The sequence below is a fragment of the Salinibius halmophilus genome (assembly GCF_003577475.1).
GTDB lineage: Bacteria > Pseudomonadota > Gammaproteobacteria > Pseudomonadales > Natronospirillaceae > Salinibius > Salinibius halmophilus.
Genome location: NZ_QPEP01000007.1, coordinates 1 through 57,671 on the forward strand (window position 1 = coordinate 1; position 57,671 = coordinate 57,671).

54 protein-coding genes and 1 tRNA gene (1 of these 55 running past the window's edge) are annotated in these 57,671 nt (G+C 48.3%); 36 read left to right on the forward strand and 19 right to left on the reverse strand.

Going from position 1 to position 57,671, the window contains the following annotated elements:
• Positions 1–723 precede the first annotated feature (723 nt).
• From DUW71_RS09010 to DUW71_RS09040, 7 genes are all read left to right on the forward strand, one after another.
• On the forward strand, positions 724–3,210 hold the full coding sequence (locus DUW71_RS09010) for a DUF1588 domain-containing protein (RefSeq protein WP_158583951.1): 2,487 nt from the start codon (positions 724–726) through the stop codon (positions 3,208–3,210).
• Between the two features lie 9 nt (positions 3,211–3,219).
• A complete protein-coding gene (locus DUW71_RS09015) occupies positions 3,220–4,500 on the forward strand; it encodes a DUF1501 domain-containing protein (protein WP_119395121.1) in 1,281 nt (426 codons plus the stop codon).
• A 111-nt stretch (positions 4,501–4,611) separates the two neighbouring features.
• On the forward strand, positions 4,612–4,824 hold the full coding sequence (locus DUW71_RS09020; protein WP_233546083.1) for a DUF4266 domain-containing protein: 213 nt from the start codon (positions 4,612–4,614) through the stop codon (positions 4,822–4,824).
• 12 nt (positions 4,825–4,836) lie between these two features.
• Positions 4,837–6,267 carry a DUF3570 domain-containing protein gene (locus DUW71_RS09025; RefSeq protein WP_119394929.1) on the forward strand — a complete coding sequence of 477 codons (1,431 nt, stop codon included), beginning with the start codon at positions 4,837–4,839 and terminating at the stop codon, positions 6,265–6,267.
• Positions 6,267–7,139, forward strand: coding sequence for an FAD:protein FMN transferase (locus DUW71_RS09030; RefSeq protein ID WP_119394930.1), 873 nt, complete (start codon positions 6,267–6,269; stop codon positions 7,137–7,139). Before DUW71_RS09025 ends, DUW71_RS09030 begins: the two co-directional genes overlap by 1 nt.
• A 130-nt stretch (positions 7,140–7,269) precedes the next feature.
• Positions 7,270–8,394, forward strand: coding sequence for an SMP-30/gluconolactonase/LRE family protein (locus DUW71_RS09035; protein ID WP_119394931.1), 1,125 nt, complete (start codon positions 7,270–7,272; stop codon positions 8,392–8,394).
• Between the two features lie 33 nt (positions 8,395–8,427).
• Positions 8,428–8,877 (forward strand): VF530 family protein, encoded by a 450-nt coding sequence (locus DUW71_RS09040; protein ID WP_119394932.1) that lies wholly within the window; start codon positions 8,428–8,430, stop codon positions 8,875–8,877.
• Here DUW71_RS09040 and DUW71_RS09045 read toward each other — a convergent pair.
• The 7 genes from DUW71_RS09045 to DUW71_RS09070 form a co-directional block, all read right to left on the reverse strand.
• Positions 8,874–9,551, reverse strand: a complete 678-nt coding sequence (locus DUW71_RS09045; RefSeq protein ID WP_119394933.1) for an HAD family hydrolase — start codon at positions 9,549–9,551, stop codon at positions 8,874–8,876. The two genes, DUW71_RS09040 and DUW71_RS09045, sit on opposite strands and share 4 nt — an antisense overlap.
• Before the next feature lie 60 nt (positions 9,552–9,611).
• Positions 9,612–9,839: a GNAT family N-acetyltransferase gene (locus DUW71_RS18080; protein WP_407690496.1), complete on the reverse strand. Its 228-nt coding sequence runs from the start codon at positions 9,837–9,839 to the stop codon at positions 9,612–9,614.
• A 256-nt stretch (positions 9,840–10,095) separates the two neighbouring features.
• Positions 10,096–11,073 carry a transposase gene (locus DUW71_RS09050; protein WP_119393967.1) on the reverse strand — a complete coding sequence of 326 codons (978 nt, stop codon included), beginning with the start codon at positions 11,071–11,073 and terminating at the stop codon, positions 10,096–10,098.
• 377 nt (positions 11,074–11,450) lie between these two features.
• A tRNA-Met gene (locus tag DUW71_RS09055) sits at positions 11,451–11,527 on the reverse strand.
• Between the two features lie 90 nt (positions 11,528–11,617).
• Positions 11,618–12,289: a carbonate dehydratase gene (can, locus tag DUW71_RS09060; protein ID WP_119394934.1), complete on the reverse strand. Its 672-nt coding sequence runs from the start codon at positions 12,287–12,289 to the stop codon at positions 11,618–11,620.
• 311 nt (positions 12,290–12,600) lie between these two features.
• Complete coding sequence (locus DUW71_RS09065; protein WP_119394935.1) at positions 12,601–13,290, reverse strand: TSCPD domain-containing protein; 690 nt, start codon at positions 13,288–13,290, stop codon at positions 12,601–12,603.
• A 9-nt stretch (positions 13,291–13,299) separates the two neighbouring features.
• Entirely contained in the window at positions 13,300–15,441 is a 2,142-nt protein-coding gene (locus tag DUW71_RS09070) for an adenosylcobalamin-dependent ribonucleoside-diphosphate reductase (RefSeq protein WP_119394936.1), read from the reverse strand.
• A 280-nt stretch (positions 15,442–15,721) separates the two neighbouring features.
• Between DUW71_RS09070 and DUW71_RS09075 the strand changes: the two genes are divergently transcribed.
• Positions 15,722–16,399 carry an OmpA family protein gene (locus DUW71_RS09075; RefSeq protein WP_119394937.1) on the forward strand — a complete coding sequence of 226 codons (678 nt, stop codon included), beginning with the start codon at positions 15,722–15,724 and terminating at the stop codon, positions 16,397–16,399.
• Positions 16,400–16,644: 245 nt separating this feature from the next.
• Here DUW71_RS09075 and dapD read toward each other — a convergent pair whose 3' ends face one another.
• The 5 genes from dapD to map all read right to left on the reverse strand — a co-directional run bounded on the left by dapD (position 16,645) and on the right by map (position 22,726).
• Entirely contained in the window at positions 16,645–17,655 is a 1,011-nt protein-coding gene (dapD, locus tag DUW71_RS09080) for a 2,3,4,5-tetrahydropyridine-2,6-dicarboxylate N-succinyltransferase (protein ID WP_119394938.1), read from the reverse strand.
• A gap of 11 nt (positions 17,656–17,666) precedes the next feature.
• Complete coding sequence (locus DUW71_RS09085) at positions 17,667–18,014, reverse strand: arsenate reductase (protein ID WP_119394939.1); 348 nt, start codon at positions 18,012–18,014, stop codon at positions 17,667–17,669.
• Entirely contained in the window at positions 18,011–19,195 is a 1,185-nt protein-coding gene (gene dapC / locus DUW71_RS09090) for a succinyldiaminopimelate transaminase (RefSeq protein ID WP_119394940.1), read from the reverse strand. Before dapC ends, DUW71_RS09085 begins: the two co-directional genes overlap by 4 nt.
• On the reverse strand, positions 19,192–21,861 hold the full coding sequence (glnD, locus tag DUW71_RS09095) for a [protein-PII] uridylyltransferase (RefSeq protein WP_119394941.1): 2,670 nt from the start codon (positions 21,859–21,861) through the stop codon (positions 19,192–19,194). The genes dapC and glnD overlap by 4 nt, the downstream gene beginning before the upstream one ends.
• A gap of 85 nt (positions 21,862–21,946) precedes the next feature.
• Entirely contained in the window at positions 21,947–22,726 is a 780-nt protein-coding gene (gene map, locus DUW71_RS09100; RefSeq protein ID WP_119394942.1) for a type I methionyl aminopeptidase, read from the reverse strand.
• A 238-nt stretch (positions 22,727–22,964) separates the two neighbouring features.
• Here map and rpsB point away from each other — a divergent pair, with 238 nt between their 5' ends.
• The 18 genes from rpsB to DUW71_RS09190 all read left to right on the forward strand — a co-directional run bounded on the left by rpsB (position 22,965) and on the right by DUW71_RS09190 (position 41,397).
• Complete coding sequence (gene rpsB, locus DUW71_RS09105) at positions 22,965–23,705, forward strand: 30S ribosomal protein S2 (RefSeq protein WP_119395122.1); 741 nt, start codon at positions 22,965–22,967, stop codon at positions 23,703–23,705.
• Between the two features lie 86 nt (positions 23,706–23,791).
• Entirely contained in the window at positions 23,792–24,640 is an 849-nt protein-coding gene (gene tsf, locus DUW71_RS09110; protein ID WP_119394943.1) for a translation elongation factor Ts, read from the forward strand.
• 131 nt (positions 24,641–24,771) lie between these two features.
• Positions 24,772–25,518, forward strand: a complete 747-nt coding sequence (gene pyrH / locus DUW71_RS09115; protein ID WP_119394944.1) for a UMP kinase — start codon at positions 24,772–24,774, stop codon at positions 25,516–25,518.
• Entirely contained in the window at positions 25,508–26,065 is a 558-nt protein-coding gene (gene frr / locus DUW71_RS09120) for a ribosome recycling factor (protein ID WP_119394945.1), read from the forward strand. The genes pyrH and frr overlap by 11 nt, the downstream gene beginning before the upstream one ends.
• A gap of 51 nt (positions 26,066–26,116) precedes the next feature.
• A complete protein-coding gene (gene uppS / locus DUW71_RS09125; protein WP_119394946.1) occupies positions 26,117–26,833 on the forward strand; it encodes a polyprenyl diphosphate synthase in 717 nt (238 codons plus the stop codon).
• The gene (locus tag DUW71_RS09130) at positions 26,833–27,663 is read left to right on the forward strand and encodes a phosphatidate cytidylyltransferase (RefSeq protein ID WP_119394947.1); all 831 of its coding nucleotides are present in this window, start codon (positions 26,833–26,835) and stop codon (positions 27,661–27,663) included. The genes uppS and DUW71_RS09130 overlap by 1 nt, the downstream gene beginning before the upstream one ends.
• Before the next feature lie 19 nt (positions 27,664–27,682).
• Positions 27,683–29,035: an RIP metalloprotease RseP gene (gene rseP / locus DUW71_RS09135; RefSeq protein WP_119394948.1), complete on the forward strand. Its 1,353-nt coding sequence runs from the start codon at positions 27,683–27,685 to the stop codon at positions 29,033–29,035.
• 2 nt (positions 29,036–29,037) lie between these two features.
• Positions 29,038–31,395 (forward strand): outer membrane protein assembly factor BamA, encoded by a 2,358-nt coding sequence (gene bamA / locus DUW71_RS09140; protein WP_158583952.1) that lies wholly within the window; start codon positions 29,038–29,040, stop codon positions 31,393–31,395.
• 10 nt (positions 31,396–31,405) lie between these two features.
• Positions 31,406–31,909 carry an OmpH family outer membrane protein gene (locus tag DUW71_RS09145; RefSeq protein ID WP_158583953.1) on the forward strand — a complete coding sequence of 168 codons (504 nt, stop codon included), beginning with the start codon at positions 31,406–31,408 and terminating at the stop codon, positions 31,907–31,909.
• 2 nt (positions 31,910–31,911) lie between these two features.
• Complete coding sequence (lpxD, locus tag DUW71_RS09150; RefSeq protein WP_119394951.1) at positions 31,912–32,943, forward strand: UDP-3-O-(3-hydroxymyristoyl)glucosamine N-acyltransferase; 1,032 nt, start codon at positions 31,912–31,914, stop codon at positions 32,941–32,943.
• On the forward strand, positions 32,936–33,397 hold the full coding sequence (gene fabZ, locus DUW71_RS09155) for a 3-hydroxyacyl-ACP dehydratase FabZ (protein WP_119394952.1): 462 nt from the start codon (positions 32,936–32,938) through the stop codon (positions 33,395–33,397). The genes lpxD and fabZ overlap by 8 nt, the downstream gene beginning before the upstream one ends.
• Entirely contained in the window at positions 33,397–34,167 is a 771-nt protein-coding gene (lpxA, locus tag DUW71_RS09160; protein ID WP_119394953.1) for an acyl-ACP--UDP-N-acetylglucosamine O-acyltransferase, read from the forward strand. The genes fabZ and lpxA overlap by 1 nt, the downstream gene beginning before the upstream one ends.
• A complete protein-coding gene (gene lpxB, locus DUW71_RS09165; protein WP_119394954.1) occupies positions 34,167–35,324 on the forward strand; it encodes a lipid-A-disaccharide synthase in 1,158 nt (385 codons plus the stop codon). Before lpxA ends, lpxB begins: the two co-directional genes overlap by 1 nt.
• Entirely contained in the window at positions 35,314–35,919 is a 606-nt protein-coding gene (rnhB, locus tag DUW71_RS09170; protein WP_119394955.1) for a ribonuclease HII, read from the forward strand. Before lpxB ends, rnhB begins: the two co-directional genes overlap by 11 nt.
• Positions 35,916–39,419, forward strand: a complete 3,504-nt coding sequence (gene dnaE, locus DUW71_RS09175; protein WP_119394956.1) for a DNA polymerase III subunit alpha — start codon at positions 35,916–35,918, stop codon at positions 39,417–39,419. Before rnhB ends, dnaE begins: the two co-directional genes overlap by 4 nt.
• On the forward strand, positions 39,412–39,840 hold the full coding sequence (locus tag DUW71_RS09180) for a hypothetical protein (protein WP_158583954.1): 429 nt from the start codon (positions 39,412–39,414) through the stop codon (positions 39,838–39,840). The genes dnaE and DUW71_RS09180 overlap by 8 nt, the downstream gene beginning before the upstream one ends.
• A complete protein-coding gene (locus DUW71_RS09185; RefSeq protein ID WP_119394958.1) occupies positions 39,837–40,676 on the forward strand; it encodes an enoyl-CoA hydratase/isomerase family protein in 840 nt (279 codons plus the stop codon). The genes DUW71_RS09180 and DUW71_RS09185 overlap by 4 nt, the downstream gene beginning before the upstream one ends.
• Positions 40,669–41,397, forward strand: a complete 729-nt coding sequence (locus DUW71_RS09190) for an aminoglycoside phosphotransferase family protein (RefSeq protein ID WP_119394959.1) — start codon at positions 40,669–40,671, stop codon at positions 41,395–41,397. Before DUW71_RS09185 ends, DUW71_RS09190 begins: the two co-directional genes overlap by 8 nt.
• Here DUW71_RS09190 and DUW71_RS09195 read toward each other — a convergent pair.
• The 5 genes from DUW71_RS09195 to flgA form a co-directional block, all read right to left on the reverse strand.
• Complete coding sequence (locus tag DUW71_RS09195; protein ID WP_158583955.1) at positions 41,360–43,432, reverse strand: ATP-binding protein; 2,073 nt, start codon at positions 43,430–43,432, stop codon at positions 41,360–41,362. The two genes, DUW71_RS09190 and DUW71_RS09195, sit on opposite strands and share 38 nt — an antisense overlap.
• Positions 43,433–43,530: 98 nt before the next feature.
• A complete protein-coding gene (locus DUW71_RS09200; RefSeq protein ID WP_158583956.1) occupies positions 43,531–44,526 on the reverse strand; it encodes a coiled-coil domain-containing protein in 996 nt (331 codons plus the stop codon).
• 78 nt (positions 44,527–44,604) lie between these two features.
• Positions 44,605–45,063 carry a flagellar export chaperone FlgN gene (flgN, locus tag DUW71_RS09205; RefSeq protein ID WP_119394962.1) on the reverse strand — a complete coding sequence of 153 codons (459 nt, stop codon included), beginning with the start codon at positions 45,061–45,063 and terminating at the stop codon, positions 44,605–44,607.
• 30 nt (positions 45,064–45,093) lie between these two features.
• Positions 45,094–45,417: a flagellar biosynthesis anti-sigma factor FlgM gene (gene flgM, locus DUW71_RS09210; RefSeq protein ID WP_158583957.1), complete on the reverse strand. Its 324-nt coding sequence runs from the start codon at positions 45,415–45,417 to the stop codon at positions 45,094–45,096.
• A 78-nt stretch (positions 45,418–45,495) separates the two neighbouring features.
• Positions 45,496–46,071, reverse strand: coding sequence for a flagellar basal body P-ring formation chaperone FlgA (gene flgA / locus DUW71_RS09215; protein WP_119394964.1), 576 nt, complete (start codon positions 46,069–46,071; stop codon positions 45,496–45,498).
• A gap of 213 nt (positions 46,072–46,284) precedes the next feature.
• Between flgA and DUW71_RS09220 the strand changes: the two genes are divergently transcribed.
• The 10 genes from DUW71_RS09220 (at position 46,285) to DUW71_RS09265 (ending at position 57,217) form a co-directional block, all read left to right on the forward strand.
• Positions 46,285–47,235 carry a chemotaxis protein CheV gene (locus DUW71_RS09220; RefSeq protein ID WP_119394965.1) on the forward strand — a complete coding sequence of 317 codons (951 nt, stop codon included), beginning with the start codon at positions 46,285–46,287 and terminating at the stop codon, positions 47,233–47,235.
• A gap of 14 nt (positions 47,236–47,249) precedes the next feature.
• Positions 47,250–48,068: a CheR family methyltransferase gene (locus DUW71_RS09225; protein WP_119394966.1), complete on the forward strand. Its 819-nt coding sequence runs from the start codon at positions 47,250–47,252 to the stop codon at positions 48,066–48,068.
• A gap of 98 nt (positions 48,069–48,166) precedes the next feature.
• Positions 48,167–48,565, forward strand: a complete 399-nt coding sequence (gene flgB, locus DUW71_RS09230) for a flagellar basal body rod protein FlgB (protein WP_119394967.1) — start codon at positions 48,167–48,169, stop codon at positions 48,563–48,565.
• Positions 48,565–49,005: a flagellar basal body rod protein FlgC gene (flgC, locus tag DUW71_RS09235; protein ID WP_199671199.1), complete on the forward strand. Its 441-nt coding sequence runs from the start codon at positions 48,565–48,567 to the stop codon at positions 49,003–49,005. Before flgB ends, flgC begins: the two co-directional genes overlap by 1 nt.
• Positions 49,006–49,017: 12 nt before the next feature.
• A complete protein-coding gene (locus DUW71_RS09240; protein ID WP_119394969.1) occupies positions 49,018–49,761 on the forward strand; it encodes a flagellar hook assembly protein FlgD in 744 nt (247 codons plus the stop codon).
• Between the two features lie 17 nt (positions 49,762–49,778).
• Positions 49,779–53,732 (forward strand): flagellar hook-basal body complex protein, encoded by a 3,954-nt coding sequence (locus DUW71_RS09245; RefSeq protein ID WP_119394970.1) that lies wholly within the window; start codon positions 49,779–49,781, stop codon positions 53,730–53,732.
• 142 nt (positions 53,733–53,874) lie between these two features.
• Complete coding sequence (locus tag DUW71_RS09250) at positions 53,875–54,630, forward strand: flagellar basal body rod protein FlgF (RefSeq protein ID WP_119394971.1); 756 nt, start codon at positions 53,875–53,877, stop codon at positions 54,628–54,630.
• Positions 54,631–54,650: 20 nt separating this feature from the next.
• Positions 54,651–55,436 (forward strand): flagellar basal-body rod protein FlgG, encoded by a 786-nt coding sequence (gene flgG / locus DUW71_RS09255; RefSeq protein ID WP_119394972.1) that lies wholly within the window; start codon positions 54,651–54,653, stop codon positions 55,434–55,436.
• A 9-nt stretch (positions 55,437–55,445) separates the two neighbouring features.
• Positions 55,446–56,123: a flagellar basal body L-ring protein FlgH gene (flgH, locus tag DUW71_RS09260; protein ID WP_119394973.1), complete on the forward strand. Its 678-nt coding sequence runs from the start codon at positions 55,446–55,448 to the stop codon at positions 56,121–56,123.
• An 8-nt stretch (positions 56,124–56,131) separates the two neighbouring features.
• Positions 56,132–57,217, forward strand: coding sequence for a flagellar basal body P-ring protein FlgI (locus DUW71_RS09265; protein WP_119394974.1), 1,086 nt, complete (start codon positions 56,132–56,134; stop codon positions 57,215–57,217).
• A 79-nt stretch (positions 57,218–57,296) separates the two neighbouring features.
• Here the strand turns inward: DUW71_RS09265 and DUW71_RS09270 are convergent, their stop codons facing one another.
• Positions 57,297–57,491 carry a DUF4250 domain-containing protein gene (locus DUW71_RS09270; RefSeq protein WP_119394975.1) on the reverse strand — a complete coding sequence of 65 codons (195 nt, stop codon included), beginning with the start codon at positions 57,489–57,491 and terminating at the stop codon, positions 57,297–57,299.
• Positions 57,492–57,555: 64 nt separating this feature from the next.
• A protein-coding gene (cobO, locus tag DUW71_RS09275) for a cob(I)yrinic acid a,c-diamide adenosyltransferase (RefSeq protein WP_119394976.1) crosses the window boundary here: on the reverse strand, positions 57,556–57,671 show its end. It continues 478 nt past the right edge of the window; 116 of the gene's 594 nt are visible here — the last part of the coding sequence; the start codon falls outside the window, past its right edge; it ends in the stop codon at positions 57,556–57,558.

Genomic DNA, 57,671 nt, shown 5'->3' on the forward strand with positions numbered 1-57,671 from the left:
AGCACAATGTGCTGGGGTTTTTTCGTTTCTGTAGGTTGCACGGCGCTTGGGTTTGCGCCGGGCAACAGTCATTCCCGCGTAGGCGGGAATCTAGTCACCACATTCAAAACAGAAAACTAGAAACCCGATAAAAGCACTCGGGTGTGACGCTATGTTGAAACAACAAACTAGACACCCGATAAAAGCACTCGGGTGTGACGCAGAGACTTGTTTCCCAAACCTTCGGTTTGTAAAACCTACACCCAACCAAAAAAATCACCTAAACAAAAAATCTCACACCATCTATGGCAAATGTCTTACAAACATCCGAGCCAATGTCTCTAACGCCGACACTAGCAAACCTACTATAGTTATTCACGTCGACAGGATGACGACACAGGGAAACGGTCGAACTGGATGGTTCGCAAAGGAACTTAGGACAGCAAGGACGAAGGTCTGCTGGAATGCAGAGTTTAAGGATCAAATAGGGAAAGGAACTGCCAGGACGGCAGGATAGGATGTCGGCTTCCTTAAAGCCGAGCTGGGATGCTACCAGCACTGGACGTTGAGTGAAGAATTGCCAGCCCTCGGGCTGGCCTTTTTTTGCCTGCTCGACAGGAAATTGACGAAAGTTGTCAATTTATTAGCAATTGTGCGCATTGACTAACAAAAACTAGTCAAAGTCTTAGTGGTCTGTCCAATTGATCTAGCGCAAACTTATACTTGGGTGTACTTGAGTATAGAGTGATGCGTTATTTTCTACCTTTCATATTTTTAGCGCTGGTTGGGTGTCAGGTGCAGCCAACGTCTGTTGTGACCGATGCTGGTGATTTTGCCAATCGTTCTGCCGATGTCGATGATGAAACCTGTGTCCAGTCATTAGCTAGTTATCAGGTTATTTCACCAATACTTACCAGCACTTGTGCGGCATGTCACACAGCTAGTCATACGTCTGATCTGAAGCTCTCTACTAACTCAGCTGAGAATATCTCATTATTAGTGAGCTACTTGAACAAACCTGGTGGTTCGCAGTTGTTGCTAGCAAAGCCACAAAGTATCAGTCATGGCGGCGGAATCCAGATAGAAAGCCAAGCACAAACTCAAGCCCTAAGTGAAGTTGCCTCCGTGCTGTCATCGTCTGACCCCTCGGCTTACTGCCAAACGAGCCAGCAGAGCCGTGCGCTGCCTGTTGCATTGGACACTCGTCAGCGTACGGCACTACGTGCTTCTATTCTGTTAGCGGGCCGCATGCCAACCGAAGTAGAGCTAGCCAAAGCAGCCACTGGTGAAACGGGCTTGCGTTTCTTATTGTTGGACTACATGGAAGAAGATGGGTTCAAATCTTTTATTTATGAGTCAGCCAATGACCAGCTTCTGACTGATCAAGGCCTGGTTAGTAACCAGGCATTTAATAAGTTAGATGAGCGTCGTATGCCACATGCCGAAACTTGGGTGGACTTAGCACGATCATTGGATGAGTCTGAAGTTGAGGCGCCCTACGATGCAAATGATGTGCGTGAGCGTATTGCTCAATCTATTGCCCAACAGCCTCTTGCCCATATTTATCATGTTGTGAGTAATGATCGGCCCTATTCTGAAGTGCTAACCGCTCGCTATCATATGGTAAATGACTACACGCAGTGTCTATTTGAGGGGGTAAACTGCGAAGACGTGGACCCCCGCAGTGGCTCGTTTTCTATCGATAGTTGGTATGAAGGAAAGTTCACTCAGGCGCAGGCGTATGTCAATCGCACAAACACCGAACTCAACCCGGATGACTTAGACCAAAATTCAGTGCCAGCAGCTGGCATCCTGACTACCTTGTCATTTATGCAGCGCTACCCAACAACGGATACTAACCGCAATCGTGCGCGCGCGCGTTGGACTTATAAGTTTTTCCTAGGTGTCGACATAGAAGCGATTGGCTTTCGTGTGATGAATCCTAACGAGCTAACAACCGACACGAACCCGGCGGACCCAACTACTAGTTGTTATGCTTGCCACAAGATCATGGACCCCGTTGCTGGTGCTTTCCAAAGTTACTTTAATGATGGTGAATTTTTACGGCAAAGTGGTGACTCGTCGTTAGCGGGAACCTATTTCCGTGAGCGTGATGAAAATGGCGACCGTGTCTATCAATCAGGTGATCGCTGGTATCGCACCAACCTGCCACCAGGCTTTGGTGATCGAATAATGAACCAGGGCAATCCTTTTGGACCGATTGAAAGCACGAGGTTTCGTGATCCTATTCAGTGGTTGGCTTACCATATCGTCAACGACTCTCGTTTTGCCGAAGGCACGGTAAAATTTTGGTTCCCGGCTGTCTTTGGTCGCGAACCGTTGACGCCTTTGGATGGAGACCCTGAAGATCCAGTGTTTGCTGAAGCATTAAGTACCGAGCAACAATACATCGAAAAGTGGGTTACTTTATTTGATCAAAGCCAATATTCATTAAAGGCTCTGCTGGCTGACATGATGATGTCTGATATGTTCCGAGCCGGCTCAGGGGCAGATCTCAACCCGTATCTTGCAGTTGGTAAACGCCTTCTTACCCCTGAACAATTAGACCGGAAACTGACATCCCTTTTTGGCCGCTCTTGGCAGAATAGTTGGAATGGCGAGCACTATTTAACTGATGACTACAAACTGTATTTTGGTGGCATTGATTCTGACACCATCATCCAGCGCACTAGCCAGATTACAGCACTTATGTCACAAGTAGTGGATCGATATGCCAACGACTTGGCCTGTGAGCTTGTGTATGACGAGTTCACGCTACCAATAGAGCAGCGACGGCTGTTTACTGAGGTGACGCATGGGACAGTGCCAGAGTCTGTTGCTGACAGTCCTCACTTTACAAGCAGTCGTATCACTGATGAGTTTGCTATGGTGAACCCAAATGCCATTGATGAGCAAATCAAGACATTGTGGTGGAAATTGTATGGCGAGAAACGCTTGATAAGCGATCCTGAACTAGCCGTCATCAAAGAGCTGTTTTATACCACGTGGCAGATGCGGATTACTGATGAGCGCTATGGTGAACGCTTAAATGAGCGCGCGACATCAAACAATGATCGCGACCCTGCGTTCGACCAGTTCTGTACCAATAACATTAATTGGAATGATAACCCGTACTGGAAAGCGCCATATTGGAACCCTGCGCAAACCGTACATAGTTGGGCTTTGGTACTGAACTATATGATTTCCGACCCAGAGTTTATCTATTTCTAGGAGTATGTGATGAATCGTCGAGATTTTTTAAAGGCGCTTGCTGCTTCTGGAATGGTCGCGGCAACACCAGTAGTGCCAACACTTGCGCGCGCGAACAGCATTCCACTGCACCAGGGTGATATTTTTATCAGTATTGAAGCGCGCGGTGGATGGGATGTCACCAGTTTCTGTGACCCAAAAGCGAGTACAACCATAAACAATTGGGCGGCAACTGATTCAGTGCAAACGGTGGCAAACAGCCAAATCACCTACGCGCCGTTTGCCAATAATGCCAAGTTGTTTACTAATCATTCTGATAAAATGCTGGTCATTAATGGTATTGATAGCCAGACCAATGCCCATGATGCGGGGCGAATTCATAACTGGAGTGGTCAGTTCCGACCTGGCTACCCAGCTACCTCGGCACTCTATGCAGCTGTTATGGGTCGCCAGCTGCCGTTTGCGTTCGTTAGCAATGGTGGCTTTCGCGAAACGGCGGGGTTAGTACCTTACACGCTGATGTCTAACCCAAGTCAGCTGTTAGGGTTGGTGAATACCAATCGCCCAACGAATAGCGGTTTTAGTCGAGTTGTTCCCGACGAACAGCTAGACCTTTTAAAGCAAGCCAAAATGGCGCGCCTAGAGCGGTTACAGCAGGTAAGTGAACTGTTACCCGGTACTCGCAAGGTAGTGAACGATTACGTGGATGCACGCACCTCGCAAGCGCAAATATCTGTACTTGAAGATTACTTGCCAAGCGAGTCGCTGCCCATTGACCACTTTGGCTATCGATCAAGTAAACCACGCCAGATTCAGCTAACGCTCGCTGCCTGCCAAGCTGGCTTGTGTGTGGCGGCTGATTTATCAGTGGGTGGTTTTGATACGCACTCAAACCATGATGAGCGCCATAGCGAGTGCTTAACCGAGCTCGTCGACACCATAGATTTTCTTTGGCAAGAAGCCGAAGCGCGTGGGTTGGCAGATCGATTAAAAGTGCTTGTATCATCTGAGTTCTCTCGCACGCCTAAGTACAACGATGGCAATGGTAAAGACCATTGGCCAATCAACAGCGCATTGTTAATGCAAAAAAATGCGAGTTTTGCTGGTCAAGTAGTTGGCGCTAGTAACGAAAAGCATGAAGCACTTACGCTAAACCCTGATTTAAGTGTTGCTAATGAAGGGGAAGGGGAGCGCATTACACCTGCCGATGTGCATAAATTAGTGCGCCATTGGCTAGCCATAGAAAATAACCAAACCGCCGTTGGGTTTAACTTAGCCAGCAATGTGGATTTGACCTCGTTATTATCCTAATCAATGAAATTGCTTGAGCAAAGATGCGTTATCTCGGCTGCTCAATTTTGCCGATGGGTCTGCTTTAAGGAAACCTAACAAACCGCTAAACTAGCACCGGCAGGAGGAGACATGATGAAAAAACTGGTACTGGTTATAGCGAGCGCGATGGTGTTGACTGGCTGTGCAACAGTGCAGCCTTGGGAGCGCAATAATCTCGCCAAGCAAGAAATGCTCTGGACGCCTAATCCTGTGCAAGCACGTTTTGACGCCCATGTTTATGGAGCAAAAGAGACCGCATTTGGTGGTATGCAGGCAGCCGGTGGCGGCTGTGGTTGCAACTAGGAACAAGCGAAGATGAAAAAACAATCAGCAATGGCGGCGCTGGCGAGTGCGGCAATGGCAATCCCTGTGTTAGCACAAGCTAATGTTGCACCGACTGAGACAGCACTTGCATACCGCTATAACGCTTATGCAGAGCAAGACTACAACCCACTAGCACTTGGTGATGTGACTGACGCGCACCCTGCGTATGGCATCATTAATCATCAGTATCACCTTTCTGGCGGTATTGGTAAGCGCTTTGGCTACTACGTTGATTATGGTTTTGAAACGCTTGCTGGTGCTTCGGTGCAGGCTGCTTACCAAAATGGTGAAGTCAACGGCGATGGTGATATTCGCTTTACTGGGCAAAACCATTTGATACTAGGTGGCGCGTCTATTGTTGAATCACGCTTCGAGCTGGCTGTTGGTAGCCGACTGTATAACGACCGCTCCACCGTTGGTGGTGAAGGCTATTACTCAGAAGAGAACGATTACCGCTCAGCAGGTGGATCATTTGACACCAGCATCGATAACCAAGATCAAACCCGTACCTATTCACTGGGGTTGAGTGCCTACTTTGATGAACTAACGCCTACGGGAAGTGGGGTGCCAGTGGGCGATAAGCCGCCAGAGTTTCAAGCCAGTAGGGTAGACGCTTGGCAGCAAAACAAACTGCAAATTTCTGGATTTAATGGTTTTTCAGCGGTGGTAAACAAAAACCTGCTGGCGCAGGTTGGTGGTTCAGTGACTTATCAAACTGGCTACCTAAGTGACCCATATCGCCATGTGGTGATCAGCTGTGGCGATCAGTGTATTGATGATCCTGGCACTAAAAATGTTGACGAATCTGGCGTTGGTGGCACCGTTCACTACAGCACGGATAACCGCCCAGACCACAGAATTATGTGGACACTAAGCAGTGGCTTGCGCCAATTTATTAGTGCCACTGAAGGCGTGTTGCATCTCGATACTCGATACTATGGTGATACATGGGGTGTGCACTCACTTACCACAAATGCTGCTTTTTATCAGCGTTTCAACTATCAGTCATCAGCAAAGTCAGGTTTCTCACGCTGGCTAGCTAATCAAGAAACGAGCTTGTTAATGGCGCCATACATTCGTTTGCATGGACAGAAGCAAGCGAACTTTTATCGCTTGATGGTCGACCCAGAAATTACCAACGACTTAGTTGGTCGTGACGGCAACCTACCGGCGGCAATTATAGAAGGCAATCAAATTGTTGGTTACAGCGATTTGTTTTCATCCGACCCGCGGCTATCTACCTACGGCGCCGTCGCCTTAGGTATCAATAGTGAGTTGTCTGTTGCCGGCGTTCGGGTAACGGCCGGTGGCGAGTTGTACCGAGCTAGTGGCACGTTCTGGGGGCTAGCTAGTGAACTGCAAGATACGAACGGGCTGCCGCAGTATTGGCGCGCCTCCGCGGGCTTGGAATATCGTTTCTAATGCCGATAACGCAATCATTCAAAGCGATGGGCTCACCCTGTGAACTCTATTTGGATGGGCTTGCCCAAGGCTTGGCTTTGCCATTGTTGCAGATGGCACAGCGCGAAGTGCAGGCATTGGAACAAAAATATAGCCGCTATTTGCCAGGCTCATTGCTAAGCCAATGGCATGGTGGGGACTGGCATCAATTAGATGAAGAAAGTGCCGGATTATTTGCCTATGCCGATGCCTGCTTTGAGCAAAGTGATGGCCTGTTCGATCCATCGAGTGGCATTCTGCGCCAAGCTTGGGATTTCAAAAGCGGCGACTGCAACCCTGACCTGATCGAGTCTCTGTTACCAAAAGTGGGGTGGCAGAAGCTTGAACGGAAAGATAATCAACTAAGAATTCCTAAAGGTATGGCCATTGATTTTGGTGGCATTGTGAAAGAGTATGCCGCCGATAAAGTCGCCTCGCTTTGGCTGAATTCTGGCGTTCGCCACGGGCTAGTGAACCTTGGCGGCGATATTCGCGCAATTGGCGCTATGGCTAATGGGCAAGCTTGGCGAGTAGGGGTAAGCGACCCACGAAATCCAAAAAATGCCATCGTTAAATTGTCGCTAGTGAATGAGTCATTGGCGAGCAGTGGTGATTATCAACGGGTGTTAACCCTTGCAGGAAAGCGCTACAGCCATATGTTAAGCCCGTTTACTGGGTGGCCGGTATCTGGCTTGCAAGCAGTCAGTGTAAAAGCGCCCCTTTGTGTGGTGGCCGGGTCAATGTCGACCATTGCCATGCTAAAAGGGGCAGAAGGACTTAGTTGGTTAGCTGATCAAACTGATGATTATTTTGCCGTAGATAGTGCAGGTGATGCGATAGGTTATAAAAACTAGTATTATATCTTATTGTATATGTAAAAAATAATAAATAATCATTATATTGAAATAAAAAATTCATATAGGGCGTGTGCGACTTTTTTCTTTGCGCCTGCCGAATAAGCTAGTGCAAAAAAGGAATGTTGCCGTGAAAAAGATACTGCTGTTCGTATTAGCGCTACCCGTGCTACTAATCGCTTACTTGTTGATTAAACCAAGCCCAATTAAACCAGTGAACTGGCAGCCGCCAATGAGTGAAGGGTTAGTGGGTGGTTTCGCTGAAAACAATCGCTTAAGCCAGTTTGACGTTGCTGACTTACCCAATGATTATGGCCCAGAGTCAATGGCGCTCGGCCCAGATGGGTTAGTTTACGCCGCCACACACTCTGGTGCTATTTATCGATTTGAGCCAAATAACCCTAAGCCGGAAAAGTTTGTTCAAACACAGGGGCGCATTCTGGGGATAGATTTTCACCCAGACGGCAGGCTGATTGCTGCCAATGCCATGCATGGCTTAATGGCCGTTTCACCAGCTGGTGAAGTCTCAACACTATTGCCAGCAGATGGCGCGCCGAAGCTTGCTTACAGCAACTCGGTAGCCGTGGCCAATAACGGTGATATTTATTTTACCAACTCAAGCCAGCGTTGGGGCGCTGAGGCATTAGGCGATACCTTCATCGCTAGCACCTTCGATATTATGGAGCACCGCCCTTCGGGTGAGCTATTTGTGTGGACAGCCATCGCACAGCAAAATGGCCAGCCACCAGAAGTGATGTTATCGGATTTGTGTTTTGCCAATGGTGTTGCCTTCGATGATGATGAAAACTTATTCGTTGCCGAAACCTGCATGTATCGAATTTGGCAGGTAAACAAAACGACGCGTGGCGTGTCAGCACCAGAGTTGGTTGACCAAAAAAATGACCAAGCGTGGCCTATTTTCGAAAACTTACCGGGCTTTCCCGATAACTTAACGAAAGGTCGTGATGGCAGGGTATGGGCTGGATTGGTGAAGCCAAGATCGCCTATCGTTGACGGCCTAGCTGATAAGGCTTGGGTAAGAGCCGCGCTATTTAATCTGCCGCCTGGCATGCAGCCTATTCCACCGCACTACAGCCATGTGTTTGCCTTCATGCACAATGGTGAAGTGGTGAATAACCTGCAAGATCCTACTCTGGCTGTGCCTACGGCTACAGGTTTATTGGAGACCGATGATCGTTGGTATATTCAAAGCCTTACCGGTGACGGGTTAATATGGGTTAGCCCACAAAAGTGATATACTAAGTGGGTTACCAAAAGAGAAAGTGTCATGTCTGAAAAAATCAATTACGCCAATAACCCACTGCATGGCACTAGCTTGCAAACCGTGGTCACCGAGCTGGTTGACCACTACGGCTACGAAATCCTCTACGCTTATCTCAATATCAACTGTTTTAATAAACGTCCGAGCATTGAGTCGAGTGTGAAGTTTTTACAAAAAGCGGATTGGGCGCGCGAAAAGGTCGAAGCGTTTTACCTTTACATGTACAAAAACATGCCAAGGGCGAGTGATAGCGAGTTTGCCAAACCACCGCGCGACCGCATTGTGCCGGACGGTGACAAGCCTAGAGCACCAAAAGAGCTGTCGCTAGAAGACGCCGCGCAGCGCAAAGCACGCAAAGCTGAGCGTGCAGCTGAGCGCAAACCGGCACCAAAAAACTTTGCTCGCCAGCGCATCGCCAAGAAAAAAGCGGGCGATAACCCGTGGGGTAACTTCTAACCAGCACTCAAGCCGCTGTTTACCTCGGCTAAATAATCCGCCAGAGCACTTAACTCACTAAGTGCTCTCACCTCATAGTCCACCTCGGCTAAATGCCTATAGCCTAACTGGTTCACGTAGCAAAATTGAACACCTGCTTGTTTTGCCACTAAATAGTCACAACCTAATGAACTACCTATGTGCAACACATGCTGGCGCGGCAGATTATTTGGTGTCAGTGCGAGATCAAATATACGGCGCTGAGGTTTGGCAACGCCAACGTCGCCTGAGACCACAACCTCCTCAAAATATTGAGCGATACCACTATTGTTGATGCGCTGGCGCTGGTAGTTAGCTAAGCCGTTACTTATTAAATAAAGTGGTACATGCTGCGCTAGTTGTGCTAATACCGCTTCACAATAAGGTTGTAGCACACAGGTTTGGCCAAATGCTGCCAAATATTGCTCGGTAAGTGTTCTGTGGTCTGCAATGGGCAGACAATGCTTGAATGCGTCGCTGATATACTCATGTGCGCTTTGTTGGTAGACCAGTCCGCGCGATTTATAGGTGACTAATTGTTTCGCTAACGATGCTGGCGCTATATTGCCGAGCTCACACTGCGAAAGCACTTGCCGCTCACTGCGCCATAGGTCACAAAGGGTGTTGTCGAAGTTGAAACATAAAGCGGCAAACATTTTATTTCCCTAGCCAAAGCTAAAGAAAGTGTAGTCGAAAGCTGATAGATTCGTGCAAAACTAGCGAGTGAGTACATACAAACAATGACGCCGAAGAGGATGGTTGGCAGCAAGCTTGGGATGATCAAAGTCTTGTTGGGTGTTGACCATGCCTAGGTGGCGCATGAGCCCGCGTGAAGGCGCATTGGTTACGGTGGTAAAGGCATATACCCGCGAAAGCGCTAGCGCATTAAAGGCAAAGGCTAAAGCAGCCTTCGCGCCTTTATGCTGCGCCTTTATGCTGGACAGCCATTAATCTGTTATTGGCCAAGTTGCCAAAGGCACTTGCTCTACCTTCTCTAAAGCAGGACATCCATTGTTGTGGTAGTGACCGACTAGCCAAAGGCACTTATTCAACCCTAATCAGAGTCGAAAACTGTTGATGTATCTACACAACTAGGTTGACTTTGTAGCGATGAAAGCACTGTGGCTGTGGAGTATGCAGCCGAAAGCTCGAGCATAAGCAATAACTCGATTAAAGGAGTATCCGGGTTGACAGGATTAGCTAACCAAATAGCTGCACAACAATGTCTGTACGGGGTCGCCTCTTGCAGCCTCTGCTTTGGTGAAAGTGTTCAACTTGATTCGGCGCCCCGATTGCACCATGAGTTACCTTGCCAAGGCTCGTGCACAGTATTTGCCATTGATTTTGGCTGAAGGCTAGTTGTTGCAATAGCGGTGGCTGCTCAATGGAGACAACGCCTTTTTTGTCTGCTCTAACAACCCTGCTCGACCAATCCAATAGCTCGAAATATTGCGCTTGAGTGCATGGCAAACAGGCTTCGCTGAGGTTGCTATCGGTGCTGATAAAACTCATTAGCGGCTTCTTGCTTGCGCCAGTACTATCTTCACAAGGCTTGCCATGAATGCGCTCATAGGCACTGGTGAATTCACTTTCGGGAATGCTCTTGCACATTTCAGCGCGAATCGGGTTCAGATCGACATAAACCATGGCTGCAAGCAGCGCTTTTTCATCCAAAAGCGGTTGTGATTTGAACCGGCCCTCCCAAAACCTGCCGGTACAGTTGTCCTCAGCATTGGCGCGGCGAGCGATGTTTTCATTTAAACAGCGCATAAACCAAGAGATATCAAACAACTGTGCCCGCCATTTCGCGAGTGTCGCTTGCGCTAGTTCAGCAACGCCTTCTTCACCAGCTAAATATCGATCGACGACCTTACTGCCCTTAAACAACACCTGCCAGCGCTCAGCCACCTCGCGATCAGACAGCGCTTGTGCCGCGGCATGATTCACATGCAAAATTAGATGGTAGTGGTTAGACATAATGGCATAGCCCGCCACGTCGATGGTGAACACGCTGGCCAGTAGGTGAATGCGTTCAATTAGCCAAGCACGGCGATGCTCGAAGGATTGCTGGCTTACCTGGTCTACACCGCATAAAAAAGCACGGCGAACACAGCGCGACACGCAATGATAAAAAAGCGTTTCGGCTAACTGAATGATTTGGGAACGTGCAATGGTCACGGCGACTACCTCCTAGTGATTACAAGGTAGTCGACCGGATGGTGCTGGTCAAATAAACAGCAACCATCCTAGTAAAGGGTGGGTGTCCANAAACAGCAACCATCCTAGTAAAGGGTGGGTGTCCATGTTCAAGGTGTTTATTTGGGCACAGGCTGGGTGTTGTGCCCATTTTAAGTAATTATTTGGTTATCTGATGGTATTTTTTAGTTTGCTCTACAGAGAGCTGAGCGGTAGTTACTGAGTTCAGAAAGGTATATATCAGAATAGCGAAGAGCGCGTAGTTACTGGCTTTGAGCCTTGCAACTAGATTCCCGCTAAGCGCGCGCGGGAATGACAGGCGAAAAAAAACCAGCTATTTCTAGCTGGTTTCTTAAAACTGGTTGCGGGGGCAGGATTTGAACCTACGACCTTCGGGTTATGAGCCCGACGAGCTACCAGACTGCTCCACCCCGCGACAACGTGGGGCGCATTATAGACGTGTGCGCAGTAGTGTCAAGGGCTGTTTCAATTAAATGAAGGTTTTTTTAGCATTCGATGAAAACTGCTATTGGTTTAGTGGCGCTTCAACCGCTTGAGTTAGGCAAGGTTTCACCAGCGCGGTGTCAGCAGGCAGGTCGTTAGGTTCGGTGACACAAAGGTTTAGGTCGCGCACCATGCCGTCATGCAAGTCGTATATCCAGCCATGAATGTGCAATTCTTGGCCTCTTTTCCAAGCATCCTTGACGATGCTGGTCGCGCAAAGATTACGAATTTGCTCATACACGTTTAGTTCACACAGTCTGTTATGGCGAGCTTCAGAGTCGGGTATGGTTGCTAGTTCTTGGCCGTGGGTGCGGTCAACATCTTGGATGTGGCGCAGCCAGTTATCAATCAGGCCATGGTCGTGGCCGTCTAGTGCGGCATGTATGCCACCACAGCCATAGTGACCAACGACCATGATGTGTTTTACTTTTAGTACGTCAATGGCGTACTGCACCACCGAAAGGCAATTGAGATCGGTATGAATCACCATGTTGGCAATGTTGCGGTGAACAAAGACTTCGCCGGGTAGTAAGTTCACAATTTGGTTGGCGGGTACGCGGCTGTCCGAGCAGCCAATCCACAAAAACTCTGGTGATTGTTGTTTGGATAAGGTGTCAAAAAAGAGTGGGTCGTCTTCGTTGATCTTCTTGGCCCAAGCCTTGTTAGCTTGTAAAAGGTGATTTAGCGTTTTCATCGGCACTCACAGTGTGAAGATTCTATGCCAAGAACATTACCAAAAATTTAGGTTAAGGCAATGGGGCGGGTCAATGAAAACTGGGGTAGAGCGAGTGGATGTCCGATTGGAACGGAATGGATTGGAATGCGATTGGAATGATAGTGCGTGGTGTGTAGTACGTATGTTAGATGCCCGATAAAAGCATCGGGCATGACGGGTTTTGCCTACGGGGCTAGAATCCATGCGTAAGCACCCAGCCCGCACATTTCTGTGCGGTAGTAAAAACCATTAAACGAGCTTTGTGCGTTTAATGGTTTCGGCACCGGTTTTTACCCACATTTAGAGTCGCCGCAGTTTAAGCAGGTGCGGCAGCCGTCCATAATGATGACAGACTTGTTGGAGCACTTGTTACACAAGGTCGCATCGGGTGGGAAGTTGCTACTGGTCTCTTCACCCGTTTGTGACTTTTTTCCTTCGTACTCCTTGCGCTTATCTTCGATGAGCTGGCGCTGCTCGGCAGTAAGCGAGTCATCTTCGATGATGCCAATCATTTTTAGGTGCTGCTCAATGGCTTCACCAATTTCAGCCACCAAAGAAGGCATAAACTTGCCGCCTTTTTTGAAGTAACCACCTTGTGGGTCGAATACTGCTTTAAGCTCTTCGGCCAAGAAGGTAACGTCACCACCCTTGCGGAACACTGCCGAGATCACGCGTGTGAGCGCAACAACCCATTGAAAGTGTTCAAGGTTTTTTGAATTAATAAATACTTCGAATGGCTGGCGCGACTCGTGTTCGGTGCCTTCATTCAAAATAATGTCGTTAATCGTTACATATAATGCATGCTCAGATAACGGCGTTTTGATTTTATAAGTTGAGCCCACCAGTACTTCTGGGCGCTCAACGTCTTCGTGCATTTTTTGCGGTTCGTTGCTGGTGTCTTCTACCGCTGCTACGGGTGCGTCACCAGGCTTTTTCACCGCAAAGCCCACAATTTTGCTATCAATTTTCTTTACAGACATGGTTAACCCTTAAAACTTACCGTAGTAGCCTTCTTTGAGCGCATCATACAGGTTTGCAGCAGTATGTTCTTCGCCATCGTACTCAATTTTTTCATTACCTTTTAAGTCGATGGTTGAGCCATCTTCTAGGGTGAACTGGTACGTTGTGTTTTCTAGGTCTTCCTCTTTTACCAAAACGCCTTGGAAGGCTTCTGGGTTAAAGCGGAAGGTTGTGCAACCTTTAAGCCCTTGTTGCCATGCATAGGTGTAGATGTCTTTAAACTCTTCGTATGGGAACTCGGTTGGTACGTTCGCTGTTTTTGAGATCGAAGAGTCAATCCACTTTTGCGCGGCACCTTGAATATCAACGTGCTGCTCAGGTGTTACCGAATCCGAGGTGATAAAATAGTCAGGCAGCTGTGCTTCTGGTTCATCACTGTACGGCATCGCTTTTGCATTAACGAGCTCGCGGTAGGCCAGTAGTTCAAAAGAAAATACGTCTACTTTCTCTTTTGACTTCTTGCCTTGGCGAATAACGTTGCGCGAGTAGTGGTGGGCAAAGCTTGGTTCAATACCATTCGAGGCATTGTTAGCGATCGACAAGGAGATCGTGCCAGTTGGCGCAATTGAGCTGTGGTGAGTAAAGCGAGCCCCTACTTTTGCCAACTCATCTACTAGCTCAGGTGCTTCTTCGGCTACTTTTTGCATATAGCGCGAGTACTTCGCATGCAGAATGCGCCCTGGCACTTTGTCACCCACTTTATAGCCATCGGCAACCATTTCTGGGCGTTGGCGAAGCATTTTCGGCGTTAGTTCGTACTCACGCTCCAATGCTGGTGCCACACCTTTTTCTTTGGCTAGGTTTAGTGCCTCTTTCCAGCCGGTAATGGCTAGCTGCTTGGTTACTTCTTCAGTAAAGGCAACAGATTTAGCATCTCCATATTTCATGCCTAACATGGTAATGGTTGAGCCCAGTCCTAGGTAACCCATGCCATGGCGGCGTTTTTCTTCAATTTCACGTTGCTGCTCAGCCAGTGGCAGGCCGTTGATTTCAACAACGTTATCTAACATGCGGGTGAAGATAGCGACAACTTCGTTGAACTTTTCCCAATTGAACTTGGCGTTCTCGTTAAATGGGTTTTCCACAAATTTGGTTAGGTTCACTGAACCCAACAGGCAGCTGCCGTAAGGCGGCAATGGTTGTTCACCACATGGGTTGGTCGCGCGGATGTTTTCACAGAACCAGTTGTTGTTGAACTCGTTGACGCGGTCAATAAGGATAAAGCCTGGCTCAGCAAAGTCGTAGGTGGACGTCATGATCACGTTCCACAGCTGGCGCGCTTTAATCACTTTGTAGATCTTAAAGGCGATTCGGCCTTGATCGTCACTTACATAACCTTCTTTAACGTGCCAATCACGCCATACAATCTGTGTAGGGTCGGCTAGGTTAAGGCCATCGCGGTCAATTTCTTTTTTCGATACCGGGAAGGCCAGTTGCCAGTCGGCATCGGCTTGCACGGCTTCCATAAATTCGTCAGTGATCAATAGCGACAGGTTGAACTGGCGCAGCCGGCCGTCTTCGCGCTTGGCACGAATAAACTCAACAACATCTGGATGTCCAATATCGAAAGTTGCCATCTGCGCACCGCGGCGACCACCAGCGCTTGATACGGTGAAGCACATGCGATCGTAGATGTCCATGAACGATAATGGGCCAGAGGTATAGGCGCCTGCACCGTTAACAAATGCATCACGTGGGCGCAGGGTAGAAAACTCGTAACCAATACCACAACCAGCTTTCAGTGTTAGTCCTGCCTCGTGTACTTTGTTGAGAATGCCATCCATTGAATCATCAATGGTGCCCGAGACGGTGCAGTTAATTGTAGAAGTCGCTGGCTTATAAGCTTGAGCACCAGCATTTGATAAAATGCGACCGGCTGGGATAGCGCCGTTTTCTAATGCCCAAGTAAATTTTTGGTGCCAGTGCTTTTGCTTGTCCTTAGCTTCAACTTGCGCAAGCGCTTCGGCGACTCGACTAAAGGTCGATTTGATATCACTGTCTATCTGCTTGTCGCCGTCTTTTAGTCGGTATTTGCTGTCCCAAATATCCAAAGAGGCTGGCTGATAGGTGATCTCGGTCACCGATGCTGGGCGCTTAGTAGATTCCGTCATGCTGACTTCCCGTACTAGTTAAAATGATTGCATTGATATTTTTTTTGTAGTAGCTGATTAAAACTTGGCCACTACATATAGTGTTTGGAGGAATGATAGAGCACAACCTGTAGTGTTTCCAGATTAAAAAACTAACTTTTTTTGTTGACATTAGTGAGTGCCCATAACGATGCGGCTTTTCGCCAACCTGACAATTTAGTGAACCAATTCGCGCTTAGAACGCGACAATTTAATAATTCGCGATTACACTTGCTTCGCACAACTTAGCTTGGAGGCTTTCATGCGAATTAAATCATTTATTGCGGCGGCAACAATCGCTGCGTTCAGCACTGCAACCATGGTTGGTTGTACAACTAACCCTTACACTGGCGAGCGTCAGGCATCAAAGGGTGCAACACTTGGTATTATTGGTGGTGCCGTTGGCGCTGTGATTGGTGCGGCCGTAGCTAAAACACCAGAAGAGCGTAAAAAAGCAGCGTTAATTGGTGCGGGCATTGGTGGTGTTGCTGGTGGCTCAGTTGGTATTTATATGGATCAACAAGAAGCAGAGCTTCGCCAACAGCTTGAAGGTACTGGTGTAAGTGTTAGTCGTGAGGGTGACCAGATCGTACTGAATATGCCAGGCAATGTAACCTTCGCTACTGATTCGTCAGACGTGGCACCATCATTCTTTGATGTATTAGATTCTGTTGTCATCGTGTTAGATAAGTACGATAGCACGCTGGTGAATGTTGATGGTCATACCGATTCAACTGGTTCAGAAGAGTACAATCAAAAGCTATCTGAGCGTCGGGCGGCATCTGTTGCCGAGTACCTGCTCAATAGTGGTATTGCGGTAGAGCGTTTGGCTGCCCAAGGTTATGGCGAGTCGCGTCCAATCGCTAGCAATGCAACCCCAGAGGGTCGTTCGCAGAACCGTCGTGTGGAAATTTCGCTTGATCCAATCGAAAAGCAATAGTTCTCAATGTGTGAAAAAGGCCAGCTCAATGAGCTGGCCTTTTTTTTGCATCGCCCCCTGGCTATTGCGGTGAAGCTAGATCCGCAAACCGCACCGCAACTGACAATGCCACGCTAGCATGGCAATGGTGCAAGAAATGTTAAAGTGCCAAAAAACCAGTGAAACAAACTTACGGGTCTAAATGGTATTTTGACACAAATGGTGGCGATAAATTGGCGCTTGCTCGGGTGGAGCAAGCCTGCTAGTTAGTTATTAGCGTGCAACTCAGAGTTTAGTTCAACAGCTGATTTGTTGGTCAGTGCTTGCACTTGGCCTGTTTGTGAGTTGCGACGGAAAACGATATCGTTCTTGCTTGCTAATTCGCGCGCTTTCACTACTTCCGTTACTTCGCCTTTGTCATCTAATACGGCAACCTTGGTGCCTGCGGTAATGTACAAACCAGACTCCACGGTGCAGCGATCGCCCAATGGAATGCCAACACCAGCATTGGCGCCCAATAGGCAGTTTTCGCCTACCGAGATAATGATGTTGCCACCACCTGAAAGTGTGCCCATTGTCGAGCAGCCACCACCTAGGTCTGAACCATTGCCAATGGTTACCCCTGCAGAGATGCGGCCTTCAATCATAGACACACCCTCGGTGCCAGCGTTGAAGTTGATAAAGCCTTCATGCATCACTGTGGTGCCTTCCCCTACATATGCCCCTAAGCGTACGCGCGCGGTATCAGCAATGCGCACACCTGTTGGTACAACATAGTCGGTCATTTTCGGGAACTTATCGACACTGTCTACAGAGAGGTGGCGACCCGCTAAACGCGCCGCTAGTTGGCGTTTTGGCAGGTCTGGAATGTCGATTGCGCCTTCGCTTGTCCAAGCAATGTTGTGCAATAAGCCAAACATGCCTTCTAGGCTTAGGCCGTGTGGTTTCACTAGGCGGTGAGAGATTAGTTGCAGTTTTAAGTAAGCCTCAGCAACGCTCTCAGGCTTACTGTCGGCTTCTAGCACAACCAATACCAGCGGCTGCTCAGAGCCTGCTAGTTTTTGGTTCAGCTCGTAACCTTCAAACGCGCTGGTTAGTTTGATTGCGTCAGCGCCAGACAGTTCAATCACTTGGTTGCCTTGCGTGTAACCAGCGTCTTTTAGCTGTGCAACCAACTCTGCTGATGGGTTTAGAATTGGTTGTGGAAACCAAGCTTCAATGATTTTGCCTTCACTGTTGCGAGTGGCTGTGCCAAGTGCTGCACTAAAAAATGTCATGTTTATCTCCGTTACTTTTCCATCAGCAAGGCTTCGTACTGCTTGTCGCTGAAGCCTAGGGTAATTGTGTCTTCTGCTAGCAAAACAGGGCGTTTAATTAGGGTCACATGTTCGCTAATGAGCTGCAGAATTTTGTCGTTTGTTAGCGCTTCTTTATCTGCTTCATCGAGCTGGCGCCAAGTTGTGCTGCGCTTGTTGACTATTTGCTCACCGGCTTGGGCAATCCAATCTGTGAGGGTTGCTTCATCCACCGGGTCTTGGCGAAAGTCTACAAAGTCATATTCAATACCATTGTTGTCTAACCACTTGCGTGCTTTTTTAACGGTATCGCAGTTTTTTATGCCAAAGAGTTCAATCATAGCTTTTCTTTGATTACAGTTTTGATACGTTCGCCTGCTTCTAGGCACTCATCCACCGTTGCCACCATTGCCATGCGTATGTAGCCTTCGCCTGGGTTAATGCCTTCGACCGTACGGCCAAGATAGCGCCCTGGTAATACGGTTAGGTTGGCCTCTTGATAAAGTAGCTTGGCGAACTGTTCATCATCAATTGGGGTTTTTGCCCAATAATAAAAACTCGCCGGTGGAATCACTAGGTCGAGTGAGCCTTCAAGCAAGCTCTTAAATTTCTTGAATTTAACTCGATACAAATCACGATTGCTGGCAACGTGAGTTTCATCCTGCCAAGCGGCAATGCTTGCTAACTGATGATGCACTGGCATAGCACAGCCATGATAGGTGCGGTAGCGCAGAAAGTCGCTCATGATGTCGGCATCGCCGGCAATAAAGCCAGAGCGCAGCCCTGGCAAGTTAGAGCGCTTAGATAGCGAATGAAACACCACGCAGTTTTTATAATCGTGCCGGCCCAAGTCGGCGCATGCTTCAAGCAAGCCAACTGGTGGGTGGGCTTCATCTAGGTAAATTTCGGAGTAGCATTCATCAGACGCTAAAATAAAATCAAACTTATCAGCTAGGTGGATAAGCTTTTGTAGTTCGGCTTTGCTAAGCGTGGCACCTGTTGGATTGTTTGGTGTGCAAATGAACAAGATTTGCGTTTGCTGCCAAACCTCATCAGTGACCGCATCAAAGTCTGGCTGTTGGCCATCAAGGCATGGAATAAAGTGTGGTTCGCCGCCCGCTAAAAATGCTGCCCCTTCATAAATTTGGTAGAAGGGATTGGGGCAAACAACTTTTTTACCTGATTTGTGGCGGTCAAATGCGGCCTGTACAAATGCGAATATTGCCTCGCGGGTGCCATTTACTGGTAACACTTGGGTTTCGCTATCCACTTGCTTAAGGCTGAATCGCTTCTCTAGCCAGTTGCTAATGGTTTGACGCAGCTCAGGTGTGCCCTTGGTGCCAGGGTATTTGGCAACCTCTGGCAAGGCGTTGGTCAGCTCCTCTAGCACAAACTCGGGTGCTGGATGCTTGGGCTCACCAATCGATAGGGCAATGTGTTCACCAGCGGGGGTTAGGCCTGCTTTAAGTTGGGCTAGCTTCTCAAACGGGTAGGGCTGCAGTGCAGACAACTCTGAATTCATTCTGTTGAGGCTCCATTTTCTAGTACCGCTGTCAGTGCTGCTTGAATCTCACTGCACAGTGCATCGTCTTCTAGTGGTTGATTATTTTGGTCAACGATAAAAAACACGTCCTCGGCACGCTCTCCCAGCGTACTGATACGTGCATTAAGCAAAGGAAGGTTAAATGTTTTAAATACCGCCCCGAGTTCGGCAAGCAAGCCAGGGCGATCGGTGCCAATTACCTCTACAACGGTTCTTTCGTTATATAAGTCATTAGAGATGGTCACACGAGGTGGCACGTGGAAATGCTTAAGCCTTGTTGGTGTGCGCCGAACCGCCCGTTTAGGAGGTTGTTTGTCTGATAGCATCAGCAATAAGGTGTGCTGAATATCACGCATGCGCTCAAAGTTCTCACCAATCGATCGGCCATCTTGCTCCAGCACAATAAAGGTGTCCAAACTAAAGTGACTGCCCGAGGACGTCATAATTCGAGCGTCCTGAATGTTTAGATCTAGCGCATCGAGTGTCGTGACAATATCGGCAAACAAGTGTGGACGGTCAGGTGCATAAATAAAAATCTGCGTTGCCCCGGCGAAGCTATCTTCATCGGTTTCTTTCATTAGCACAACGGGCGCATCAGGGCTGGAATGCATTAACGACTTGGTGTGCCAGGCAATATTTTCAGGCGATTCTCGCAGGAAGTAATCCTCACCTGGTTCACCCCACAGTTGACAGACTTCCTCGGCACTGAAGCCATCTTTTTCTAGAATCTCCAGTGCCAGAGTTTGTGTTTCGGCAATCAGGTCTTGGCGGTCTATCGGATTTTCAAGGCCTCGGCGAAACGCGCGCTTAGCTTCATCAAACAGTTGCTTGAGTAAGCTCGCTCGCCAGCTTGTCCAAAGTGCAGGGTTGGTAGCGTAGATGTCAGCAACGGTTAATACATATAGGTAATTCAAACGACGCTGGTCACGCACTTTGATGCAGAACTCTCGAATCACCTCTGGGTCGGATAAGTCTTCGCGCTGACTGGTTAAGCTCATCAATAGGTGATGTTCCACTAGCCAGACGATCAGGTCAGTATCTGGCTTGCTTAGCCTGTGGCGCTCGCAAAAGCGCAGCGCGTCATAGGCGCCAAGTTCACTGTGATCGCCACCACGGCCTTTACCAATGTCGTGGAATAAGGCTGCTAGGTAGACTAACTCTTTCTTGCCAAGTTCGTGGATGACTTGCGTAGCAATTGGAAACTCTTTGGTATTCGAGCGGTGGCGAAACTTGCGCAAGTTTCGCACCGTTAACAAGGTGTGTGCATCAACAGTATAAACATGGAATAGGTCGTATTGCATCTGACCTTCAATGCGACCAAATTCTGGAATCCAGCGACCCAGCACGCCCAAACGACCCATGCGACGTAAGTTGGTGTTCACCCCTAGTGGCGATCGCATCAGCTCCATAAACATTGAGGTGTTGCGAATGTCATTGCGAAACGGGCCATCAATGCGGTGTAAGTTAGCGCGAATGGCACGACTGGTATTGGGTTTGATGCCACTCACTTGTTCGTGATGCTGGGCAGCTAGAACAAATATTTCCAACAGGGCGCTGGGTGTGCGTTGAAAGACATCGTTTGACTTGGCTTCTATGTAGCCATCAGAAATTCTAAAACGGCTATTAATGTCAACCAGTATGCCTGGATTAGGCGGGCCAATGATCTCATCTTCTAGGTGGCGCAGTAGCAGCTCGTTCAGTGCTGATAGCTCAAACACCACGCGGAAATAGCGCTGCATCAAGCGCTCTACTGCAAGCTTGCCGTCTTCATCATCGTAGCCGAATAGCTCGGCAATTTGGCGTTGCAAGTCTAAGCGTAATCTGTCTTCTGGGCGGTCGGTAGTGCTGTGTAACGCCCAACGCACCTGCCATAAAAAGGCTTGGCAATCTAATAATGAGCGATACTCGCCATCGGTGAGGTAGCCTTTTTCCAAAAACGAGCGAAATGACGCACTACCAGAATGGCGGCGAGCAATCCAGCCAATGGTTTGCAAGTCACGCAGGCCACCGGGTGAGCTTTTTATGTTGGGCTCTAGGTTATACTCTGTGTCGTTGTACTTCTCGTGGCGATGCTTTTGTTCGTTCAGTTTGGCCTTAAAGAAGTCTTTACTTGGCCACATTTTATCTGGGCTGATGGCATTGTTTAGCTGGTCAGCTAAGACTAGGCTGCCGGTGATTTGGCGGCTTTCAATCAGGTTAGTAATGACCGTTACATCGGCTTTGGCTTCGTTGCCACAGTCATCAATGCTGCGAACGCTGTGGCCAACCTTTAAGCGGCTGTCCCACAACAGCATAACAAACTGCTCTATGCTGGTTTTGTTTTGCTCAATGCAGGACTCATCTTCGGCCAGGATCAAAAGGTCGATATCAGAGTGTGGCAATAATTCGCCACGCCCATAGCCGCCCACCGCAAATAAACCGATGCGATCATTTTGCCACGCCAAGCTCTGCCATGCCTCGGCCAGTAATTGGTCCATTGCCCATGCTCTGCCACGCACTAGTCCCCTAATTGGGTCGCCCTGTTCGTAGCGGTACTGCAGGCGCTCGGCCAGCAGCTTAAGCTGTGCTTTAAACGACAATGCCGTCACTTCGTCCATTGGAAGATCGATTAACGTACTGTCTTCATAGCCATTTAAAATCGACATATTGCCTCGTTTAGCACAACAAAAACCAAGTGCTTAGCGCAGCTTGGTTTCGTTTGTTGTTATGCTAGCTGCCCGATAAATTGGTTTAGAAGCTTTCTTCAGAGCGCTTCGTCAGCACCTCTGCGCCAGTTTCAGTGACCAAAATGGTGTGCTCCCACTGAGCGCTCAGTTTGCGGTCTTTGGTGATAACCGTCCAGTGATCACCTAGTAACTTTGTTTGGCGACCACCAGCATTAATCATTGGTTCAATGGTAAAGGTCATACCGGCAACAATTTTTTCGCCACTGCCAGGTTTGCCGTAATGCAGTACCTGTGGTTCCTCATGGAAACCTTTGCCAATACCATGCCCGCAGTATTCACGAACGACTGAATAAAAGTTTGCTTCGGCATGTTCCTGAATCACATGGCCAATATCGCCAAGGGTGATGCCAGGCTTAACAATGTCAATTGCTTTATAGAGGCATTCCTGAGTAATGCGGCTCAATCGCTCAACATGCGGGCCTACTTTGCCAACATGGAACATTTTTGATGTGTCACCATGATAGCCTTTAGGGGTGATTACTGTGACGTCAATGTTCACGGCATCGCCTTTTTTTAATTGGCGACCGTCATCGGGAATGCCGTGGCACACCACGTGATTCACCGACGTGCAAATAGAGCGAGGGAAAGGTGGTTGGCCATAGTTAAGTGGTGCGGGTACGCAGTTTAGCTCGTTGACAATATAGTTGTGACAAATCTTGTCTAACTCACCTGTGGTTACACCTGGCTTTACATACGGGCCGATCATTTCTAATACTTGTGCGGCAAGGCGGCCGGCCTCGCGCATACCTTCGATGTCTTCTGCGGTTTTGATTATCGCTGACATGTTTTCACCTTATCTAATTCGTGAGGGCATTTTAGAGTGTTTACGCCAAATAATCACCCTAGGTGTACGACAACCTTAGACATTGCTTTTTCTGGCAAACGGCGTATCATTGCGCGCCCTAATCTCTAGATTAGTAAATAACACACACTCATCGACACGGTAGCCAGGGTGCCGCAAGGTTTGGTTGCTGGGATGAGTGGAGGCATAACCCAATTTTCTTAAGGTAATTTTCATGGCTATTGCAAAAGTTAGCATGCGCGACCTGTTAAAAGCAGGCGTACACTTCGGTCACCAGACTCGTTTTTGGAATCCAAAAATGGGCAAATTTATTTTTGGTGCTCGTAATAAAATCCACATCATCAACCTAGAGCACACTGTGCCTGCGCTGAACTCTGCTTTGGCAGCAGTTGAGAAGGTTGCGGCTGGTAACAAGAACAAAGTATTGTTCGTTGGTACTAAGCGCGCTGCAAGCGGCATTATTGCTGAGCAAGCAACACGTGTGGGTCAGCCGTACGTAAACCACCGTTGGTTGGGTGGTATGCTAACAAACTACAAGACTGTTCGTGGTTCAATTAAACGTCTGCGTGAGCTAGAAGCTCAGAAAGAAGACGGTACTTTTGAGCAGTTGACTAAAAAAGAAGCCCTAATGCGCACTCGTGAAATCGAGAAGCTAGAGCGTTCAGTTGGTGGTATCAAAGAGATGGGCGGCTTGCCAGACATGCTGTTCGTTGTTGACGTTGATCACGAAGACATCGCTGTTAAAGAAGCGCAGAAGCTGGGTATTCCGGTGATTGGTATTGTTGATACTAACAGCAACCCAGAAGGCATTGATTACGCTATTCCAGGTAACGACGACGCGATCCGTTCTATCGAAGTATTCGTGAAAGCGGTTGCTGATACGATTGCACTGACTCGCTCTGCCGGTGGCGACGAGTTCGTTGAAGTCGTTGAAGAAGATAAGCCAGCAGAAGAAGCTTAATTGTAGCTTGCAATATGTTGGCAATCTCTGCGGGGCATTATTGCCCCGTTTAGCGTTTAAGAATTTGTAAATCAGAGGATATCAAAATGGCGATTACTGCTGCTCTAGTAAAGGACCTGCGTGAACGCACTGGTCTTGGCATGATGGAATGTAAAAAAGCGTTGGTTGAAGCCGAAGGCGACATCGATCTAGCGATCGAAAACCTACGCAAGCAGTCAGGCCTAAAAGCGGCTAAAAAAGCAAGCCGTGTTGCGGCTGAAGGTGTTATCTTAACACGTCAGGGCGAAGGCTTTGGCTTGGCAATTGAAATCAACTCAGAAACTGACTTCGTTGCTCGTGATGACAACTTCCTATCGTTTGCTAATAAGGTTGCTGATGCGGCAGTAGCTGCTAAGCAAACTGATATTGCAGCATTGATGGCGGGTGAGCTAGAGTCTGATCGCGAAGCCTTGGTACAGAAGATCGGTGAGAACATTACCGTTCGTCGTGCAACCATCGTGGAAGGTTCTGTAATTGGTGAATACACACACGGTGCGAAGATTGGTGTATTGGTATCACTTGAGGGCGGTTCAGAAGAAATCGCTAAGCAAGTGTCTATGCACGTAGCAGCTCAGAACCCACAATATGCAACACCGGATGCTGTGCCGAGCGATGTGGTTGAGAAAGAGCGTGAGATTGTGACTGCACAGTCTGAAGGTTCTGGTAAGCCAGCGGAAATTATCGCGAAGATGGTTGAAGGTCGTGTGAAGAAGTTCCTAGCGGAGATCTCATTGACTGAGCAACCATTCGTTATGAATCCAGATCAAAAAGTTGGTCAGCTACTGAAAGAAGCTGGCGCAACGCTAAACGGTTTCGTTCGCCTAGAAGTAGGTGAAGGTATCGAGAAAGAAGAAGTAGATTTCGCAGCAGAAGTAGCAGCAGCTGCTAAAGGCTAAGCGATTTTCGAAAAAAAAGGGGCCAAGCGGCCCCTTTTTTTATGCGTGTTTAGTCAAATCCATTGGTACACTGGCGAAAAGGCGCCAAATTGGTTAGTCTTTGCCGGTTCAAAATGAGGAGAAACAAAAGCATGCCTGCCACAGAAACACGCGCAAAGTATCGACGAATATTATTAAAGCTATCTGGTGAGGCGTTAGCTGGCTCGAAGGCCATGGGGATAGACCCTAAGGTCTTGGATCGCATGGCATTGGAGATTGGTCAGCTAGTAGGTATTGGTGTGCAAGTTGGCTTGGTGATTGGCGGCGGTAATCTTTTCCGCGGTGCTGAGTTGAACCAAGCAGGGCTAGATCGCGTGACTGGCGACCACATGGGTATGCTTGCCACCGTGATGAATGCGCTGGCAATGCGCGACGCACTTGAGCGGGCCAATATTCGCACGCGCGTGATGTCCGCTATCCCAATGCGAGGCGTAGTAGAAGACTACGACCGTCGTACAGCCATTCGATACCTGAATCAGGGTGATGTTGTTATTTTTTCAGCCGGTACCGGTAACCCGTTTTTTACAACGGATTCTGCCGCTTGTCTTCGCGGCATTGAAATAGAAGCTGACCTAGTACTGAAAGCGACTAACGTGGATGGTGTATATGATGCCGATCCGCGCAAGAACCCTGATGCCAAAATGTATACTCAGTTGACATACAACGAAGCGCTAGAGCGTCAGCTGGGTGTGATGGACCTAACGGCAGTTTGTTTGGTGCGTGACCATCAAATGCCAGTTCGGGTTTTTAATATGAATAAACCAAGTGCGTTGATCGGTGTTATGACCGGTGAAAACGAAGGAACACTCATGTCGGGGGAAATAAACAATGCTGAATGATATTTATAATGGTGCAGAGCAGCACATGAAAAAGGCCATTGATGCGCTAGATAACGCGTTCAAGCGTATTCGCACAGGCCGCGCAAACCCAGATATCTTGGACTCGGTTTACGTGAACTACTACGGCTCAGATACGCCACTAGCGCAAGTTGCTAACATCTCTGTGGAAGATGGCCGCACGCTATCCATCAAACCATGGGAAAAGCCTATGGTGCCAGAAGTAGAAAAGGCGATCTTGAAGTCTGATTTGGGTTTAAATCCGGCAACATCTGGTGACACCATTCGCGTTGCGATGCCAGCTTTGACGGAAGAAACGCGTAAAGACATGCAAAAAGTGGCGCGCGCAGAAGCGGAAAAAGGCCGTGTGTCTATTCGTAATGCTCGCCGCGATGCGATCTCTGACATCAAAGAACTGGTGAAAGAAAAAGAGTTGTCGGAAGACGAAGGCCGTAAAGGTGAAGAGCAAGTTCAGAAGCTAACGGATAAATGGATCGGCGTGGTGGATCAGCACTTGGCTGAGAAAGAAGCCGACTTGATGAAAGTTTAAGCCATTTTGGGGTGCTCATATTAGAGCACCCAGTATTATCTGAGTTAGCTTATGACAATGGAGAAAATCCCCCGCCATATTGCCATTATCATGGATGGTAATAATCGTTGGGCGAAACAACGCCTCTTAGGTGGTGTTGCTGGGCATAAAGCATCGGTTGAAGCTGTTCGTGCCGCCGTTCGTAGAAGTGCAGAGCTAGGTGTTGAAGCCTTAACGCTATTCGCGTTTTCAAGTGAAAACTGGAAGCGCCCTCAAGAAGAGGTGAGTGCGTTGATGGAGCTATTCATCTGGGCGCTTGAAAAAGAAAGCAAACGGTTGGCAAAAAATAACCTGCGCTTGCGTATTATCGGCGACCGCACGGCCCTATCTAGCAAAATAAACAAGTTAGCTGATGAAGCCGAGCGCTTAACAGCAAATAACACTGGCATGTCGATTAACGTTGCAGTCAATTATGGCGGTCGTTGGGATATTACTCAGGCAGCAAAAGTGTTGGCTGAAAAAGTGGCGGCAGGGGAGCTGGCTGCGTCAAATATTGATGAGTCGTTGTTAGATCAGCACACTTGTTTATCGGATTTGCCCGCTTTGGATTTGTTAATTAGAACAGCTGGCGAGCAACGCGTTTCTAATTTTTTGCTATGGCAGCTAGCCTATGCAGAGTTCTGGTTTTGCGAGGATCTGTGGCCAGATTTTCGCGAGCATCATATTGATCAAGCGGTGGCAGTATTTAATGGTCGTGACCGTCGTTTTGGTAGTAGGGAGTCGCAATAATGTTACTTCAACGCGTGCTGACTGCCGCGGTTTTAGCGCCGGTAATGCTGGCTGGTATTTTTTGGTTGCCTGTTGAAGGCTTTATGATTTTCGCTGCGCTAATCGTTTTAGTTGGCGGCTGGGAATGGTCTAAGTTAGCCGCTTACGCTCGTTCGCGTTGGATTTATACCGCGCTTTTGATGGTAGGACTCGCCTTGCTGGCTTGGCAGAACTGGCTGGTCGCGAGTGTTTATGTTGGTGGTGCTTGGTGGCTTGTTGCCTGGTATTTGGTTAAGCGTTATCCACGCCGCCAGGGCTTGTGGTCGGCGCGCTTGGCGCGCGGGATTATGGGGCCATTAGTGCTTCTGCCAATGTGGTCTGGTCTGGTGATTCTTAAGCAGCAAGACCAGTCAGCCTTGCTGCTGTCGGTGCTAATGCTTTACGTGTGGGGGGCAGATATTGGTGCCTACTTTGTTGGTAGAGCCTTCGGTGACCGAAAGCTTGCGCCAACCGTTTCGCCCGGCAAAACATGGGCGGGGGCATTTGGTGCGCTAGGTTCTGGTGCGTTGATCAGTGTTGCGACGGGTCTGTGGATTTTGTCAACAGACGTTCAGTGGCAGGCAATAGAATGGTTGGTATGGTTGGGCTTAGGCTTACTGGTTGTGGTGCTGTCGATTATCGGTGACTTGCTTGAGTCTATGGTTAAGCGATATCGCGGTATAAAAGATAGTGGCCGGATTTTGCCTGGTCATGGTGGTGTGATGGATAGAATTGACTCGCTCTGCGCTGCAACACCTGTTTACGTGCTGGGTTTACTACTGTGGCCAGCACTGGTAGGCATAGTTCAATAACCGTTCTTTGAGGTAGTGAATGATCTTAACGCTGGCAAGTTTTGCTCTGGCACTAGGGATACTGATTGCTGTCCATGAGTTTGGTCACTATTGGGTAGGCCGAAAAATGGGGGTGCACGTTTTGCGCTATTCCATTGGTTTTGGCCCTGTGCTTTATAGTCGGCGCAATAAACTGGGTACCGAGTTTTCGTTATCGCTATTGCCGCTTGGTGGATACGTTAAGTTTCTCGATGAACGTGAAGGGGATGTGGCACCTGAACTGGTATCGCAGGCGTTTAATCGCCAGTCCATTGGTGCCCGTGCGGCAATTGTCGCTGCCGGGCCTGCGGCGAACTTTTTATTAGCCATTGCGCTATATGCTGGCTTGTCGATGTGGGGGCAGCCAAATCTGCGTCCTATTATCAATCAGCCGAATGAAGCGAGCATGATTGCCAGTGCCGGAAATGCACAGCGTGGCGACAGGGTGATAGCCATCGACGGCACGCCAGTTGAGAACTGGATGGACGTGCAAATGGCGCTGGTCAAGCGCGTTGGAGAATCTGGCACGATCGACATCACATTACGCCCTGAGCGTGGTTTCCAAGATGTTGAGCTATCCATCGCAATTGAGCGCTGGTTGTCTGGCGAGCGCGACCCAAACGTGCTTGCTGAAGTTGGCTTGCAACCTTGGCAACCCATAATTCCCGCAGTTGTAGATGAAGTGGTAGCCGGCAGTCCCGCTGAGGATGCGGGCATTCGTCCTGGCGATGAACTAATAACGGCGAACGGTGAATCATTATCAGACTGGCAACAGTGGCGATCACTATTTGCTTCAAGCCCAAGTGAGGCTATTGAAGTTGGTGTTCAGCGTGTATCTGGGGTTGATACAGTAGTGTTGACGCCTGAACGGTTGGAAGATGGTTCAGGTAGAGTGGGGATTGCCGTATTGCTGCCGGAAGAAATCGCTTTTCCCGATGGGTATCGCTATACAGAACGCCTGAATCCTCTGCAGGCTGTGCCTTATGGCGTGCAGCAAACCTGGCAACTGGTAACCACTTCCTTTGACTTCTTAGGAAAGATGTTGTCAGGTGCGGTGACGCCTAAGAATCTTTCTGGACCTGTGTCGATTGCCCAACTAGCGGGGGAGTCGGCTAGTTATGGTGTCATCAGCTTTATTACCTTCCTAGCCTTTATTAGTGTCAGCCTAGGTGTGGTTAACCTGTTGCCGTTGCCGGTACTGGATGGCGGGCATCTGGTGTTGTTGGCACTAGAAAAGGTTCGAGGCCAGCCAATGCCAGAGAAGTTTGAGCAAGTATGGGGCACCATAGGTATGTTTGTTTTGTTATCAATTATGTCGTTTGCCTTATTTAACGACTTGGATCGCTTAGGATGAGAATGTTTAAATCAGTTTTATCCACTGCCATAGCAGTGAGCTTGTCTGCGACAGCGATCGCTGAAGTTTATGATGTAGAAAGTATTACTTTCCAAGGGTTGCAACGAGTGTCACCTGCCGCAGCAAGCTCTGTCGTCACACTCTTGCCGGGGAAAATCGATCAATCTGCCGTGTCAGCTGCACTGCGTGCGCTATACCAAACTGGTTACTATGACCAAGTAGAAGTGTTATTGGAAAATGGCGCACTGACATTTGTGGTGATTGAGCGGCCACAAATTGAAACGCTTACCATAGAAGGCGCTGATACAGTGCCTGAATCGGCGCTCACCAGTGCGCTAAGTGCCGAGGGTGTGAGAGCGGGCGAGATTCTAAATCAGTCGAAGATTGCCGTGATCAGTGGTGAGCTTGAGCGTCAGTATGCTCAGGTTGGGTTATATGAAGCCAAGGTCACGATTGACCAAGAGCCACTGCCAAACAACCGCGTCAACGTGACCGTTGTGGTAGAGGAAGGCCCAAAAGCCGAGGTAGGCTCGTTTAATATTGCCGGCAACCGCCTGTTTAGTGATGATGAACTGGCTGAGAACTTCACCCTGAAACCGCGTCGCGATACACAAGTGTGGGACACCCTATTTGGCAATCATGATTTCTCTTTGGCGCAGTTTCGCGGCGATTTAAGACGTTTGGAAAGCTTCTATTTTGAGCGTGGTTATGTTGACTTTGCCATTGACTCGCAGCAAGTGGATCTAACTCGAGACCGTCGCTACATGTCTTTGAACTTGAACATTAGCGAGGGTGAGCAGTACTTCCTTGCTAGTGTAAACGTGGATGCGCCGGGCGAGTTCGATTTAGACAGTCTGCCAACGCTGGTGGCGGGTGATGTGTTTGCTCGCTCACAGGTTGTTGCGACACAGCAGCGAATACTAGACGAGCTAAATGATCAAGGATACTTTTTTGCCAAGGTTGATGTGCTACCTGCAGTTGACCGTGAGGCGTTAACCGTTGACCTAACCTACAAAGTGACACCCGGGCCACTTACCTATGTGCGCAAGATCGAGTTCGTTGGTAATGATGCCACCAATGACGTTACCCTGCGTCGGGAGTTGCTGCAATTAGAGCAATCATTGGCGATTGTTAGTGACATTCGCCAGGGTACCAGCAGATTAATGCGACTAGGGTTCTTGCGTAATGCTACGGTCGATACACGCCCCGTGCCAGGTACGGATAATCAAATTGATGTCATCTACGAGGTAGAGGAAGACAAGGTAGGAAATGTTAGTGCATCGCTGCAATTTTCTCCTAGCCGAGGCGCGAGCATTTCAGGCAGTTTTGGACAAAAGAACTTGGCCGGTACAGGTCATGAAACAGCGATCGAGCTAAGTGCCTCTACCACAAGGGATGATGATGGCGACCTAACCTTTGCTCAGCGCAAGGTGAACATCAGTTATGACATCCCTTATGCCACAGAAAGTGGCATATCAGTTGGTGCCGATTTATTCGTTGAAGAAATTAACGATGATGTCATTTCGCAGAGTAATTACCGCACTAATGATTATGGTATTCGCGTGCGCGCGGGTTACCCGACTAGCTTAGATTCACGGCTGATTTGGTCAGCTGGCCTTGAACGTAAAGACCTGCTATTGCCAACTAACACCATCAATGTTGCGCAAGAAGTACTCAATTACGCCGATGATGTAGGCAGTAATACATTTGATACCCTTACGCTAGGTGCAACCTGGCGTTATTACACGCTTGAGGGTGGCTTTTTAGTCAACAAAGGTGCTCAGCATCGTTTGTCGGCGACTTACTCTACGCCACTTAGCAGTTCGAGCTGGCTTAAGCTCGACTACACAGGTGAGCAATACTGGCCGTTATTTGAGCGCGACTACTGGGCCTTGCGCGTACATGGTGAATTTGGTTTTGGCGTGCCAATTAGTGGTAATCAAATGCCATTTTACGAGCTTTATAAATCTGGTGGTCGAGGCTCGGTTCGAGTATTTAAAGACAACCAATTAGCGCCAAATGACTCGCAAGGCCGAGCATTCGGTGGCAATCTAAAAACAGAGATAGGCGCCGAGCTACTCGTACCAATGCCGTTTATAGAAAATAAAGATGCTTGGCGAGCATCCTTATTTATCGATGCGGGTAATACCACTACCTCTAGTTGCAGTGGCTACAGTGAGGCGTCAAACTGTCAGTCGGGCTGGCGTATTGATGATATCAACGTATCTGCTGGTATCGATTTAACCTGGCGTACACCTGTTGCGCCGATTAGTTTTGTGTTGGGCTACCCACTGACTAATGCACATGAAGAGGGTGACGCTGGCGACCCATTTAGCTTCAGCCTAGGTATTTCTTATTAAGGACAGAATGATGAAAAAGCTATTTACTTTTATATTTGCCACTTGTGTATCTTTTACCGCAATGGCCTCTAACTACGCCGTGATTAATCAAGAGCTAGTCATGTTTACTAGCCAAGTGGCGCAGGCTGAAAATGCGCGGCTACAGGCGGACTTTGGTGATTTAGATCGTGAGCGCACAGCGCTGCAAGAAGAGCTGCGTGCGATGCAGCGCCAGTACGAGACAGACAAAGATATTTTAACTGAAGAAGAAGTAGCAACACTGCAGGAGAAGGCGGCTGTTGTACAGCAACAAGTGAACCAACTATCGAATCAGTTGGCACAAGCTCAACAACAACGTCAAAATGCCTTTTTACAACGCTACCAGGAAGAGTTTGTTGAGGCGATTCGCAGTGTGTTGGCTGAAACTGAGTACGATTTAGTGCTCGACAGCAGCGCAGTCATCTATGCTGAAGATGGGCTGGACATTTCTGAACGTGTTCTAGAAGAGTTTAATCGCCTCACAACAGGTGAATAATCATGACAGTGTTGCTTAGCCAGATTGCTGAGTTGTTGGCGATCGATGGCTTGCCTGAACAAGAGTTCAATGATCTAACTGAGGTAAGTGAGGCCCAAGAAGGTGACCTCACTTTCGTCTCGCGTGCAAAGTACTTGCGAGCGCTGCCAAACAGTAAAGCCAGCGCTGTATTAATTAAATCGCAAGACAAAGCACAGGTGCCCGACAGTATGTTGGCCATCTGTGTGCCCGACCCATACCTTGCTTACGCTCAAGTATCACACTTATTTAGTAAAGACTTGCCGCAACCACCTGGGCGCCACCCGTCTGCATTGATCGGCGACAACTGCACGATCGACCCGTCTGTTCGTATTGGCCCGAACGTGGTGATTGGAAATCATTGCGTGATTGAAGCGGGTGTGCAAATTGCTGCCAATACCGTCATTCAGCATAGTTGTATCGTTGGTCAGCAAACCCGCATCGACGCCAACGTGACGCTATATCACAATGTCGTTGTAGGGCAGAATTGTCGCATTCGAGCCGGCTGTGTGATTGGCAGTGATGGCTTTGGATATGCGCCAACCGACGATGGCTGGCAGCCAATTAGTCAAAATGGCAGAGTGATTGTTGGCGATCGAGTGGAGTTAGGGGCAAATGTTTGCATCGACCGCGGCGCTATTCAGGATACCTTGATAGGCGATGATGTGATTATTGATAACCAAGTGCATGTTGCTCATAACGTGGTGGTAGGTAATCGTACTGCGATCGCTGGGCAAACAGGTATTGCTGGTAGTACTACCATAGGTGCTGGGTGCACATTTGCCGGCCAAGTAGGTGTGACTGGACACATTTCCATTGCTGACGGCAGTCATTTTGCTGGCAAAGCTATGGTGACAAAAGGCACGCGAGAAGCTGGCGCTTTTGCCAGTGGCCTGCCAATGATGGAACAAGGTGAGTGGCGAAAAACCGTCGCCCGAATTAACCGCCTCGAGCAGCTGGAGTTGAGGCTCAAGGAATTAGAAGACAAGTTTACAAGAGAAGAATCGAATGGATAATTTTGAGTTACCGCTTAACTCTGAAGCAATTAAGAAGCTACTTCCACATCGTTACCCGTTTTTATTAATCGATCGTATTACCGACGTTAATGTTGAAGAAAAATTTGCTGCAGGCTATAAAAACCTAACAGTGAACGAAGAGTTTTTTAACGGCCATTTTCCAGGTCAGCCAATAATGCCGGGCGTACTCATCTTAGAGGCCATGGCGCAATTATCCGGTGTGCTAGGTTTTTTAAACTCAGGCAATCGCCCTGAAGATGGCTATTTATACCTCTTTGCTGGGATTGATAACGTCCGTTTTAAAGCATCTGCTTATCCAGGTGATAGATTGGATATGACTGCGCAGGTTATTTCGGGTAAGCGTGGCATTTACAAAGTAGAAACGACAGCGAAGGTTGATGGCAAACTCGTTGCCTCTGCAACCATTATGTGTGCCGAAAGAAAGGTAAACTAGTGATTCACCCATCTGCAATCATAGATGCAAGTGCTCAGCTTGCTGATGACGTTGAAGTTGGTCCCTATGTTGTAATAGGCGCAGACGTAGAGATTGGTTCTGGGACAAAAATAGAGTCCCACGTGGTCATCAGCGGGCCGACCAAGATTGGCAAAGATAACCACATCTATCCGTTTGCCAACATAGGCGCTGCTTGTCAGGATAAAAAATACGCTGGCGAAGCGACTAAGCTTGTCATCGGTGATCGTAATATCATTCGTGAGAATGTGACGATCCACCGAGGCACAGTGCAAGATGAAGGGGTCACCCTCATAGGTAATGATAATCTGTTGATGGTTGGCTGCCACGTTGCACATGATTGTGTACTGGGCGACAACATTATTATGGCGAACCTAACCACACTTGGTGGCCACGTAAAGGTTGCAGACTTCGCTATCTTAGGTGGTGGAACCCTTGTGCATCAGTTTTGCCAAGTCGGTGCGCACTCTATGTCGGGTGCTGGCACAGTCTTATTTAAAGATGTGCCGGCTTACGTGACCTATCAAGGCAACCCAGGTAAGCCGTTCACAATGAACACCGAGGGGCTAAAACGCCGAGGTTACAGCAGTGAACGCCGTAATCAGTTGAAGCGTGCGTTTAAGGTTATTTATCGTCAGAGTCTCAAACTGGAAGCAGCGGTGGCCGAGCTGATGGCGTGGGACGACCCGCACGAAGATATCACTTTGTTGATTGAATCCTTGCGCTTATCCGAGCGGGGCATCATTAGGTAATGAGTCTAAAAATTGCCTTGGTAGCCGGAGAAAAGTCGGGAGATCGCCTTGGTGCTCGGCTTATTCAGGCATTAAAAACCTATTATCCAGATGCCAAATTTTTTGGCATTGCTGGCCCTGAAATGCAAGCGGAAGGTTGTCAGACCATGGTCGACATGGATCGTTTGTCGGTGATGGGGCTTGCTGAAGTGCTCCGTCGCCTGCCGGAGTTGCTAAAGATTAGAAAACAGCTAATTAAAAAGCTATTGGCTGATCAGCCTGATATCTACATTGGTATTGATGCGCCCGACTTTAATTTACCGATTGCTCGCAAGTTAAAGCGCGCTGGTATTAAAACCATGCACTTTGTTAGCCCATCCATATGGGCGTGGCGTGGTGAGCGCGTATACAGCATTGGTGAAAGCATTCATCACATGCTGACACTGTTTCCCTTCGAAGTGCCTATTTATGAAAAAGCGGGTGTGGCCGCTAGTTTTGTCGGCCATCCAACAGCTGATGATATTCCGGTGATTGTTGACCATAAGCTGGCGCGGGCAAAATTAGACCTCGATGTAGCAGGCCGCTACATTGCGGTGCTGCCTGGCAGTCGCGAGAGTGAAGTGAAACGCATGTTGCCTGTATACTGTATGGCAGCAAAGATTTTACTAGCGAAGTACCCAGACCTTACTTTTGTCATTCCTGCCGCGACAGGCTCTCGCTACGAGCAAATTTACGCTCTGCTGAAGACCCTGCAAAAGCAACACGGGGAACTGCCGATACAGTTAGTCTTTGGTCAGGCCGAGACAGTATTACAAGCGACGAACGCTGCGATGGTGACCAGTGGTACGGTTGCGCTAGAAGCCCTGTTTTGCAAACAGCCCATGGTGGTTGCCTATAAAGTATCGGCCTTGACATATCATTGGGCGAAGCGAAAGATGTTGATAGATTTCGTGTCACTACCGAATATTTTGGCGGGTAGGGAGTTAGTCAAAGAGCGATTGCAGCACGATGCAACGCCAGAGCAAATTGCTGACGATGTAGAGAGACTACTCGTTGATACTGAGTTGCGTGAACATATGCAAGAGTCGTTCTGTTTTATTCATCGCCAGTTGCGTCGGGATGCGAGTCGACGCGCAGCAGAGCTAGTGCATCAAGAGGTCTCTAAGGGTGCAGCTTGAGTTTGATTTTGCCAATGATACGACCGAACTGATCGCTGGCGTTGATGAAGTGGGTCGGGGGCCGCTGGCTGGCGAGGTCGTTACCGCCGCCTGCATTCTCGACCCAAAACGGCCAATTTTAGCGCTGAATGATTCAAAGAAGTTAACCGAAAAGCGTCGTGACTACCTGTTTGACCAAATTAAAGATCAGGCACTTTGTTATTGTATCGCCCGTGCTAGTGTTGAAGAAATAGATCAACTCAATATTTTACATGCCACGATGTTGGCCATGCGACGCGCCGTGGAAGGATTGGCCATTCAACCAACTCAGGTGTTGATTGATGGTAATCGTGTCCCAACCGGCTTAACCATGCCGGCACAGGCGATTGTAAAAGGCGATGGTTTGGTTGCTGAAATCTCCGCCGCATCTATTTTGGCCAAGGTTACTAGGGATAGAGAAATGCAGGCGTTGGACAAGCAATATCCTGATTATGGCTTAGCCAAGCATAAAGGCTACCCAACGCCAACACACTTAGCGGCCATACAAGCCTTAGGTGTCACAGAGATTCACCGGAAAAGTTTTGCCCCTGTTAAAAAAATACTGGATCAAGCATGAGTACAGATTTTGTCCATTTGAGAATTCATAGTGAGTACTCGCTTACTGATGGCATTGTTAAAATAAAGCCCCTGATTAAAAAAACAGCCGAGCTAGGACAGGGAGCGGTTGCACTGACAGATATCTGCAACTTCTTTGGCGTGATCAAGTTTTATAGTGGCTGTTTGGGTGCTGGCATTAAGCCAATTGTAGGGTCGGATCTTTGGATTGCCGAAGAAGGCAATGAAGACTCACCCTTCATGATGACCTTCCTTTGCCAAAACAATACTGGCTATAAAAATCTGATTGAACTCATTTCCCGCGGCTACCGCACCAACCAGCATCACGATGTAGCCATTGTTAAACCAGAGTGGGTGGCCGAGCTTAATGAAGGGCTAATCATGCTCTCAGGTCACCATATGGGTGACGTTGGCGAAGCATTAGGGCGCAGCAAGCTCGAGTTGGCTAAATCGCGCGCCCACCATTGGCAACAGGTGTTTGGTGACCGCTATTACCTAGAGCTAGTTCGCAGCAACCGTGAAAACGACGAAACCCAACTGAAAGCTAAATTGTCGATTGCTGTCGACCTTGGCATTGCAGTGGTTGCGACGAATGATGTGCGCTTTATCGACCGCGAACAGTTCGAAGCCCATGAAGCTCGTGTGTGTATCAATGAAGGGGTGACCCTAGAAGATCCAAAACGCGAGCGAAAATACTCAGAAGAGCAGTATCTAAAATCAACTGGCGAAATGCAGGCACTCTTTGCCGATATTCCCAGTGCGATCGAAAACACAGTAGAAATTGCTAAGCGCTGCAACGTTGAAATTGAGCTGGGTAAATATTATTTACCCGATTACCCAGTGCCAGAAGGCATGACTATGGACGAGTACTTTCGCCAGTTGTCAGCCGAGGGCTTGGAAAATCGCTTAAAGCAGCTTTTTACGCAGCAAGAGCCGAACTACGATGAAATTCGCCAGCAGTACTATGACCGCTTAAATTTTGAGCTCGATATCATCATTCAGATGGGCTTCCCAGGCTACTTTCTCATCGTAATGGACTTCATTCGCTGGTCGAAAGAGCACGATATACCTGTGGGGCCTGGCCGTGGTTCAGGTGCCGGCTCGCTTGTTGCCTACGCGCTGGATATTACTGACCTTGACCCTATTGAATATGACTTGCTATTTGAGCGCTTCCTAAACCCTGAACGTGTTTCCATGCCCGATTTTGATATCGACTTTTGCATGGAAAAGCGTGACCAAGTGATTGGGTATGTAGCCGACAACTATGGCCGTGATGCGGTATCTCAGATTGTCACCTTCGGGACCATGGCAGCAAAGGCGGTTGTGCGCGACGTTGCGCGAGTGCAGGGTAAAAGTTTTGGTTTAGCCGATCGCCTATCAAAGCTGATCCCGGGCGTGCCCGGTATGACATTGGATGCTGCGATCGCCGAGGTTGAGGACTTAAAGCAACTAGTCGAAAACGATGATGAGGCGCAAGAGGTTTGGCAAATGGCCAAACTGCTTGAAGGCATTACCCGTCAAACGGGTAAACACGCCGGTGGTGTGGTGATTGCTCCTACTAAGTTGACCGACTTCTCACCACTGTATTGTGATGTTGATGGCTCAGGCTTGGTGACCCAGTACGATAAAAACGATGTTGAATCTGCGGGCTTAGTAAAGTTTGACTTTTTGGGTTTGCGAACACTCACTATTATCGACTGGGCTCTGGCTATTATCAACGGCAAATCGGGCCAGGCGCCAATCGATATCGCCAAAATTCCATTAGATGACCCAGCGTGCTTTAAACTGCTGAAAGAAGCCAAAACAACAGCGGTGTTCCAGCTCGAATCACAGGGTATGAAAGGCCTAATCAAACGCCTACAGCCAGACAGTCTCGAGGATATGATTGCACTGGTAGCATTGTATCGCCCAGGCCCACTTCAGTCTGGCATGGTAGAAGATTTTATTGACCGCAAGCACGGGCGTGCCCCCCTTGCTTACCCGCACCCAGATTACCAGCACCCCGACCTTGAACCCGTGCTCGAAAATACTTATGGCGTTATTCTATACCAGGAGCAGGTGCAGCGTATTGCCCAGGTATTGGCGGGCTACAGCTTGGGTAAAGCTGACTTGCTGCGCCGCGCCATGGGTAAGAAAAAACCTGAGGAGATGGAAAAGCAGCGCAAGATTTTCCTTGAAGGGGCGCTGGAGAATGGCCTAACGGCGGATCTGGCCAATAATATCTTTGACTTGATGGAAAAGTTCGCTGGTTATGGTTTTAACAAATCGCACTCAGCCGCTTACGCATTGGTGTCTTACCAGACATTGTGGTTGAAGACGCACTACCCAGCAGCCTTCTTGGCGGCAACCATGTCTTCTGACTTGCAGAACACCGACAAAGTCGTGGTGTTCATCGAAGACGCGCGCCAAATGGGCATCCAAATTGTGCCGCCTGATGTAAACGAAGGCGAGTATCTCTTCACGGTGAACGCTAAGGATCAAATTGTATATGGTCTGGGCGCTGTAAAAGGCGTTGGTGAGGGGCCTGTTGAGGCGATCATTCAAGCGCGGCGCGATGGTCCATTTACCGATCTTTTCGATTTTTGTAAACGCGTTGATCCTCGCAAGGTTAATAAACGCACCATCGAAGCTCTTATTAAGTGTGGGGCGCTTGATAAAATTGGCCCAAATCGTGCGGCAATGATGGCAGCGATTGAAAATGCGGTGAAAGCGGCTGATCAAGCGCAAACCAACGCCGCCACTGGCATGATGGACTTGTTTGGGGTCATTGAAGAAGAAGCCGCGGTAGATGTTTATCAGCCTTATCTAGACATACCTCAATGGCCAACACGAGAGCGTTTAAGCTACGAAAAGGATACGCTAGGTCTGTATTTGACAGGCCACCCAATTGACGATTTTGAGCGTGAAGTGGCTGAAGTCGCCCATATGCGACTGGCCAACCTAGCAGATTCGCGTGAACCTCAGAGACTGGTTGGTTTAGTGGTCAGCGCTCGATTCGCCCGTAACAAAAAAGGCGAGCCAATGGCCTTTTTGTTGTTAGACGACCGAACGGGGCGGGCGGAAGTCTCGCTGTTTGGCGAGGCCCTAGAGCAAGCCAAACCCTACCTTGAGAATGATGCGATTATTGTTGTTGAAGGTAGTATCAGTTGGTCTGACTATAGTGATGGCTGGCGAATTCGCGGCAATCAGGTGATTCCACTCGCGCAAGCGCGTGAGCAGTTGACCGACCGAGTGCGGCTGGTTATTAATCAACAGCTCGAAGAGCGCGCCTTAGAGTGGCTGCAACGCAATGTTGTTGACATTGATGAGTCTAAGCGCCCAGTTACCATTCATTATCAGCATCAAGCAGGGGTTGGTGATGTTCATTTAGGCGAAACCTTTGGCATTGCCATTAGTGACGATGTACTCGATGACATGCGGGCTAATTTTGGCCAAGACAACGTACAGCTTATTTTTGGCAACCGTCGTCGTGTGCAAATGAGTGAGCCAGAGTTTGGCTAGGCATTTGGTGGTTGGTTTTGGAGTAGTCGTCGCTCTATGGGTAAGCGCACTATTTGCTACCCAGTGGGCGCTGCAAAACTGGTGGCAAGAGCGCTATAGCGGTTTTAGTCAACAGGTACTGTCGGCTATTAACCAAAGTGATGAGGCGATTTTTCAACTGGCAACCGATGATCTAGCCGGGCGAATGCTTCTGCAAAACGATGCCTTGCACGTTTACACCGATCACGCGCCGTATAGGCTGACCACCACTTGGCAGCTGGCAAGTGTTAACGTTGACCCGCTGACTTGGCAGAATAGTGCGCAGGTGACGGCGACCATTACTGCCAGCGATGTCGCTGGCAGACTAACGCTTGTTCTAGAGCGTGAGCAAGAACAAGCCAGGCTTCAAGACCTTTACTTTGAGATTGCACCAAACCGATGACAACCCTCTATCTTGACCGAGCTGATGCGCTCAATGCGCAAAACTTGGCGTTAATTGAGCGCCTAACCACGCGTTTACAGGAAACTGACGGGGAAACACTGCTGCTTGCCGAAGGCGACCACTATAGTGTTGGTGGCGATGTGAAATCTATTTTGCGTGGTTACCAGCAGGATCCAAGCTACAGTCATACTTATTTTAGCGCCAAATATGCACTTGACCGACTTTGGCAAGCACAAGCAGGCAATCGCACCCAAGTGCAAGGTTACTGCCTAGGCGGTGGTATGGGCTTAGCGATGGGTAGTGATCATATTGCTGCCAAAGCGAATGCGGTGTTTGCTATGCCAGAAGTCATGATAGGTATGGTGCCAGACTGTGGTATGGCGGTTTTGCTAACAGATATAATTGGCCCTATGGCTGAGTTGATGTTATTGACTGGCCTGCGTTTAAGTGCGCCTCAAGCTTTCCAGCTAGGTCTAATCGATGATCTGCTAGATGATGTGCCCCTACCGGATATGAGCGACTGGCTTAAACAGGCTGACGTTTGGTCGAAGCTACCTCTCACTGCGCGCTGGCAACAATTGCCATCGTTTGTTGAGTTTACTTCTGAGCCCTCTATCTTAGCAGTGGTTGCAACCTATCAGCACATCAAGCTTTATCGAAATCGAACACGCGCCGATGCGATGGCGGCGGAAGTAAACTTGGCTGCTAATCTTATGCGCGAGGGTGAGTTCGCCGAGGGAATTACGGCAAAGCTACTAGAAAAGCGACCGGCAAACTTTCTCTATCCGGAGGTCAGGTCGGTGCCACCGCAAATGATTGATCGACTATATGGTTAAAGTTAGTCAAGGCTTTTATGGTACGGTTTATAAGGCTGGTACGTGGGCGGTAAAAGACTGTGTATCGGCGGTTCAATGCCAGCAGGAGTTGCAAGCCATTGCCTTATTGCAGCGTTTTGGCTTTGGTGTGGCTAGGGTAGAGCGGATATCTGACACCAAGTATCGCTACCCTTGGTGTGAAGGCTTACCGTTTAGTCGTTGTGCTGATGCGATTGAGGATGTGATTGCACATGTCAACAGACTACACAAGGTTAAACAAAGTCACTTTCATTGGGCTGGCATTAGCGACCGCCATTGGTGGCGTTGTTTTACCCGCTGGGTTGTCTCTTGGTATGCAAACATTAAACCGCTGGTCTCAGCTCGTCTTTACCTAGCACTTGTGCCGCTTCTTTCAGCATTACCGCGCCACCTTGCCACCTTGCAGGCAATACCGACACTCGTCCATGGTGATCCGCACCCAGATAACATAATCGTTGACGGTAAGCGCATCGTCCTGATTGATCCAGGTATTGCCGGCTTTGCGGTGCCTGAACTTGATTGGGCAATGTACTGGCGGGCGGGCTTTGAGTTGCCAAATTTCGTGCAACAACAGAAGTCATCGGTCATCTTGATGCGCATCATGTTAGATCTGTGGCACATGCAGAGAACGACGTGGCGAGATGAGGCATACTTCGAAAGTTTTATTAATGACTACTATCTTTCTTGTTCAGCCAAACCGTAATCAAGTTAATCAAAGTCTGTTGTGATACTGGCTTGGTAATGAAGTCATCCATACCAGAATCCAGACATTTTTGACGGTCGCCTGCTAACGCATGTGCGGTCATGGCAATGATCGGCAAATGCTGCAGCAAGGGATTGTGGCGAACTCTGAATGTGGTTTCATAACCGTCCATCTCAGGCATCTGGCAATCCATTAGTATTAGGTCAAAGGTCTGGTTTTGCAGAACTTCCAACGCTTGCAGGCCATTATTGGCAAATGTGAGGCTGGCATTTGTTTTCTTCAAATATCCTTTAACAACCAGTTGGTTAACATGATTATCCTCTACAACCAGAATACGCTTGCCACAGAAATCAACGGGCGGCGCTTGTGCGACACTTTTTTGTAGACGCAATGAAAGGCGGTGCAGCAAGATTCGAGTGCTCACCGGCTCGGGCACTACGATCATATCCTTTTCTTGCTGAGCCGTTGCACCCAACAAAACCTTGGTTCCTACCGAGTGACGATTTAGCACAGCTATATCGGAAGCAATAACAATATCCGCGTCTTCTGATTCGGGCAGCACAGCACTCAACTCGCTATGCAATACCTTGTATTGACCGGGGTCGACTTGCCAATTAAAAGCTGGCTCTGTGGGTAAACTGTGTTGGTCATCACCAGCACGACGCCTACATGGCAGTTCAATCGTGAACGTTGAGCCAACACCCAACTTACTTGTAACAGTGATGTCACCTCCCATAAGTTCTACAAGACTTTTCGAGATGCTTAACCCTAAGCCAGTACCGCCAAACTTGCGGGTCGTAGAGGTATCGGCTTGCGAAAATGTCTCAAATATTGAAGTGCTTTGTCTTGCTGTCATACCGATGCCGGTATCAGTAATTTTTATGGTTAAATCAAATGCCTTTGAGTTGATTTGTCGGCTAGAAACTGAGACTGCAACAGTTCCATGTTCAGTAAACTTCACTGCGTTCGAGAGTAGGTTGTTGAGTACTTGAGATAGGCGCAGTTCATCGACAAAAATGATCCACGGTAGTTTGGGGTCGATTTCGAGCAAAAGTGTGATGGACTTTTCTTTTGCTGCTAGTCGAACGACGTCAAACGCTTGATCGAACAAATAACCTAAATCGACTTTCTCTTTGGTTAACGTCAATTTTCCGGCTTCTATTTTGGAAAAATCCAGGATGTCATTGATAAGATTTAATAAAAACTTACTCGACTGGGCAATGCTTTGAACATATTGGCGCTGTTCACCAGTCAGTTGGGTGTTCATGGTTAGCTCCGTCATGCCAATGATCGCGTTCATTGGCGTGCGAATTTCATGCGACATATTGGCTAAAAACTCGCTCTTAATGCTGCTTGCTTGCTCAGCTTGCTCTCTGGCTTGTACCAACATTTGCTCGGTTAATTTTCTTTCTTGGATTTCTATATTTAGTTTTTCATTGATGGCAGTAAGCTTACGGGTACGGTCGGCGACTCGCTGTTCTAGCTCAGCATTGGCGCGCTCTAAGTCAATGCTCGCTTTTTTGCGAATGATGGCTTGGCTCACTGCGATGCCATAGATGCGTAATAAGTCTTTTTGATAGCCAGATATGGGTTGTTGATGGACAAGGTTATCAGCCGCAAGCCAGCCAAAAACTGAGTTCGAATCATATAAGCACACCATGGCGTTCCAACCAGTGCCGATGATTTGCTGATGATCCACCAACTCAGTTGCTTCCCATACTGTTACTTCATGCTTGTTAAGAATTGCTTGCTGGACCAGTGGTACACTATCAATAGGCGCTCTGAAAGTGCTTTCATCACGCAAATAGCCGTTGGTATCTGTACCAAACGTGCCCACCATTTCGCCGGTTTGTTGGTCAACAAGTAGCAAGCCAAGTCGATCAAACGCTAGTTCGTCAAGACCAAACATGATGACTAATTGATAAAGTGCATTTAGGCTTTGGCAATCACCAAACTGAATACTCAGCTCATGAAGTTTAATCAGGCATTTCTGGAAGTTCGCTGCTTCGTTATCAGTCAGTGAAGTTTGATCCATAAGTGCCCTGTTCCAAGTGATTGCTACTAAAGTTGGAGCGTTTAGAAGGTTTTGCAAAGTAAGCATAGCCCAGTGAGGCGGCTCTGCTAATCACAGGGCTAAGAGTTTTCAGTATCTAGCTGTGATTTAAGTGTTTCAATCTCAGCTTTGAGCGCTTTGATTTTTGTCGCCGCTTCGATGTTGCCGCCAGAATCTACCATAGCCTGCAGCTCAGAGATTTGCTGCTTGAGCATGTCGTTTTCACTTTCGAGCTCAGTGATACAGTGCATCATTTCTTGCGAGTCTTGAACAAAAACGCTGAGTAATTTTCTAGCCTCTTCTTCATCGGAACCGTCTTGCGCGGTCTCAGTGTTTTTTTCTAGCGACACTATTTTGGCTGCCAGTGAATCGAGCGAACGCTGCAATTGAGCACGAAATGCCTGCCAATCCTCAGGCGCTTGCTCGGGAATGCTATCCGGCGTTAAAGGTGCCTCGTCAGAAGATGCACCTTGGGTGCCAGTCAATGCCTCTAATTTTGCCTCCAAAAGCGTAATAACTTCATCACTATGCTTGGCGGCTTCTTTCAGGGCTTCTACCTGATCAAGTAACAAGGTGGTGAGCTGATCTTTTTTATCTGGGATCAGCTGGTCTAATTGCATTGACAGTGCATTGATCTTTTCTTGCAAATCAACTTTATCGCATTTAAGCCGGAAGATTTCGTCGACCTTCTCACCAGTGCCAGGCGAAGGCTTAACTTGTTGAGCCTCCTTGCGACTCATTTTTTGTAGGGCTTGCAAGGCATCGGCAAGCTTACCCTCGTTGATGGTAAGCTTCTCTTCTAACTCGCTAATCTTAGCCTTTGCAGCATCCGACACTTCGTCATTGGCTTGCTCAGTTTGGAATAGCGTCAAATACGCGTCGGGTTGAATATCACCTTTTAGTAGTGCTAAGTCTTGCTGGTAAAACTTTTGTCGAAGTGCGGCCGCCTCAGGATGGTCGATTGCCTGTGCGCTTAGAAAATCGACCGCTGTTTCGGTTGTTACTGGTTTGGATCCGTGAGTTTTTAGCTTTTTTATACGAAGTCGAACAACCAATACCGCCACAATGACTGCCACGGTAAGGACCTCTAAAATGATAAACAGTACCAAGCCAGATATGTACAAAATCCAATCCCAACCAAAAGTTGAAAGACACTAGGCTCGTCCTAGTGAGCCCATATCGCGATGCATTGCTGCACTACCTTCATTTTTGTAGCTTAGCGTAGTTTGGCCTGTTAGTAGAGAAAGCTCACTCTGCACACGTGCGACTACCGTGTTTAACAAAATGCCATTGCGGTCATTTTTTGCCTTCGCTTGGCGCAGTTTTTCCTTGTTGATTTGCCACTGGTCGAGCAGGGCAAGTTTGGCAAGCTGTTTTGGCAGGTCTGCTTCGCTGCTCTGCAAACACTGGCATAGCTGTTTGTGAGTGGTCTCTAGCTCGCTCACAATTGCTCGCTTGTCTGCTGCAATGCTCTCAAGCATTCGTGTATCGCGTTCTTTCAACGCGCTGTGCTCACGTTCAGTAACATGGCACAGCAACTCAGTGTGGTTTTCTAGGCGATGTAGTAACTTGGTTGCTTCAACGGCAACCGCTTCGTCGATATGCTGGTTCATAGCTGCTTACCTCTAGTTGATGAGGGGCGCTTATAGATCCGATTCAAACTTGCTAATGGCACTCGCTAGTCGGTCGTAATCTATTTGATAATCACCACTCTCTATGGCTGCTTTAATTGAGGCAACCTTCTCTGAATCAACTTCTGGCAAATTTTTGACAGATTCTTCAAGCTGCTTCAGTGATCTGACCTGTGAGGATAACTCCACTCTGTCAGCACTGCGTGCGTTGTTGCTTGCCTGAGTTGACGGTTGATTCTTGTTTGCAGCTTGATTCTGCAAATCTTGTGCCGAACCCTTTTCATTGAGCGTACCAACGGGTTTTGACATCCCATTGTTATTACTGATATTCACCATGATAGCCTCCCCAACATATTTCATCGCTTCTTGGTTGTCGGCTGCTTTAACGATAGCTTTAGCAACTTTTTTTGAATTTTACGGTGCTAGTGTGACTTGTACCACTTTTTCACCCACAATCGTGGCGGCAAGTCTTCGTCCGGAGGAAAGGTTTGTCACGGTTATTTGTTCGCCTAACGCCCCGCTCTCAAGGGCTGTACCAGTCATTGAGACTTGCAGACCAGGGCGAGTGCCAATGATCACAACTTTATCGCCGCGGCTAACTTTTGTTGGTGGTTCAATGATTCGTTGGTTGAGAATCATACCAGCTCTGAGAGAGCGCTGAGCTTGGCTGCCCTCGACATCATCAATACTGGTAAAATAACCAAGCCTTAACTTGCTGATATCGTGCTCTACCATCGATAGGTCTTGTGCAGTGATGACTTGATTGGCCGACACGTCATTTGCTAGCTGGACAACTTGGTCAAAAACGGACACCTGAATTGGCCAATATAACATCCAGTCGTCACATTTAACTTGCAGCCTAACAGCTCCCAGCCAATTACCAGATACATTATAAACAGTGGGCTGCTCACAGTCAGACAAGTGTGATAAGCGCGGCGAACTCGGGTGAATTATTTGTATCCGCTGGTTGCTGTATTGTTGAGTAACCATTGCTTCCACTTCAGAAACTATTACTCCCGATAGGTCGCTAAAGACATTGCTACTCAAGCACAGGGTAATAAGGCCGATAATTATTTTACTAGTTTGCACAGCAAAACCTTGTCGAGTTGGGATCCCCTACTATGCTAATTATCAGTAGGCGTCGAATTACTGACTTCCAACATTCGGCAGCAAATAGCGTGCCCAGTATATTCGGAGTAGAAAATGGCGGGTGTCTTAGATAGTGTAAACCAACGTACTCAGTTGGTTGGCGAAAACAGATTGGAGCTGTTGCTGTTCAGAGTGAACGGCAGCCAGCTATATGGCATAAACGTGTTTAAAGTGCGAGAGGTGCTGCCTTGCCCGCGTTTAACCAACATTCCAAAAAGCAAGCAGGTAGTACGTGGTATTGCACCGATTCGTGGCGGTACCATCTCGATACTTGACTTGTCCCTTGCTACGGGCAATTCGCCGCTAGACGATATTGAAAGTTGCTTTACCGTCATTACAGAGTACAACGGCAGCACCCAGGGCTTTTTGGTGCGCTCGGTCGAGCGAATTGTTAACCTCAACTGGAATGAGGTTCACCCACCGCCTCGCGGCACCGGCCATGAGCACTACCTGACGGCGGTGACCAAAGTAGACAACAAGCTTGTTGAAATCATCGATGTGGAGAAAATTCTTTCCGAGGTCGCGCCGATCAATGAAAACATCTCTGAGGGTGTGATTACTGAAGATGTGGCGAAAACAGCGGCAGACCTCAAGGTTCTTGTGGTCGATGACTCTAAGATTGCGCGAAAGCAAGTACAGCGCTGCGTTGAGCAAATTGGCGTGCAGGTGACTGCTTTAAATGATGGTTTAGAAGCATGGAATCACCTCACTCAGCTTCAAGAGCAAGGTATTTCGCCACTTGATGAGTATATAATGATGATTTCAGACATTGAGATGCCTGAAATGGATGGTTATACCCTAACTGCCGAAGTTCGCCAGCACGCATCTTTCAAAGCTATGCATATTGTGTTGCATTCATCACTGTCAGGTGTATTCAATAAAGCCATGGTGGAGAAGGTGGGCGCCGATGACTTTTTGGCAAAATTCCATCCAGATATGTTAGCTGAAAAAGTAATTGAGCGTGTGCATGCAGTGGGTGCAACCATCCCAGGTTTGGATGAGTAGTTAGGAGAAGTCTTTTGCAAACCGACTTGGCGTATGATGCGTTTTGTAGTGAGTTAGAGAAGCTCTCGGGCATTTGTTTGGGAGCTGGCAAGCAATATCTGGTTAGTAGCCGTTTGCGCAACATTATGAAGTCGCACGACTTGGCTTCGTTAAGTGACGTTGTGAAAAAATTGAAGAGCGAACCAAGAGGCAAGTTTGCGACTTCCGTTGTCGATGCCATGACGACTAATGAAACGCTTTGGTTTCGTGATTCTCACCCTTATGAGATATTGAAAAGTAAAATATTGCCTGAGCTGCTAAAAACGCCTGGACGATCATTGCGCATATGGTCGGCTGCTTGCTCTAGTGGCCAGGAGCCTTACTCGATTAGCATGATTCTCGAAGAGTACTTTCAATCGAGTTTAGTAAATAAAGGCAATGTTAAAATTGTTGCGACTGATTTGTCTGAAAGTATTTTGGAAGAGGCCAGAAACGGTGTTTATGCATCGCTTGCCGTAGGTCGTGGGCTAGACCCACAACGGTTAAAGCGGTGGTTTGATGCCACCACAGATGGCCAATATAAAGTGAAACCACAAGTTGCCCAACGCGTTGAATTCCGTAAGCTCAATTTGTTAGAGAGTTATGCCCTAGTAGGCAAGTTTGAGGTAGTTTTTTGCCGCAACGTACTGATTTACTTCACGCCCGAAGTGAAAAAACAAATTTTGCTCAAAATTCACGGGGTATTAGCACCTGGTGGCTATTTGCTCCTTGGCGGCAGTGAGGCGATTAGTGGCCTGAGTGATAAGTTTGAGATGGTTCACTGTCGTCCTGGGATTATTTACAAAAAAATCTAATAAAGCCAACAAGCTGATTAATCGAAATGCCAACTTCCAGAGTTGGCATTTTTTTTGCTCGTAATTTCTCAGTAACGACTTGGTTAGTGAGGTGACACATGGCGAGAATTGGATTTGAAGCAGGACTTGGTATTCATGACGATGCCTTGCTTGTGCGAGCGGAGCGCTCGGAAGTGCTGGCCAATAACCTAGCGAATGCCGACACACCAGGGTTCAAGGCAAGAGACTTCGACTTTAAAGCCGTGCTCAATGGCGAGATGGAAAAAGTCAAAAGTTTGCCGGTAGAGCGGACAAATGATGCCCATATCAAAGGTCGGGGCCGCATTGGTTGGGATATGCTTTACCGCTTTCCAAGTCAACCATCTATTGATGGCAATACGGTCGATGTCAACATCGAAAACGCTGAATTCACCCGTAACTCACTAGATTACAACGCCAGCTTTGAGTTTCTAAACTCTCGCTTCAAAGGTCTTAACCGTGCAATTAAGGGGCAGTAATTATGTTATCTAACGCACTTACCATTGCCGGTACAGGCATGAATGCACAGTCTATTCGTTTGAATACAACGGCGTCTAACTTAGCGAATGCTGAGACCGTCAGTTCATCAATCGATCAAACTTACCGCGCTCGCAAACCATACTTTCAAGTTGAGCAGAAAGCTTGGGCAGATAGAGACTTTCGAGCTGTGGATGTGGATGCAGACATCGGCAATGGTGTGAAGGTTGCCGCCATAGTTGAAAAAGACGCGCCAATCGATATTCGTTATGAACCGACGCACCCAATGGCAGATGAAGAAGGTTACGTTTATTACCCGAACGTCAACGTCGTTGAAGAAATGGCTGACATGATTTCGGCGCAGCGCAGTTTCCAGGTTAATGTGGAAGTGTTCAATACTGCCAAAACACTAGTGCAGAAAACACTAACACTAGGTCGCTAAGAGGGCTGAGCAATGGATGTTAACAACACAACCAATGGTATAAGCCAATACAGCACAGACAATCGCTTTGCCGATGAAAAGAAAAGCAATGAGCTTGGCAAAGACGAGTTCCTGAAGCTGATGATTGCTCAAATGAACAATCAAAACCCGCTGCAGCCAAAAGAAAACGGTGAGTTTATTGCGCAGTTAGCTCAGTTCTCAACTGTTGAAGGCATCGAGAATATGTCATCTGGGCTCGACAGTTTAAGCCAGACTTATCGTTCTAGTCAGGTGCTACAAGCCTCCACGCTAGTGGGCAGTGCAGTCACCGTAGAAGGTAACCAGAGTTCGCAGCTACGTTGGGGCAACTTGGTACATGGTAGTGCTGATGTGCCTGCCGGGATGACAGATCTAACCATGATGATCCAAGATGAAAATGGCCAAACCATAGAGCAGGTGTCACTAGGCTATCAACCAGCTGGCGAGCTTGGCTTTAAGTGGGATGGAATTAATTTTGAAGTCAATGGTGAGTTGCTCGAAATTGACTACGACGGTTTTGAGCAAGATGAAGACGGCAATCTTATTCCGCATGCGGAGGGAAGTTACCGCTTTAGCATTACCGGCAATTACGGCGGCGAGCAACAAGCGCTGGATGTCGCTACCAGCAAACAAGTAGACAGTATCAGCTTCGATGAGAACAACGAAGTGGTGTTAAACCTGTCTGATGGCGAGCGCATTGGCATTAAAGATGTGCGCAATATCAATCAGGTCATTTAACGCAGGAGGAATTTGCAATGGGTTTTACACAAGGTCTTTCAGGCGTTAAAGCCGCCAACACAGATTTAAACGTTACCGGTAATAATATCGCTAACGCTAGTACCGTTGGCTTTAAATCAAGTCGCGTGGAGTTCGGCGATGCCTACACTAATAGCATTTTGGCCATGGGTAAGGACCCAATTGGCGCTGGTGTAAGAGTGGAGTCGGTCACGCAAAAATTTAATCAAGGCAACATTTCTTCCACAGATAGCTCGCTCGACATGGCCATTGACGGGCAAGGCTTTTTTATTCTTAACAATAATGGCACGCAAACCTATACCCGAGCTGGTCAGTTCGGTGTTGATAAAGACGGCTTTATTGTTTCTAACCTGGGTGGGCGTTTACAGGGTTATCCAGCAGTGGAAGGTGGTAACGTTGGTGGCATTCTATCTGATCTTCAGCTCGAAACCGGTACTCAGCCACCAAGGTCTACCCACTTAATTGAAGCAGCCTTAAACGTGCCTGCGGCGTCTAAAGTGTTGGAGGAAATTGGTTCGGTTACCAGTACCAATGGTTTAGCAATTGGCGTCGCCCAAGTCGGACAGTTGGTAGGCACTCGCTCGTCATTACAGGCATTTAATCCACCTGTTACCGCCGGCACGCCAGCACAGTTTAACGGCAACCCAATTGCTGATGACGTGGTTTGGCGCTCCGACGCAATGACTTTCCCAGCAACGCTAGCGCAATTTGATGTGACGCTTGGTGGTGCTGCGCCGGTTACGGTAACGCCACTAGTACCGGGTGCGGTTGATTCTGTCTTTGAGGCCGTTTCAGCAATCAATGCTGGCATTGCAGCGATTCCCTCGTTAAATGGGCAAATCGTTGCAGAGCAAGACCCAACAGACCCAAATCGTATTAGATTCTCGTCGCCAAGTGGTCGCCCATTTGATATGACAGGGCCACTAGATAACGCGCTGCCAACACCTACTGGTGTTGCGTCTGTCGCTGGCAGTGGTGTGGTTACCTTCCCATTTTCTGATACCGGCGGCATCGAAATTACCTTATCTGGCCCTGCAATCACGGGCACGATTAATGAGGTGATTACGCCGTTTGCCAACTCTGCGTCTAATTCAGTGACCGACATGGTCAACGCGCTGAATATTGCTATTCGCTCCAATGAAAATCTCAATGGCAAAATGCGTGCAGAGCTGGACCCAAGTGATCCATCGCAGATTCGCATTCAAACAACTGGGCTATATGCTTCAGATGGCACGAATTTAACCATTGAGGACGATGGGACTGGTGGTAATGCCTTTGCAGCACTCGCTTTAAATGGTACCACGCCGGATGTCACCCCAGCAGTTGGTTTAAGTTTGTTCCAAAACGGCGGTATTGATTTACTCAGCGTAGAAGGGACGCCTGTATCGGTGCAGGGTAACCTGCCAACAACACTCGAATTTAATGCGTTTGTACCTGGTTCAGCGAGCGTACTAACGGGTAACTCCATTGTTGGTTTTCCACTAGCATCCGCAGCGGCAGGCAATACTGCGGTATTTAACGTATCAGCCGCGGCGGGGACAGGAACGGTCACGTTGAATGTGCCAGCAATAGCGAACGGTGATGCGGCGGATGGTTGGGCGAACTACAATGATTTTCGCTTGGATATGAACAATGCATTGAATGCCGCATTTGGCGGGGCTGGCGCACCACAGCTACCAACCACGCTCTCGGGTGGACGCTTACAGTTGGTAGATGTGTATAACGGTACTAATTCCATCAGTGTCACCGACAACCTGAGCGCTTCTGATGCTGATGACAATGGCTTTACCATGGCGGCACTTGGTTTAACAAGTGCCGCTGGTGGTGCCGTTGTACCGGGAGAGCCTGATTTAGAAGCGAACAACCAGTTTATTATTGAAAAAACTGGCATTCCTAACGGTCAAGAAGTGTTGACCATCCCAACAGGCACCTATGCAACGCCTGCTGAGTTGGTTGCTGAGATCAACATCCAAATTCAGTCGAGCCCGGCCTTACGTGACCAAGTATTCGCCGAAGCAGTGAATGGACGCATTGTGTTTAACACCACACAACTTGGCAGTGAAAATGGTAACGGCTTGGATGTTCGAGGCATCGCTGGCAGCGATGCGGGGTTAGAAGCAATTGGGCATGCTAGTCAAACTAGACCTCAGGTTATAGACCCTTATGACCGCCGCCATAGTTTCCGAGTGAACCTGAGTGTGCCCTTGCCAGACCCAGAGCAACGATCAGGTTCAGTTGAAGTGTCGTTGAATGAAGACATTAAAACGATTGAGCAACTAGCGGCAGCCATTAACCGAGAGCTAGCCTCCGCACCTGCGGATGAGTATATCGGTGTCGAAGCGCAAGTAACACTAGATGAGTTTGGCAATAAACTCTTAGAGTTCGTCGCTACCGAAGCAGGCGAGGCTGCTGTGGTAAGCGTTACTAATATCACCGCCGAGGGCGAGGATATCAGTGTCGAAGAAGTTTTTGCCATGTTGCAAGTTGATCCAACAACCGACACCAATCTAACGCTTGGACAGCCAGGGATTGATAATGGCTACCCAACGCAAACGATGACACTTACTAATCCAGACGGCGAGGAGAGCACTGTCACCACTCCAGAGGGGGCAACAGCTGCTGAAATTTCTGCCTTGCTTTCAGATTTAGAAGGGGTGCAAGCGAGTGCCACTACAACAGCCAAAATTTTGGCGCAGGATTTCACCCATTCTGGCGACATGACTATTTACATAAATGGTCAACCACTCGAAAGCCGCAACCTTGCTGACTTAGCGAATGAAATTAATGGCTATCAGCAAACGTCATTGAACGGCACAACCGCCAGCATAGATCCTGAAACAGGTGACTTACTGCTCACTAACGCATTAGGTGTGGACCTAACATTTGAAATTGAATCTGATTCGGAAACCGATTCAATTATCGTACAAGGTGAAGCAGATACTGCACCAGTTGTTTTAGGCGGCGTGTTGTCGGATGCTGATGCTGCACGCGTTGGTGGCGCGGTTGAAATCATTCTGAATAAAGGCTATACGCTTGATGAGCCAAACCCTAGGGTAGCAGGCTTGTTTAATGGGTTATCGCCAGCTGATTTTGATGAATATGTATTAAATGAGTTCGACCCAAACAACCCAGATACATACAACGAAACGGCTTCAATGACGATTTACGACTCTTTGGGTAATCCCCATAGAGCACAGTTTTACTATGTTAAGGATGCCAATGATCCTGCGCGCCCATTCGATCTAAACTCGTGGACCGTTTATGTGACGATTGACGGCGAGAACGTCGGGGATCCAGATCCAACATTACCATTCCCTGAAAATACTCAGGCGACGATGGCCAGCTATAAAATGTACTTCAATGCCGACGGTACGCTCAATGAGGGGGCGACAGGCACATTTTTAATCTCTAACTGGGATCCAATCGACGAGGATGGTAATCCAAATGGCGCCTATACTTCAGTCAATGTGGCAGAAGGGGCGTCACAGCCAATTACTGAACCGAACTTAACATCTAACTTCGTCATCGATCCGGCCAGTACAACACAGTATGGTAGCCCTTTTGCCCGTAATATTTTACGCCAAGATGGTTACGCATCCGGTCGCTTAAAAGACATTGAAGTCGACAATGATGGCCAGGTGTTTGCCCGCTATACCAATGGCGAGGCGCAGCTCTTAGGTCAGGTTGCGTTGGCTTCGTTTGTCAACAACGAGGGCTTATCGCCAATTGGTGATACCCAATGGGTAGAAAGTTTTGAATCTGGTAACCCAACAATCGGTGAAGCCAATAGTGGAACCTTTGGCAATATTCGATCATCGTCATTAGAAGACTCAACGGTCGATTTGGCCGAGCAGCTTGTGCATCTAATTGTTGCTCAGCGTAACTATCAGGCGAGTGCCAAAACCATTGAAACCGCCAATGCAGTAACGCAAACCATCATCAACCTACGTTAATCTTGCCTAAGGCTTGCCGCATTTAGCGGCAAGCCTTTTCCCTTCTAATCTATACCACGCGTAAATTTGGCACCCTAGGGTCAAAAAAATGTTGGCATGAAAACTGTATAACTAACGCTAGAAGTTATGCGAGGAGTCCATTATGGATCGTGCCATTTACATCGCCATGACCGGCGCTAAACACAATATGCTGTCGCAAACGGCGCACTCTAACAATCTTGCCAATGCCAACACAACAGGCTTCAAGGCCGATTGGGAGCAGGCGCGCTCGATGCCTGTATTTGGTGAGTTCTATCCTTCGCGTGCTTATGCTCAAAGTGAGCGGCCGGCGACCGACTTTAATGATGGGGCGCTCGATGCAACTGGCAACCCTCTTGATGTCGCCATTGCTGGTGATGGCTTTTTCGCCGTGCAATCTGATGATGGTAACGAAGCCTACAGTCGCCGCGGGGACTTATTCGTAGACCAGCTAGGGCAAGTGTTTAATGGCGATAACAAACCAGTATTAGATGCCGGTGGTGCCCAGCTCGTTTTGCCACCGTATCAGTCGATTCATATTGCCAATGACGGCACTATTTCTATTCGTCCACCCGGTGCAGGACCAAATGAGCTGCAACAAGTTGGTCAGTTAAAACTCGTTAACCCTGACTACCGCACGATGAGTAAAACCACTGAGGGTCTATTTAGGCCAACACAAGACTTAGCGGGCAACCAGCCACTTGAGGCTGATCCGATTGTTGAGGTTCGCTCCGGTTTTGTTGAGCAGTCTAATGTGTCGGCGGTAACTGAGCTGATCGATATTCTGGCGCTTAACCGCCAGTACGAGATGCAAATTAAAATGATGAAGGCTGCCGACACCATGTCGCAGCAATCTGCGCAAATTCTGCGAATCAACTAATACATTTGAGGTGAATTGACATGCACAAGGCACTTTGGGTTTCTAAAACAGGTTTGCAGGCGCAAGATATTAGTTTGTCGACAATTTCAAACAACCTAGCCAACGTTCAAACCACGGGGTTCAAAAAAGAGCGCGCGGTATTTCAAGACTTGTTATACCAAATTCAGCGCCAACCGGGCGCGCAAAGCTCGCAGAACAGTCAGCTACCGTCGGGTTTGCAACTCGGTACGGGTGTGCGCACCGTGGGGACGCAGAAGCAGTTTACTCAGGGTGACTTAGATATTACCGACCAGCCACTGGATATGGCCATCAATGGCCGCGGTTTCTTTCAGATACAAATGCCAGATGGCACCATCTCATATACTCGCGATGGTACTTTTCACTTAAATGCCAACGGTGAAATCGTTAATGCCAACGGCTTTTTATTAGAGCCTGGCATAGAAGTTCCCGACCAAGCAAAACAGGTTACCGTGTCTGAAGATGGTGTTGTGCAAGCCTTCATCACAGGTGACCCCAACCCAATTGAGCTTGGCAATATTGATATTGTTGATTTCGTCAACCCAGCTGGCTTAGAGGCTATTGGTCACAACCTATTTGTTGAAACACCGTCTAGCGGCGCACCTCAAGCAGGGGTGCCAGCAGTGGATGGCTTTGGCGCAATTGTGCAAGGGGCGTTGGAGAAGTCGAATGTGGCAATTGTAGAAGAGATGGTCGACATGATCGCCACTCAACGCGCCTATGAGATGAACTCCAAAGTTGTCTCAACGGCCGACTCGATGCTCGGCTTTATTACTCAAACGCTTTAAGGAGGCTTTATGCGCTGGTTACCTTTATTGGCGGCAAGTTGTCTGGTGGGCTGCGCAGCAAGCCCTATTCAGCCACGCTACGTTGAGAATGAGCCCGATTATGCGCCAGTTGTACAACAAGCCTTGCAGCCGCCACCGCAAGCAAACGGCGCGATTTGGCAAGACTCGGCAACGGTTGGGCTATTTGCAGATGCTACGGCCAGACGCCCTGGTGACATCATCACGGTGTTACTGCAAGAGAACACCCGTGGCAGTAAATCAGCCAGTGCTGCGTCGAGTAAATCCTCCGAGGTGGGTATTACCAATCCAAATATATTTGGTTCACCAGTCAACATTCTAGGCAACGACCTGTCTGCTACCGTCAATGGTGAGCGCAGTTTTAATGGCTCTGGCAGTGCCGATCAATCGAACTCATTGACCGGCTCTATTTCTGTCACCATAGCCGAGGTGTATGCCAATGGTGTGCTGGCGGTGCGGGGTGAAAAGTGGATTACTCTTAATGATGGTTCAGAGCTCGTTAGGGTAAGCGGCTTGGTGCGTCCAGATGATATAGATGCCAATAATCAAGTGAGTTCGCAAAAACTGGCGGATGCGCGCATTACTTATTCTGGTACTGGCTCATTAGCCAATGCCAGTCAACAAGGTTGGCTAATGAGTTTTTTTAACTCTAGCTATTGGCCGTTTTAGGAGGCGCTATGAAGCCGTTAATTTCTATCATATTGATTATCTTGGCCAGTAGTGCTTTTTCTGCCCGCATAAAAGACATCGCTAGCGTGTCCGGTGTGCGCAGTAATCAGCTCATTGGTTATGGTCTGGTCGTCGGCTTAGACGGCACGGGTGACTCAGCGAGCTTTACTGACCAAACCTTTAAAAACATGATCAACCAGTTTGGTATTGAAATTCCGGATGGCGCCAACAACCGTCTACGTAATGTGGCGGCAGTGGCATTAAGCGCAGAGTTGCCGGCATTTGCTCGCCCAGGGCAGACGATTGATGTGACAGCGTCAAGTTTAGGTAATGCCGATAGTTTACGTGGCGGCACACTATTGATGACACCGCTAAAAGGGGCAGACGGTCGTACTTATGCCATTGCTCAAGGTAACGTGGTAGTCGGGGGCATTAGTGTGCAAGGGCAAGATGGTGATGAAACAGTCGTCAATGTGCCATCCGTTGGGCGTGTGCCAAATGGGGCGACGGTTGAGCGTTCGGTGCCGTCAGGGTTTAGCCAAGGTGATCACCTAGAGTTTCAACTACGCAATCCAGACTTCACCACAGCCAGACGTATGGCGGAAAAAATCAACAGTTTTTTGGGGCCAAACACTGCCAAAGCGCTTGATGCTGGCGCTGTGCGCGTGGTTGCACCGCGCGAGCCAGATCAGCGTGTAAGTTTTTTATCAATTTTAGAAAACTTAGAAGTTGAGCCAGCTCAGCAAGCGGCGAAGGTTATTTTCAACAGCCGCACCGGCACGGTTGTCGTTGGCCAGAATGTGACATTGCGCCCCGTCGCCGTGTCGCATGGCAACTTAACGGTAACCATAGACAATACCCTGAATGTGGAGCAACCAGGCGCGCTAGCCGACGGTGAAACCGTCGTGGTGCCAGACACCGAAATTGATATCGATGAAGAGAACAATAAGATGTTTTTGCTTGGCCCTACAGTGACCTTGAGCGACCTCGTGGAGGCTGTTAATCGAATTGGTGCTTCACCAACTGATATTATGTCTATCTTACAATCGTTAAAACAAGCTGGCGCCTTAGACGCAGATTTGATGGTGATCTAAAAAAGTAGGCTTTTGCAGAATGAGTACGGGCAGCGCATGGCTGCCCGTTCTATTTTTACGATGGTATGTAAAAAGTTGTTTAGTGAGGCCTAAATTGGTTTACCGCCTCGTCGTAGTGATATCCCAATGCGTCTAGGCGTCGGGTAATATCTGCTTCGCTCACATCCATCTGAACCGCCAACTCATGCAAATCTTTGCAGGCGATGCGTAGTTGTTCGTTTACTACGCTCAGCGCCATTTCCGGCGGTAGCTGGGTGAGAGTTCTTCCATCCATTCAAGCGCTCCTCTGTAACCCATTCAAGATAAGTATGGACCAAAAACAGCGCTTGCAAGCAATTTTAGAATTCAATTCCTTTTTGCGCTCGCACACCAGACGCAAAGGCGTGCTTATCGTTTTTCACAATGCTGTGGGTGTCGGCAACATCTATCAGTTCAGGCACAGGGTTGCGACCCG

What these genes read in the sequence shown, in the direction of transcription:
- DUW71_RS09015 (WP_119395121.1), top strand. Translation starts at nt 3,220, where the DNA reads ATGAATCGTCGAGATTTTTTAAAGGCGCTTGCTGCTTCTGGAATGGTC.
- DUW71_RS09020 (WP_233546083.1), top strand. Translation starts at nt 4,612, where the DNA reads ATGATGAAAAAACTGGTACTGGTTATAGCGAGCGCGATGGTGTTGACT.
- DUW71_RS09025 (WP_119394929.1), top strand. Translation starts at nt 4,837, where the DNA reads ATGAAAAAACAATCAGCAATGGCGGCGCTGGCGAGTGCGGCAATGGCA.
- DUW71_RS09030 (WP_119394930.1), top strand. Translation starts at nt 6,267, where the DNA reads ATGCCGATAACGCAATCATTCAAAGCGATGGGCTCACCCTGTGAACTC.
- DUW71_RS09040 (WP_119394932.1), top strand. Translation starts at nt 8,428, where the DNA reads ATGTCTGAAAAAATCAATTACGCCAATAACCCACTGCATGGCACTAGC.
- DUW71_RS09045 (WP_119394933.1), bottom strand. Translation starts at nt 9,551, where the DNA reads ATGTTTGCCGCTTTATGTTTCAACTTCGACAACACCCTTTGTGACCTA.
- can (WP_119394934.1), bottom strand. Translation starts at nt 12,289, where the DNA reads ATGAAAACGCTAAATCACCTTTTACAAGCTAACAAGGCTTGGGCCAAG.
- DUW71_RS09065 (WP_119394935.1), bottom strand. Translation starts at nt 13,290, where the DNA reads ATGTCTGTAAAGAAAATTGATAGCAAAATTGTGGGCTTTGCGGTGAAA.
- DUW71_RS09070 (WP_119394936.1), bottom strand. Translation starts at nt 15,441, where the DNA reads ATGACGGAATCTACTAAGCGCCCAGCATCGGTGACCGAGATCACCTAT.
- DUW71_RS09075 (WP_119394937.1), top strand. Translation starts at nt 15,722, where the DNA reads ATGCGAATTAAATCATTTATTGCGGCGGCAACAATCGCTGCGTTCAGC.
- dapD (WP_119394938.1), bottom strand. Translation starts at nt 17,655, where the DNA reads ATGACATTTTTTAGTGCAGCACTTGGCACAGCCACTCGCAACAGTGAA.
- DUW71_RS09085 (WP_119394939.1), bottom strand. Translation starts at nt 18,014, where the DNA reads ATGATTGAACTCTTTGGCATAAAAAACTGCGATACCGTTAAAAAAGCA.
- dapC (WP_119394940.1), bottom strand. Translation starts at nt 19,195, where the DNA reads ATGAATTCAGAGTTGTCTGCACTGCAGCCCTACCCGTTTGAGAAGCTA.
- glnD (WP_119394941.1), bottom strand. Translation starts at nt 21,861, where the DNA reads ATGTCGATTTTAAATGGCTATGAAGACAGTACGTTAATCGATCTTCCA.
- map (WP_119394942.1), bottom strand. Translation starts at nt 22,726, where the DNA reads ATGTCAGCGATAATCAAAACCGCAGAAGACATCGAAGGTATGCGCGAG.
- tsf (WP_119394943.1), top strand. Translation starts at nt 23,792, where the DNA reads ATGGCGATTACTGCTGCTCTAGTAAAGGACCTGCGTGAACGCACTGGT.
- pyrH (WP_119394944.1), top strand. Translation starts at nt 24,772, where the DNA reads ATGCCTGCCACAGAAACACGCGCAAAGTATCGACGAATATTATTAAAG.
- frr (WP_119394945.1), top strand. Translation starts at nt 25,508, where the DNA reads ATGCTGAATGATATTTATAATGGTGCAGAGCAGCACATGAAAAAGGCC.
- uppS (WP_119394946.1), top strand. Translation starts at nt 26,117, where the DNA reads ATGACAATGGAGAAAATCCCCCGCCATATTGCCATTATCATGGATGGT.
- DUW71_RS09130 (WP_119394947.1), top strand. Translation starts at nt 26,833, where the DNA reads ATGTTACTTCAACGCGTGCTGACTGCCGCGGTTTTAGCGCCGGTAATG.
- rseP (WP_119394948.1), top strand. Translation starts at nt 27,683, where the DNA reads ATGATCTTAACGCTGGCAAGTTTTGCTCTGGCACTAGGGATACTGATT.
- bamA (WP_158583952.1), top strand. Translation starts at nt 29,038, where the DNA reads ATGTTTAAATCAGTTTTATCCACTGCCATAGCAGTGAGCTTGTCTGCG.
- DUW71_RS09145 (WP_158583953.1), top strand. Translation starts at nt 31,406, where the DNA reads ATGAAAAAGCTATTTACTTTTATATTTGCCACTTGTGTATCTTTTACC.
- lpxD (WP_119394951.1), top strand. Translation starts at nt 31,912, where the DNA reads ATGACAGTGTTGCTTAGCCAGATTGCTGAGTTGTTGGCGATCGATGGC.
- fabZ (WP_119394952.1), top strand. Translation starts at nt 32,936, where the DNA reads ATGGATAATTTTGAGTTACCGCTTAACTCTGAAGCAATTAAGAAGCTA.
- lpxB (WP_119394954.1), top strand. Translation starts at nt 34,167, where the DNA reads ATGAGTCTAAAAATTGCCTTGGTAGCCGGAGAAAAGTCGGGAGATCGC.
- dnaE (WP_119394956.1), top strand. Translation starts at nt 35,916, where the DNA reads ATGAGTACAGATTTTGTCCATTTGAGAATTCATAGTGAGTACTCGCTT.
- DUW71_RS09185 (WP_119394958.1), top strand. Translation starts at nt 39,837, where the DNA reads ATGACAACCCTCTATCTTGACCGAGCTGATGCGCTCAATGCGCAAAAC.
- DUW71_RS09190 (WP_119394959.1), top strand. Translation starts at nt 40,669, where the DNA reads ATGGTTAAAGTTAGTCAAGGCTTTTATGGTACGGTTTATAAGGCTGGT.
- DUW71_RS09195 (WP_158583955.1), bottom strand. Translation starts at nt 43,432, where the DNA reads ATGGATCAAACTTCACTGACTGATAACGAAGCAGCGAACTTCCAGAAA.
- flgN (WP_119394962.1), bottom strand. Translation starts at nt 45,063, where the DNA reads ATGAACCAGCATATCGACGAAGCGGTTGCCGTTGAAGCAACCAAGTTA.
- flgM (WP_158583957.1), bottom strand. Translation starts at nt 45,417, where the DNA reads ATGGTGAATATCAGTAATAACAATGGGATGTCAAAACCCGTTGGTACG.
- flgA (WP_119394964.1), bottom strand. Translation starts at nt 46,071, where the DNA reads ATGGTTACTCAACAATACAGCAACCAGCGGATACAAATAATTCACCCG.
- DUW71_RS09220 (WP_119394965.1), top strand. Translation starts at nt 46,285, where the DNA reads ATGGCGGGTGTCTTAGATAGTGTAAACCAACGTACTCAGTTGGTTGGC.
- flgB (WP_119394967.1), top strand. Translation starts at nt 48,167, where the DNA reads ATGGCGAGAATTGGATTTGAAGCAGGACTTGGTATTCATGACGATGCC.
- DUW71_RS09240 (WP_119394969.1), top strand. Translation starts at nt 49,018, where the DNA reads ATGGATGTTAACAACACAACCAATGGTATAAGCCAATACAGCACAGAC.
- DUW71_RS09245 (WP_119394970.1), top strand. Translation starts at nt 49,779, where the DNA reads ATGGGTTTTACACAAGGTCTTTCAGGCGTTAAAGCCGCCAACACAGAT.
- DUW71_RS09250 (WP_119394971.1), top strand. Translation starts at nt 53,875, where the DNA reads ATGGATCGTGCCATTTACATCGCCATGACCGGCGCTAAACACAATATG.
- flgG (WP_119394972.1), top strand. Translation starts at nt 54,651, where the DNA reads ATGCACAAGGCACTTTGGGTTTCTAAAACAGGTTTGCAGGCGCAAGAT.
- flgH (WP_119394973.1), top strand. Translation starts at nt 55,446, where the DNA reads ATGCGCTGGTTACCTTTATTGGCGGCAAGTTGTCTGGTGGGCTGCGCA.
- DUW71_RS09265 (WP_119394974.1), top strand. Translation starts at nt 56,132, where the DNA reads ATGAAGCCGTTAATTTCTATCATATTGATTATCTTGGCCAGTAGTGCT.
- DUW71_RS09270 (WP_119394975.1), bottom strand. Translation starts at nt 57,491, where the DNA reads ATGGATGGAAGAACTCTCACCCAGCTACCGCCGGAAATGGCGCTGAGC.